Source organism: Pantoea sp. X-Soil-ISGK-275, assembly GCF_059730795.1.
Window position 1 is genome coordinate 1323595 of record NZ_AP035976.1, and the last position, 56763, is coordinate 1380357.

A 56763-nucleotide genomic window follows, 5' to 3' on the forward strand; every position below is an offset into this window, starting at 1 on the left:
ATCACGGTGGCACGGGGATCGTAGTTTTTATACACGCGGTGGCCGAAGCCCATCAGACGGAACGAATCGTTTTTATCTTTCGCACGTTTAACAAACTCAGGGATGTGATCAACGGTGCTGATCTCTTCCAGCATGCGCAGTGTCGCTTCGTTGGCACCGCCGTGCGCCGGTCCCCACAGTGAAGCGATACCGGCGGCGATACAGGCAAACGGGTTTGCGCCTGAGGATCCTGCGGTACGCACGGTAGAGGTTGAAGCATTCTGCTCATGGTCGGCGTGCAGAATCAGAATACGGTCCATCGCGCGTTCCAGTACTGGATTCACTTTGTACTCTTCGCACGGCGTGGCGAACATCATGTGCAGGAAGTTACCGGCATAAGAGAGGTCGTTACGCGGATACACAAACGGCTGGCCAATCGAGTACTTGTAGCACATCGCCGCCATGGTCGGCATTTTCGACAGCAGGCGGAACGCAGCGATTTCACGGTGACGTTCAATGTTGACGTCTAAAGAGTCGTGATAAAACGCCGCCAGCGCACCGGTCACACCACACATCACCGCCATTGGATGCGAATCGCGGCGGAAGCCGTGGAACAGTCGGGTGATTTGCTCGTGGATCATGGTGTGGCGGGTAACGGTGGTGCGGAACTCTTCAAACTGGGCTTGGGTCGGGGCTTCGCCATTCAGCAGGATGTAACACACTTCAAGATAGTTTGAGTGGGTTGCCAGCTGATCAATCGGGAAACCACGGTGTAACAGAATACCTTCGTCACCATCAATAAAGGTGATTTTAGATTCGCAGGACGCCGTAGAGGTGAAGCCGGGATCGAAGGTGAACAGGCCTTGTGAGCCAAGGGCGCGGACATCAACAACATCTTGTCCCAGCGTGCCTTGCATCACGTCCAGTTCAACAGACGTATTATCTTGTAGGGTTAGCGTCACTTTTTTATCTGTCATTATTTCGTCTCCATAGCGCCTTTAAGGTAAGGATCTTAGACACCAGAATAGCCTCCATGTTGCATAAAACCACAATCTTCCCAGCATCACTCTACGGTAACGTTGGTGAGGCAAGGTTGCAGAGTAAACGCTGAATTTGGGCCATTCGGTGGCATCGGGGCATGACATGCTGCACATCGAGGATGTTAAAGTTCCTGTCACGACATAACTTCTTGGTAACCAATAACCTGATGCTTTATATAACTTGTATTGGCAATGTTACATAACTTGAGCTTAGGGGAAAGTGTATCCCCATAACTTTTGTGCATCATAGGGCTTTAATGCGATTGTTTGTAACTAAAATGTTGATTCTTTGTCAAATCAGATAATTAAAAATGTATAAATTGTGAAATTCGTGAAGGTGATCACTGTTCAGCCTAAATGTGACCAAAGAGATTGTAGGGGAATTGTAATCAGAATGTGATCCTCCTATACTGCGGCCAGGTCTCCGGAACACCCTGACACCAGGAGCCACCCAGCGTTTTACCCGCTTTATTTAACACTGGATGTTGCTATTTTGGTGGCGGTTGCAGTCTGAACACACGCTGTGTCTCTGATGCAACTCAGGACCGGAGGAAGCAAAATAAAAAAGAGCTGTGTGGGCAAAACCGTGAAAAAACAAAGACCTGTTAACTTGGATCTCTCGACGATCCGGTTTCCCGTTACTGCAATATCGTCCATTCTCCACCGCGTCTCCGGCGTGATTACCTTTGTCGCTCTCGGAATTCTGCTCTGGTTACTGGGTCTCTCCCTCTCTTCTCCTGAAGGCTTCCTGCAAGCGGCATCCATCATGGATAGCTTCTTCGCCAAATTCATCATGTGGGGCATTTTAACTGCGCTGGCGTATCACGTCGTGGGCGGTATTCGTCATATGTTGGCTGATTTTGGCTTTATGGAAGAAACCCTGCAGGTGGGAACCCGTTCCGCGCAAGCGGCTTTTGTTATCACTGTCGTGCTCTCAATTTTGGCTGGAGTCCTCGTATGGTAAGCAATGCTTCTGCATTAGGACGCAACGGTATCCATGACTGGCTGTTACTGCGTGCTGCTGCAATCTTAATGACGCTTTACATCATCTACATCCTCGGTTTTGTCGTGATGACAGGCACGCTGACGTATGACGTCTGGCATGGCTTCTTCTCATCCGCCTTCACGAAAGTGTTCACCATGTTGACGCTGTTCTCGATTCTCATCCACGGTTGGATTGGAATGTGGCAGGTGCTGACTGACTACGTGAAACCGGTAGCAACCCGTTTGCTGCTGCAGTTTGTGATTGTGGTTGCGCTGTTGTCGTACGCAATTTATGGATTTGTTGTGGTGTGGGGTGTGTAAATGAGTTTGCCAGTCAGAGAATTTGATGCCGTGGTGATCGGCGCGGGTGGCGCAGGTATGCGTGCCGCCTTGCAAATCTCCCAATCGGGCCAGACTTGTGCCCTGTTATCCAAAGTTTTCCCAACCCGTTCCCATACCGTATCGGCGCAGGGCGGTATCACCGTTGCGCTGGGTAACACCCATGACGATAACTGGGAATGGCACATGTACGACACCGTCAAAGGTTCCGACTTTATCGGCGACCAGGACGCGATCGAATATATGTGTCATGTCGGTCCAGAAGCGATTCTGGAACTGGAACATATGGGATTGCCTTTCTCCCGTCTTGATGACGGCCGCGTTTATCAGCGTCCGTTTGGTGGTCAGTCGAAGAATTTCGGCGGTGAGCAGGCGGCGCGTACCGCGGCGGCTGCTGACCGTACCGGCCACGCCTTGCTGCATACGCTGTATCAGCAGAACCTGAAGAACAAAACCACCATCTTCTCCGAATGGTATGCGCTGGATCTGGTGAAAAACGAGGACGGTGCGATTGTCGGCTGTACGGCTATCTGCATGGAAACCGGCGAAACCGTCTATTTCAAAGCTAAGGCCACCATTCTGGCGACCGGCGGCGCGGGCCGTATTTACCAGTCCACCACTAATGCTCACATCAACACCGGTGACGGCGTTGGTATGGCGCTGCGTGCAGGCGTGCCGGTGCAGGATATGGAAATGTGGCAGTTCCACCCAACCGGTATTGCCGGTGCGGGCGTGCTGGTGACCGAAGGTTGCCGTGGTGAAGGTGGTTATCTGCTGAATAAGCACGGTGAACGCTTCATGGAACGTTACGCGCCAAACGCCAAAGATCTGGCGGGTCGTGATGTGGTTGCACGTTCAATGATGGTGGAAATCCGTGAAGGTCGCGGTTGCGATGGCCCTTGGGGTCCGCACATTAAACTGAAGCTCGACCATCTCGGTGCCGATGTACTGGAATCGCGACTGCCAGGCATTCTTGAGCTGTCGCGCACTTTTGCGCACGTTGACCCCATTAAAGAACCGATTCCAGTGATCCCAACCTGCCACTACATGATGGGCGGCGTGCCGACCAAAGTGACCGGTCAGGCGCTGCGCGTGAACGAGCAGGGCCAGGATGAGGTGATTCCAGGTCTGTTCGCTGTCGGCGAAATCGCCTGCGTATCAGTACACGGCGCTAACCGCCTCGGCGGCAACTCGCTGCTCGACCTGGTGGTGTTCGGCCGCGCAGCCGGTGTGCATCTGCTGGAGTGTATTGAAGAGCAGGGCGAACTGCGTGAAGCCACGCAGGAAAATCTTGATGAAGCGATGGCGCGATTTAACCGTTGGGAAAATAACACCACCGGTGAAGATCCGGTCGAAATCCGTAAAGCGCTGCAGCGCTGCATGCAGAACAACTTCTCCGTATTCCGCGATGGCGATGCGATGCGTGAAGGTCTGGAAGAGCTGAAAGTGATTCGTGAGCGTTTGAAATCGGCGCGTCTGGATGACCGTTCGCCGGACTTCAACACCCAGCGTATCGAGTGCCTCGAGCTGGATAACCTGATGGAAACCGCTTACGCCACCGCTGTCGCCGCCAACTTCCGTACCGAAAGCCGTGGCGCGCATAGCCGCTTCGACTTCCCGGATCGCGATGATGAAAACTGGCTGTGCCACAGTCTCTATGTTCCGCAGACGGAAAGCATGACGCGCCGTGAGGTAAACATGCAACCGAAACTGCGTGCGGCCTTCCCGCCAAAAGCGCGTACCTACTAATTGCGGAGATCATCATGAGACTCGAATTTTCTATTTATCGTTACAACCCGGAAGTCGACGACAAACCGCGTATGCAGGAATACACGCTGGAGTCGGAAGATGGTCGCGACATGATGCTGTTGGATGCGCTGATCCGTCTGAAAGAGAAAGACCCAACGCTGGCTTTCCGTCGCTCATGCCGTGAAGGCGTGTGCGGTTCAGATGGTCTGAACATGAACGGTAAAAACGGTCTGGCATGTATCACGCCGGTCTCTGCGCTGGGTAACGGCACGAAGAAAATTGTTATCCGTCCACTGCCTGGTTTACCGGTTATCCGCGACCTCGTGGTAGACATGGGACAATTCTATGCACAGTATGAGAAGATTAAGCCTTTCCTGTTGAATAATGGGGAAAATCCTCCGGCGCGCGAGCATTTACAGAGCCCAGCCGAGCGTGAGCATCTGGACGGTTTGTACGAGTGTATTCTCTGCGCCTGCTGCTCAACGTCGTGCCCGTCGTTCTGGTGGAATCCGGACAAGTTTGTTGGTCCGGCTGGCCTGCTGGCCGCTTACCGTTTCCTGATCGACAGCCGCGATACGGAAACCAATGCGCGTCTCGACAATCTAAACGATGCTTTCAGTGTTTTCCGCTGTCACAGCATCATGAACTGTGTGAGCGTGTGCCCGAAAGGCCTAAACCCAACGCGCGCCATCGGCCATATTAAGTCGATGCTGCTGCAACGCGGGGCGTAACAAAAGTCACTGTCCGGGAACCCAGGTTCCCGGATGTTTACGGAAGCCTCTATAAGCGCGGTGCTGACCACGCTTATAAAGGTTCCCTTACGAGCCAGGCGCCGGTAGCGCACAGGTTCGTATCGCTGAACTCACTACGGCAAGCCGCGTAAGCGGTAAAAAATGAAACCTCATAAAAAGCAGATTAATGCTTAAGGGATCACAATGCAGAACAGCGCGATGAAACCCTGGCTGGACTCCTCCTGGCTGGCCGGCGCGAACCAATCTTACATAGAGCAACTCTATGAGGATTTCCTGACCGATCCTGACTCAGTTGATGACATGTGGCGCGAGCTGTTCCAACAGCTGCCGGGCACTGGCGTGAAACCTGAGCAATTTCACTCCACCACGCGTGATTACTTCCGCCGCCTGGCTAAAGACGCCACGCGTTACACATCAACCGTGACCGATCCGGCAACCAACTCCAAACAGGTTAAAGTGCTGCAGCTGATTAATGCATTCCGCTTCCGCGGCCATCAGCATGCCAACCTCGATCCGCTTGGCCTGTGGAAACAGGACAGGGTAGCCGACCTCGATCCGGCTTATCACGATCTGACCGACGCCGATTTTCAGGAAAGCTTTAACGTAGGCTCTTTTGCTATCGGCAAAGAGACTATGAAGCTGGCCGATCTGTTTGCGGCGCTGCAGCAGACTTACTGTGGCTCGATTGGTGCAGAGTACATGCACATCAACAACACCGACGAGAAGCGCTGGATTCAGCAGCGTCTGGAATCGGTGGTGGGCCACGCGTCTTTCAGCAGCGACGAGAAAAAAGGTTTCCTGAAAGAGCTGACCGCGGCAGAAGGCCTGGAAAAATATCTGGGTGCGAAATTCCCGGGTGCGAAGCGCTTCTCGCTGGAAGGCGGTGATGCGCTGGTGCCCATGCTGCGCGAGATGATTCGTCACGCTGGCAAGAGCGGTACGCGCGAAGTGGTGCTGGGTATGGCGCACCGCGGTCGTCTCAACGTACTGATCAACGTATTAGGTAAGAAGCCGCAGGATCTGTTTGACGAGTTCTCCGGCAAGCACAAAGAACACCTCGGCACCGGCGACGTGAAGTACCACATGGGCTTCTCGTCTGACGTCGAAACCGAAGGCGGCCTGGTGCATCTGGCGCTGGCGTTCAACCCGTCGCATCTGGAAATCGTGAGCCCGGTAGTGATGGGTTCGGTGCGTGCGCGTCTGGATCGTCTGGCTGAGCCAAGCAGCAACAAAGTTCTGCCAATCACCATTCACGGTGATGCTGCCGTTATCGGCCAGGGCGTGGTGCAGGAAACCCTGAACATGTCCCAGGCGCGTGGTTACGAAGTGGGCGGTACCTTTCGCATCGTGATTAACAACCAGGTTGGTTTCACCACCTCCAACCCGAAAGATGCGCGTTCTACGCCGTACTGCACTGATATCGGCAAGATGGTGCTGGCACCGATTTTCCACGTTAACGCGGACGATCCAGAAGCGGTGGCATTTGTGACTCGCCTGGCGCTGGATTATCGCAACACCTTTAAACGTGATGTGTTTATCGATCTGGTGTGCTACCGCCGTCACGGCCACAACGAAGCCGACGAGCCAAGTGCAACTCAGCCGTTGATGTACCAGAAAATCAAAAAGCATCCAACGCCGCGTAAAATCTACGCCGATCAGCTGGAAAGCGAAGGTGTTGCGACCACTGAAGATGCCACCGAGATGGTTAACCTGTACCGCGACGCGCTGGATGAAGGCGAATGCGTGGTGCCGGAATGGCGTCCGATGAGCCTGCATTCATTCACCTGGTCGCCATATCTGAACCACGAGTGGGACGAAAGCTACCCGGCAACAGTGGAACTGAAACGCCTGCAGGAACTGGCGCGCCGCATCAGCAGCGTACCGGAATCGGTAGAAGTGCAGTCTCGCGTGGCCAAGATCTACAACGATCGCAAAGAGATGGCCGAAGGTAACAAAGCGTTCGATTGGGGCGGTGCTGAAAACCTCGCTTACGCCACGCTGGTTGACGAAGGAATTCCGGTGCGTCTTTCCGGTGAAGATACCGGTCGCGGTACCTTCTTCCACCGTCATGCGGTGATCCACAACCAGACCAACGGCTCAACCTACACGCCGCTGCACCATGTCCATAACGCTCAAGGTCAGTTCAAAGTGTGGGATTCCGTGCTGTCTGAAGAAGCGGTACTGGCCTTCGAATACGGTTACGCCACCGCAGAACCGCGCGTGCTGACCATTTGGGAAGCACAGTTCGGCGATTTCGCCAACGGCGCACAGGTAGTGATCGACCAGTTCATCAGCTCCGGCGAGCAGAAATGGGGCCGTATGTGTGGCCTGGTCATGTTGCTGCCGCACGGTTATGAAGGTCAGGGTCCTGAGCACTCCTCAGCGCGTCTGGAGCGTTATCTGCAACTCTGTGCTGAACAGAACATGCAGGTGTGCGTGCCTTCAACCCCAGCGCAGGTTTACCACATGCTGCGTCGTCAGGCGCTGCGCGGTATGCGCCGTCCGCTGATCGTCATGTCACCAAAATCACTGCTGCGTCATCCGCTGGCGATTTCCAGCCTGGAAGAGTTGGCCACTGGCAGCTTCCAGCCGGCGATTGGTGAGATCGACGATCTCGATCCGCAGCAGGTTAAACGCGTCGTGCTGTGTTCGGGCAAGGTTTATTACGATCTGCTGGAGCAGCGTCGTAAAAACGAGCAGACCGACGTGGCCATCGTGCGTATCGAACAACTCTATCCGTTCCCGCACAAAGTCGTGCAGGACGTATTGAAAAACTATGCTCATGTGCAGGATTTCGTGTGGTGTCAGGAAGAGCCGCTGAATCAGGGCGCATGGTATTGCAGTCAGCATCATTTCCGCGAAGTGGTTCCATTTGGTGCGTCACTGCGTTATGCAGGCCGTCCGGCTTCTGCTTCACCGGCCGTGGGCTACATGTCCGTACATCAAAAACAGCAGCAAGACCTGGTTAATGACGCGCTGAACCTTGGTTAATAAAAAGGAAAGAAAATGAGTAGCGTAGAAATTCTCGTTCCCGATTTGCCTGAATCCGTAGCGGACGCAACGGTTGCAACCTGGCACAAAAAACCTGGCGACTCTGTGAGCCGCGATGAAGTACTGGTAGAGATTGAAACTGACAAAGTGGTGCTGGAAGTGCCTGCTTCAGCGGACGGCATTCTGGAAGCCGTGCTGGAAGAGGAAGGCGCTACCGTCACTTCTCGTCAGATTCTGGGCCGTCTGAAAGAGGGCAACAGCGGCGGGAAAGAGACTGCGGCAAAAGCGGAAAGCAAAGAGTCTACACCAGCACAGCGTCAGACCGCTTCTCTGGAAGAAGAGAGCAACGATGCGCTCAGCCCAGCGGTTCGCCGTCTGATTGCTGAAAATAACCTCGATGCCAGCCAGATCAAAGGCACCGGCGTTGGCGGCCGTCTGACGCGTGAAGATGTGGAAAAACATCTGGCGAAGAAAGCCGACAGTGGCAAAGCCGCACCAGCGCCAGCCGCTGCTGCTGCACCGCAGGCCGCTGTGGCTAACCGCAGCGAAAAACGCGTACCGATGACGCGTCTGCGTAAGCGTGTTGCCGAGCGTCTGCTGGAAGCGAAAAACAGCACCGCGATGTTGACCACGTTCAACGAAATCAACATGAAGCCAATCATGGACCTGCGCAAGCAGTACGGCGATGCGTTCGAGAAGCGTCATGGCGTGCGTCTGGGCTTCATGTCCTTCTACATCAAAGCGGTGGTTGAAGCACTGAAACGCTTCCCGGAAGTGAACGCGTCGATTGATGGCGAAGATGTGGTTTACCACAACTATTTCGATGTGAGCATTGCGGTTTCTACTCCGCGTGGTCTGGTAACGCCAGTGCTGAAAGATGTTGATGCGCTGAGCATGGCCGACATTGAGAAGAAAATTAAAGAGCTGGCGGTGAAAGGCCGTGACGGCAAGTTGACGGTTGAAGAGCTGACCGGCGGTAACTTCACCATCACCAACGGTGGTGTGTTTGGTTCGCTGATGTCGACACCAATTATCAACCCACCGCAGAGCGCGATTCTGGGCATGCACGCCATCAAAGAGCGCCCAATGGCGGTCAATGGTCAGGTTGTGATTCTGCCAATGATGTATCTGGCGCTCTCTTACGATCACCGTTTGATTGATGGTCGTGAATCCGTTGGCTATCTGGTCGCGGTGAAAGAGATGCTGGAAGATCCAGCTCGCCTGCTGCTGGACGTCTAATTTCGCCGGGCGCGCGGTGTGAAGGCGCGCCCAAACTCATACCTGAATGGATAGAACATCATGAATTTACATGAATACCAGGCGAAGCAGCTGTTTGCACGCTATGGCATGCCAGCACCGACAGGCTACGCCTGCACCACGCCACGTGAAGCAGAAGAAGCCGCGTCTAAAATCGGCGCTGGTCCGTGGGTAGTGAAATGTCAGGTTCATGCCGGTGGCCGCGGTAAAGCGGGTGGCGTGAAAGTGGTTAACAGCAAAGAAGACATTCGTGCTTTTGCTGAGCATTGGCTGGGCAAGCGTCTGGTGACCTATCAAACTGATGCGCACGGTCAGCCGGTAAACCAGATTCTGGTTGAAGCCGCGACTGATATCGATCAGGAGCTGTATCTGGGTGCGGTGGTTGACCGTGCGACTCGTCGCGTGATCTTCATGGCATCGACTGAAGGCGGTGTTGAGATTGAGAAAGTGGCAGAAGAAACGCCACACTTGATCCACAAAATGGCGCTGGATCCATTAGCGGGTCCACAGCCGTATCAGGGCCGCGAGTTGGCGTTCAAACTCGGCCTGACCGGTAAGCAAGTTAGCCAGTTCACCAAAATCTTTATGGGTCTGGCGACCATGTTCCTTGAGCGCGATCTGGCGATGGTTGAGATCAACCCGCTGGTGATCACCAAGCAGGGCGACCTGATCTGCCTCGACGGCAAACTGGGTGCAGACGGCAACGCACTGTTCCGTCAGCCGGAACTGCGTGAAATGCGCGATCCGAGCCAGGAAGATCCACGTGAAGCACACGCTACGCAGTGGGAACTGAACTACGTTGCGCTGGATGGCAACATCGGCTGTATGGTGAACGGCGCCGGTCTGGCAATGGGCACCATGGACATCGTGAAACACCACGGTGGTGAGCCAGCAAACTTCCTGGACGTTGGTGGCGGCGCAACCAAAGAGCGCGTGACCGAAGCCTTCAAAATCATCCTGTCTGACGATGCGGTAAAAGCCGTGTTCGTTAACATCTTCGGCGGCATCGTGCGTTGCGACCTGATCGCAGACGGCATCATCGGTGCAGTGGCAGAAGTGGGTGTAAACGTGCCAGTTGTGGTACGTCTGGAAGGTAACAACGCCGAGCTGGGCGCTAAGAAACTGGCGGACAGCGGTCTGAACATCATTGCAGCAACCAGCCTGACAGACGCTGCACAGCGTGTTGTAGCTGCAGCGGAGGGTAAATAATGTCCATTTTGATCGACAAAAACACCAAAGTCATTTGCCAGGGTTTCACCGGTGGTCAAGGGACGTTCCACTCTGAGCAGGCGCTGGCCTATGGTACGCAGCTGGTTGGCGGTGTCACGCCAGGCAAAGGCGGCACCACGCATCTCGGCCTGCCGGTGTTCAACACCGTGCGTGAAGCAGTAGAAGCGACTGGCGCAACCGCCACGGTTATCTACGTTCCAGCGCCGTTCTGCAAAGACGGTATTCTGGAAGCGATCGATGCGGGTATCAAACTGATCATCACCATCACCGAAGGTATCCCAACGCTGGATATGCTGACCGTGAAAGTGAAGCTGGATGAAGCTGGCGTACGCATGATCGGCCCGAACTGCCCAGGCGTGATCACCCCAGGCGAATGTAAGATCGGTATCATGCCGGGCCACATTCACCAGCCAGGCCGCGTCGGTATCGTATCGCGTTCAGGTACGCTGACTTATGAAGCCGTTAAGCAGACCACGGACATCGGCTACGGCCAGTCTACCTGCGTAGGTATCGGTGGCGACCCGATCCCAGGATCTAACTTCATCGACATCCTGAAACTGTTCCAGGAAGATCCACAGACCGAAGCGATCGTGATGATCGGTGAGATCGGTGGTAGTGCGGAAGAAGAAGCAGCAGCCTACATCAAAGCGCACGTGACCAAGCCGGTTGTCGGCTACATCGCGGGTGTGACTGCACCGAAAGGCAAACGTATGGGCCACGCAGGCGCCATCATTGCCGGTGGTAAAGGTACTGCTGATGAGAAATTTGCTGCGCTGGAAGCGGCTGGTGTGAAAACCGTACGCAGCCTGGCAGACATTGGTGACGCGGTTAAAGCGGTTCTGCCAATCAAATAAGCCAGTATTGACGGATATTGAAAAGCCACCTTCGGGTGGCTTTTTTTTGGGTAATGACCCGCCGAAAACAGGGGCAAAAAGCGCAACGGTTTCAAGAACAGCGGCTATGCTTACTCTGTCATCAGGGTAAAGAAGGGAAAAGTCACTGGATCTTCTTCAAACAATTGGCGCACGACTTTCCAGAACGAGGTTAAATAATTGCGGAAAAGGTAATTATATTCTTAATTATAAGACGATGTTTTGACATCTAATTAACAACCACACTAACACTACATATCTGGAAATTTATAGTCTTAATCCAGATCAATAAATAGCGTGTTATAGGAAACTTTACCGCTAGCAAAACAGCGACTAACCGGTATAAATTGCGCTGCATCAATTCAGTCTTCGTCATAATTTTTCGGGAGTTTGTGCCAGGCGTTGTTATATCAATTCTGCCGCCTCCTCATTCCACTCCTGCTTAAAATTGACTGAAAGGATCGGTTTTTAAGGGAATTTTATCACTGTTACTCGCCATCTTCGGGCAACAGCTTTCTCTGTTCTATCAGTAACAAAACTGGAATCAATAATCAGTCGTTCCTGAATCTTATTCTGCGCGTCAATGTCTGTTGTTTGCCGTTGTCATCCGCAGGGGAAGTTCATGCGAGGAGCAAGGAGTCATCATGTTAGATATTGTCGAGCTGTCGCGTTTACAGTTTGCCCTGACGGCGATGTACCATTTCCTGTTCGTGCCATTAACGCTGGGTATGGCGTTTTTATTGGCGATCATGGAAACCGTATATGTCCTGACGGGGAAACAAATTTATAAAGATATGACTAAGTTCTGGGGCAAGTTGTTTGGTATCAACTTTGCGCTTGGCGTGGCTACCGGCCTGACCATGGAATTCCAGTTCGGTACCAACTGGTCATATTACTCACATTACGTCGGCGATATCTTCGGTGCGCCGCTCGCCATTGAAGGATTAATGGCGTTCTTCCTCGAATCCACCTTTGTTGGCCTGTTCTTCTTCGGCTGGGATCGTCTGGGCAAGGTGCAACACCTTGCGGTGACCTGGCTGGTGGCGCTCGGTTCCAATATGTCCGCGCTGTGGATTCTGGTGGCGAACGGCTGGATGCAAAACCCGATTGCTTCCGAGTTCAATTTTGAAACCATGCGTATGGAGATGCTGAGCTTCTCCGAGCTGGTGCTAAACCCGGTTGCGCAGGTGAAGTTTGTGCATACCGTGGCCGCTGGCTACACCACAGGTGCGATGTTCATCCTGGGTATCAGCGCATGGTATCTGCTGAAAGGGCGCGATATGGCGTTCGCTAAACGCTCCTTTGCAATCGCAGCCAGCTTCGGTATGGCGGCGATTTTGTCAGTGATCGTGCTGGGTGACGAATCTGGTTATGAAATCGGCGACGTGCAGAAAACCAAACTGGCGGCGATTGAAGCAGAATGGGAAACCCAACCGGCTCCAGCTGCGTTTACGCTGTTTGGTATTCCGGACCAGGAAACGCAGGAAAACAAATATGCGATTCAGATTCCGTATCTGCTCGGTTTGATCGCCACGCGTTCTGTTGATACGCCCGTGACCGGTTTGAAAGATCTGCTGGCGCAACATGAAGTGCGTATTCGTAACGGCATGAAAGCCTACGCGCTGCTGAACGAACTGCGTGGTGGCAGTAAAGATCCTGCTGTGCGCAGCCAGTTTGAAGCCAGCAAAAAGGATCTGGGTTATGGCCTGCTGCTGAAGCGCTATACACCGGATGTGGCTAACGCCAGCGAAGAGCAGATTCAGAAAGCCACGAAAGACTCAATCCCACGCGTTGCACCGCTGTACTTCGCCTTCCGCATCATGGTGCTGGGCGGCGTGCTGATGCTGGGCATCATTGCACTCTCCTTCTGGAGCGTGATTCGTAACCGCATCGGTAAGTCGCGCTGGTTACTGAAAGCCGCGTTGTATGGCATTCCATTGCCATGGATTGCGATTGAAGCGGGTTGGTTCGTTGCCGAGTATGGTCGTCAGCCGTGGGCAATTGGTGAAGTGCTGCCAACCGCAGTCGCTAACTCCTCATTGACCGTCGGCGATCTGCTGTTCTCAATGACGCTGATTTGCGGTCTCTACACTTTGTTCCTCGTGGCGGAAATGTACCTGATGTTCAAGTTCGCGCGCCTCGGTCCAAGCAGCCTGAAAACCGGCCGCTATCATCATGAAACGCTGAAGACATCATCTCAGCCGGCGCGTGGATAAGGAGAGCGACCATGTTTGATTACGAAGTATTGCGCTTTGTCTGGTGGCTGCTGATTGGCGTGTTGCTGATTGGTTTTGCGGTCACCGATGGCTTTGATATGGGCGTCGGTATGCTGACCCGCATTCTCGGACGCACCGATACCGAACGTCGCATCATGATTAACAGCATTGCGCCGCACTGGGACGGCAACCAGGTTTGGCTGATCACCGCCGGTGGCGCGCTGTTCGCCGCCTGGCCAATGGTGTATGCGGCTGCGTTCTCCGGCTTCTATGTGGCAATGATTCTGGTGCTGGCTTCACTGTTCTTCCGTCCGGTGGGTTTTGATTACCGTTCGAAGATTGAAGATATGCGCTGGCGTGGCATGTGGGATTGGGGCATTTTCATCGGCAGCTTTGTCCCGCCGCTGGTAATTGGTGTGGCATTCGGCAACCTGCTGCAAGGCGTGCCGTTCCATGCTGACGAATATCTGCGCCTCTTCTATACCGGCAACTTCTTCCAGCTGCTGAATCCGTTTGGCTTGCTGGCCGGCGTGGTGAGTGTGGCGATGATTCTGACGCAGGGCGCAACTTATCTGCAGATGCGTACTGCCGGCGAGTTGCACGTTCGCAGCCGCAGCACCGCGCAAATCTCGGCGCTGGTGATGATGGTGTGCTTCATCCTTGCCGGTGTGTGGGTGAAATACGGCATTGACGGTTATGTGCTGAAGAGCGTTATCGATCATCACGCCGCATCCAACCCGTTGGGTAAAGATGTGGTGCGTGAGGCTGGCGCATGGATGGTGAACTTCGAGCAGATGCCAGTGTTGTGGCTGTTCCCGCTGTTGGGCGTTGTGTTACCGCTGCTGACCATTCTCTTTTCGCGTATCGAGAAGGGCGCTCTGGCGTTTATCTCTTCTTCACTGACGTTAGCGTGCGTGATCATGACGGCCGGGATTGCGATGTTCCCGTTCATCATGCCATCCAGCACTGTGCCAGGCATCAGCCTGACGATGTGGGATGCCACGTCTAGCCTGCTGACGCTGAAAGTGATGACCATTGCCGCCATCATCTTTGTACCGATTATCCTGGCGTACACCGCCTGGTGTTATTACAAGATGTTTGGTCGTATCACCAAAGAACACATTGAGAGCAATACGCACTCCCTGTACTGATTAAGGAGATTGAGCATGTGGTATTTTGCCTGGATTCTTGGCACCTTGCTGGCCTGTGCGTTCGGTGTGATTACGGCGCTGGCGCTGGAGCATGTTGAAGAGAGCAGCGCCAAGGACGAGCAAGTCTGATGCGCACACTGATTCAGACGCTGTATCGTCTGATGGACAAGGGCCCACTTCGGGCCCTTTCGCTAATCCTCGCGTTGTGGCTGGCAGGCTGTGTGATTTGGCAGCCAACGCGCTTTGCCGCGCGTACCAGTGATTTAGCGATATGGCATGGAATGCTGCTGATTTGGGCCGTTTGCACCGGCGTGATTCACGGCACCGGCTTCCGCCCGCAGCGCCTGCGCTGGCAAGCGCTGTTTTCTCCGCTGCCGGCAATGTTGGTGTTAATCGTGGGAATTTTCTGGTTCTACCATTAAGTCCAGGCTCAGGACTTAAAAACGCTGCATTTTCAGGCGCTGACGTGAGGTTTTGTCAGCGTCCGGTCAAGAAACATCCTATAAATCCTTCCAGTTGTTAACCTGTGATAATTATTTTCGCCTGGCTCTGGCGGACCATTCCCAAGCCGATCTCACTTGCGTATAGTAGCAACGTTTAAAATGAGACCGGGATGTAGAGTGAGTACTACGCTGTTTCGCTGGCCGGTTCGTGTCTATTACGAAGACACCGATGCCGGTGGTGTGGTTTACCACGCCAGTTATCTTGCTTTCTATGAACGAGCACGTACCGAAATGTTGCGCCAGCACCATTTCAATCAGCAGGTCCTGTTGGAAGAGCAGGTGGCTTTTGTGGTACGACGCATGACGATCGATTTTGTTGCGGCTGCACGTCTGGACGATCTTTTGGAAATTCAAACTGAAGTGACCTCAATGACGCGTGCTACGATGACGTTCTCGCAGCGTATCGTGAATGCAGAAGGCAAAGTGCTAAATGAAGCAGAAGTCCTGATTGCCTGCATCAACCCACATCTAATGAAGCCAATTGCGCTTCCCAAGTCTATTGTCGCGGAGTTTAAGCAGTGACTGACATGAATGTTCTTGATTTGTTCCTGAAGGCGAGCCTTCTGGTCAAACTTATCATGTTGATTTTGATCGGCTTTTCTATTGCCTCATGGGCGATCATTATTCAGCGTACGCGCATTTTGAATGCGGCGGGGCGCGAAGCCGAAGCCTTTGAAGATAAGTTCTGGTCGGGTATCGAGCTGTCACGCCTGTATCAGGAAAGCCAGGGACGCCGCGACGAATTGAGCGGATCTGAGCAAATTTTCTATTCGGGTTTCAAAGAGTTTGCGCGCTTGCACCGTGCTAACAACCATGCGCCGGAAGCGGTTGTAGAGGGCGCGAGCCGTGCGATGCGTATCTCCTTCAATCGTGAACTGGAAACGCTGGAAACTCACATTCCTTTCCTTGGCACCGTTGGCTCCATCAGCCCGTATATCGGTCTGTTTGGTACGGTGTGGGGGATCATGCACGCCTTTATCGCCCTCGGTGCGGTAAAACAGGCCACGCTGCAGATGGTTGCTCCGGGTATTGCCGAAGCGTTGATCGCGACCGCAATCGGTCTGTTTGCGGCCATTCCTGCCGTTATGGCGTACAACCGTCTGAACCAGCGCGTTAACAAGCTGGAACAGGGCTACGACAACTTCATGGAAGAGTTCACGGCTATCCTGCATCGTCAGGCTTTCTCCACCGAAAACACGAAGTAAGTCGAGGTTTACGATGGCCAGAACCCGTGGTCGCGGTAAACGCGACCTTAAGTCGGAAATCAACATTGTTCCACTGCTGGACGTGCTGTTGGTGTTGCTGCTCATCTTTATGGCAACCGCGCCGATTATTACCCAGAGCGTGGAAGTGGATCTGCCGGATGCGACAGATTCCAAAACCGTCTCAACTGATGATAATCCACCGGTGATTGTTGAAGTGTCTGGTGTTGGCCAGTACAGCCTGGTGGTGGATCACGATCGTATGACGCAGTTGCCGCCGGAGCAGGTGGTGAGCGAAGCGCAGCGCCGGATTGAAGCCAATCCGAAAACGGTCTTCCTGATCGGCGGTGCGAAAGACGTCCCTTACGACGAAATCATCAAGGCGCTGAACCTGTTACATCAGGCAGGCGTGAAATCTGTCGGTTTGATGACGCAGCCGATTTAAAGCGAACCGTTTTTGGGAACCGAGTGTGTCGAAGGCAACCGAGCAGAACGACAAGTTAAAACGCGCAATAATCGTTTCGGTGATTCTGCACATCGTGCTGATCGCCTTAGTGATTTGGAGCTCGTTTAACGAAAAAATCGAATCCAGCGGTGGTGGCGGTGGCAGTGATATTGACGCAGTGATGGTCGATTCCGGCGCCGTGGTTGAACAGTATAACCGCCAGCAGAATCAGCAACGAGACAGCCAACGCGCCGAGCAGCAGCGTCAGAAACAGTCGCAGCAGCAGGCCGAAGAGTTACAGCAGAAACAAGCTGCTGAGCAGCAGCGCCTGAAAGAGATGGAAAAAGAGCGCTTGCAGGCCCAACAGGAAGCCAAAGAGCAGGCGAAGCAGCAGGCTGAGCAGCAGAAAGCCGCTGAAGCCGCCGCTAAGCAGGCGCAGGAACAGCAGAAAACGGCCGAAGCCGCTGCAGCGAAAGCCAAGGCGGATGCCAAAGCGGAAGCCGATGCGCAGGCAAAAGCAGCCGCCGACGCCAAAGCCAAAGCGGCAGAAGAAGCTAAGCAAGCCGCAGCTGACGCGAAGAAGAAAGCGGACGCGGAAGCCAAAGCTGCCGCTGCTGAAGCGGCCAAAGAGAAAGCGGCGCAGCAGGCAAAAGCGGCCGCAGAATCGAAAGCCAAAGCGGATGCTGAAGCCAAAGCTCAGGCTGCTGCCGATGCAAAGGCGAAAGCGGCTCAGGAAGCGAAAGAGGCTAAAGAGCAAGCGGCTGCTGAGGCGAAAGAAAAAGCCGCTGCAGAAGCGAAAGAAAAGGCTGCTGCCGAGGCGAAAGCCAAGGCCGATGCAGCTGCGAAGGCCAAAGCGGATGCAAAAGCGAAAGCCGCTGCTGATGCCAAAAAAGCCGCCGCGGAAGCTGCGAAGAACGCAAACGCCGTTGACGATCTGTTAGGTGGTTTGTCTTCTGGTAAGAATGCACCGAAAAGTGGTACTGCGTCGGGTGGCGCTGCAGGGCAGGGCAATCAGAAGAAAGCGGGTGCATCCGGCGCGGACATCAACAATTACTTGGGCCAGGTGGTTGGCGCAATTCAAAGCCGTTTCTACGATGCGGATTTGTATAAAGGTAAAGAGTGCAACCTGCGCATCAAGCTGGCACCGGATGGTTTACTGATTGATGTTAAATCGGAAGGCGGCGACCCAGCCTTGTGTCAGGCCGCTATCGCTGCCGCGAAGCAGGCGCGTATTCCAAAGCCGCCTTCGCAGGCGGTGTATGAAGTGTTTAAAAACGCACCTATGCGTTTCAAACCAGAATAATGCAGTAACGTACGGCAGGTTGAACTATGGTTAGCTCGCCGTACTCTATAAGTACTCGTGTTTTTCAGGAACTGTGCGAATTATCATGAACCTCTGGTTCAGGTAAGGGAGAAAAAATGAAGCAGGCACTTCGTGTAACCTTAGGTTTTTTTGTACTGCTGTGGGCAGCAATGCTTCATGCAGAAGTCCGTATTGAAATTACGCAGGGCGTTAACACCGCACGCCCTATTGGTGTGGTTCCGTTCCAATGGGCTGGCCCAGGCGCGGCACCAGAAGACATCGGCGGGATCGTTTCTGCTGACTTACGCAACAGCGGTAAATTCAATCCGCTGGACCGTTCACGTCTGCCACAACAGCCAGCCAGCGCGCAGGAAGTTCAACCTGCCGCATGGAGCGCATTGGGTATTGATTCGGTCGTGGTCGGCCAGGTAACGCCAAACGCTGACGGCAGCTATCAAGTTGCCTATCAGCTGGTGGATACCGGCGGCGCGCCAGGCACCGTGCTGGCACAGAACTCTTACAAAGTGACTAAACAGTGGCTGCGTTATGCGGCGCACACTGCCAGTGACGAAGTGTTCGAGAAGCTGACCGGCATCAAAGGCGCATTCCGCACCCGTATTGCCTATGTGGTGCAGACCAATGGCGGTCAGTTCCCGTATGAGTTGCGCGTGTCGGATTACGATGGCTACAACCAGTTTGTGGTTCACCGTTCACCGCAGCCATTGATGTCTCCGGCCTGGTCGCCAGATGGCAGTAAAGTGGCTTACGTGACCTTCGAAAGCGGCAAATCTGCGCTGGTCGTGCAGACGCTGTCTAACGGTGCAATCCGTCAGGTGGCTTCGTATCCGCGTCACAACGGTGCGCCAGCCTTCTCACCAGACGGTTCTAAACTGGCCTTCGCGCTGTCGAAAACCGGTAGCCTGAACCTGTACGTGATGGATCTGGCTTCAGGTCAGACGCGTCAGGTGACGGATGGTCGTTATAACAGCACTGAACCGACGTGGTTCCCGGATAGCCAGACGCTGGCTTACACCTCGGACCAGGCCGGTGCGCCACAGATTTATAAAGTTGGTATCAACGGCGGTGCGCCACAACGTATTACCTGGGAAGGTGCGCAAAACCAGGATGCGGATGTGTCAACCGACGGCAAAACTATGGTGATGATCAGCAGCGCCGGTGGCGCTCAGCACGTCGCCAAACAGGATCTGGTAACGGGAGCCGTTCAAACAATAACGGACACGTTCCTGGATGAAACGCCGAGTCTGGCGCCAAACGGCACAATGGTAATCTATAGCTCTACTCAGGGGATGGGTTCCGTGTTGCAGTTGGTTTCAACCGACGGGCGTTTCAAAGCGCGTCTTCCGGCAACTGATGGACAGGTCAAATTCCCTGCCTGGTCGCCGTATCTGTGATGCATAGATCCCCTGCACGGCGGGGGATTAAAATGTATGGCAAACAAAATAATAGGATAAAGAAATGCAACTGAACAAAGTGCTGAAGGGTTTGATGCTGGCTCTGCCGGTTATCGCAGTAGCTGCATGTAGCTCACACAAAAACAACAACAACGATCAGACTGGTATGGGCGCTAACGACGGTGCTTACGGTGCTGGTCAGAACGGTAACATGTCTTCTGACGAGCAAGCGCGCCTGCAGATGCAGCAGCTGCAGCAGAACAACATCGTTTACTTCGGTCTGGACAAGTATGACGTGGCTTCTGACTACGCTCAGATGCTGGATCAGCACGCGGCATTCCTGCGTGGCAACCCGTCTTACAAAGTGACCATCGAAGGTCATGCGGATGAGCGCGGTACTCCAGAATACAACATCGCCCTGGGCGAACGTCGTGCAAGCGCCGTTAAGATGTATCTGCAAGGCAAAGGCGTTTCTGCTGACCAGATGTCTATCGTATCTTACGGTAAAGAAAAACCAGCTGTACTGGGTCATGACGAAGCGGCTTACGCTAAAAACCGTCGTGCCGTACTGGTTTACTAAGAAAATATCATGATGAGTAACTTCAGACTTCATCTGTTGAGTCTGTCGTTACTGGTTGGTTTAGCGGCCCCTTTGGGGGCTGCTAATGCCCAGGCGTCAATCAGTAGCGTTGGCTCAGGCTCGGTCGAAGACCGCGTCACCACTCTTGAACGTATCTCTAATGCCCAGGCTCAGCTTCTGCAGCAATTGCAGCAGCAAATGAGCGATAACCAAAGCGATATCGATTCGCTGCGCGGGCAAATCCAGCAAAACAGCTATCAGCTTAATCAGGTGATTGAGCGCCAGAAACAGCTTTATCAGCAAATCGACAGCCTCAGCTCCGGCAGTAACGGTGCGCAGGCCGGCGGTAGTACTGATGCCGCTGCTGCGGGTGCTACAGCGGCTGATAGCGGTAGCAGCGATAGCGCCAGTGCGGCCGCGCCAGCACAAACCGGCGATGCCAACACGGATTACAATGCTGCAGTTGCGCTGATTCTGGAGAAGAAGCAGTACGATCAGGCGATTACTGCCCTGCAGGCTTGGGTGAAGAAATATCCTGATTCTACCTATCAGCCTAATGCCAATTACTGGCTGGGTCAGCTGTATTACAACAAGGGTAAAAAAGACGATTCGGCCTATTATTTTGCCACTGTGGTAAAAAATTACGCGAAATCGCCAAAAGCCCCGGAAGCGCTGTTTAAGGTTGGCGTGATCATGCAAGAGAAGAACGACACGGCGAAAGCCAAGGCTGTCTTCCAGCAAGTGATCAAACAATTCCCAAATAGTGATTCTGCTAAGCAGGCGCAAAAACGTCTTGCCGGGTTGTAATTTGTGCTTAAAAGACCGGATTTCGTGTGATTTCTGGTCTTACAGCATGAAAGGTAAGCAATTGAGACATTTAGTGGAAAATAAGGGTTGCGCCCTCCCGCTAAATCAGTAATATATGCCGCCGTTGCCGGGACATATCTTAACAAGTATCGGCAGCACTGAAGATGGGTCGTTAGCTCAGTTGGTAGAGCAGTTGACTTTTAATCAATTGGTCGCAGGTTCGAATCCTGCACGACCCACCATCTCAACCCGTTGTAAGTGAGATGATTTCTTCAGTAAGCTTCACAACCTTGATGGGTCGTTAGCTCAGTTGGTAGAGCAGTTGACTTTTAATCAATTGGTCGCAGGTTCGAATCCTGCACGACCCACCATCAAGTAAAGGTTGTAAGCCCCACAGCGGGTCGTTAGCTCAGTTGGTAGAGCAGTTGACTTTTAATCAATTGGTCGCAGGTTCGAATCCTGCACGACCCACCAGTTATGTAGAAAGGCGCCCTAAAGGCGCCTTTTTGCTTTTCTACATTTTAGAAAAAATTCTAGCGATGTTGCTTTGGGATCGGTGCCGGGCTCTAAAAGGCGGGACGGATCGCGAAGACACAACACATCCCTGTGGATCGGCCTCGCCATCCATGGCTCGGACGCTTCGCTCCTTCCGCTCCCGCCTTTCAGAGCTTTCAGGCTCAAAAGTCGCTTCTAAAATTAGTGCATATTTTTGCATAAAGGCGGGGATAAGGGGCGGTGGAGTAAAGCTTCCGGCGCATGGATGCGCCGGCAGAGCCTAGAAGGATGTATCCACGGCGACTTTACGCAACCGCCCCTTATTTCCGCCTGAAACGCACTATTCAGATTTCTTAACCGGTGTCAGACTTTTCCAGATATGCAGCACCGCATAGCTGCGCCAAGGTCGCCAAACCTGCGATAACTGCTCCGCCTCTTTGGCACTCACGCCGCCGAGGTTATTACGAATCGCAATATCCTCTTTGGGGAACGCATCAGGCCAACGCAGTGCGCGCATCGCGATATAACTTGCCGTCCACGGCCCAATCCCTTTCAGCGCCAGTAACTGCTGCTGAACCACATCAGGATTCACCGCACCGTTGAAGCGCAATGCGCCAGAAGCACAGGCCTGAGCCAGTGCCTGAATGGCATGTGAACGCGCACTGACAATCCCCAGGCTGGCGATATCATCGATGCTCGCCGCCGCAAGCGACTCCGCATTCGGCGGCAAACGCGAAAGTTCTGGCCACGGCGTTACCAGCGGCTCACCAAAGCGCTGTGCCATCCGGCTACTTAACGTGGTTGCCGCTTTAACCGTAACTTGCTGACCGAGTATCGCGCGCACACCCAGCTCAAAGCCGTCAAACGCACCAGGAACGCGTAAACCGGGGAAGCGCGACAAGCTCTCGGCTAAAAGCGGATCGTGGCTTAGATGCTCTGCTATGCGCTGTGGCTGAGCATCCAGGTCAAACAGATCGCGCAGACGACGCAGCAAAGCGGGCAGAACCGGCGTCAATGACGTTGTGAATTGCACCTTCAGCGACTGTTTGTCCGCAACATGGCTCACGCGCACCCAGCCGCGACAGTTGCCCAGCGCCACGGTGCGGTGATAAATGCCCTCGTTTACCCATTCCACTTCCTTCATCACGCGCTGCTGCAGGAAATCGAGCATCGCATCCCAATCGTAAGGCGGTCGATAACTCAGGCGCAGTTCAGCGCTCTCCTGCGTGCTCTTCACGGCGTCGGGTTGATTCTGTTTGCGCAGGCGGGAAGGCGTCATGCGATAGCGCGCCCGGAAGACATCGTTGAAACGCCTCAGACTGCGAAAGCCGCTGGCGTAAGCAATTTCCGTAACCGGCAGAGAGGTTTCCGTCAGAAGTTGCTTAGCGAGCAGCATACGACGTGTCTGACGCAGCTCTAAAGGCGATACGCCGAGCTCCTGCTGCACCACGCGACGTAATTGACGTTCACTCAGGTCAAACTCGCTAGCGATGTCTGCCAGCGTTTCCTGTTCTTCCAGCATGCCCTCTTCGATGCGGCGTATTAAACGGTCGGCAATGCGGTGATGGCTATCCACCGGCGCAGATCCGGGTGCCAGTTCCGGACGGCAGCGTAAACACGGGCGGAAGTGCGCTTTCTCGGCGGCCTCTGCGCTGTTAAAAAACAGGCAGTTCTTCTGCATCGGCGCTTTTACCGGACAAATGGGGCGGCAATAAATGCCGGTGGATGTCACGCCAACAAAAAACAGCCCGTCGAAGCGGCTATCGCGCGACGTCAGGGCCTGGTAAGCAATTTCAGCATCAAACATCATTGTCTCCGGCAAATAAACGGCATAGTCGCGCAAGCTGAACAGGAAAACTCGCTGCTTTCGGACAGCTAACCAGTTTATGCTGATGACCGAAAACAGCCAGTTTCCTGCGGCGGAAATGCGATAATCGCCAGCAGAGATTAAGCCGGAGGTGCACCATGTATCATGCCAAAATCATCGCAACGCCCGTTGGCGAGCTCACGCTTGTTGCCACCGATAAGGGATTGTCGGCGATTCTGTGGGAAAACGAAGGCGCGCAGCGCGTGCCGTTGAAGCCGATTAGCCGTAACGATCAGCATCCGATTCTGTGTGAGGCTGAACGCCAGCTGCGCGAATATTTCGCCGGTGAACGTCAGCAGTTTGATATGCCGTACGACACTGTCGGCACCGAGTTTCAGAAAAAAGTGTGGCAAGCGTTACTGACTATTCCGTTTGGTGAAACGCGCAGCTACCTGCAAATCGCCGAGCAGATCGGCAATCCCAAAGCGGTGCGCGCCGTGGGCGCAGCCAACGGTAAAAATCCGCTATCAATTATGGCGCCATGCCATCGCGTGATTGGCAGCAACGGCAAACTCACCGGTTTTGCAGGCGGACTCAGCGTCAAAGCCTTCCTGCTGGAGCTGGAAAGTCCACAGAAGAGCACATTGTTGCTGTAGAGCGCGCAAAAAAGAGACGACACTCTCGCGCAATTCCGTTATCGTGTTTAGCATATAAAACACGATGGCGGTTTTGATGCCGCATCATTGCCGTAAAAGGCAATTTTGTTAAATTGATAAAACGAGAGCCGTGTCATGAGTCTGATGTTTGATCCTGAAAGCGCGATCTATCCTTTCCCGCCGAAACCGGCACGTCTCAGTGACGATGAGAAATCCCACTACAAAAACAAAATCAAACGCTTGCTGAAAGAACGTGATGCGGTGATAGTGGCGCATTACTATACCGATCCAGAAATTCAGGCGCTGGCGGAAGAGACCGGCGGCTGCGTATCGGACTCACTGGAAATGGCGCGTTTCGGCAGCACCCATCCCGCCAAAACCTTGCTGGTGGCGGGCGTGCGTTTTATGGGCGAAACTGCAAAAATCCTTAGCCCGGAAAAAACCGTGCTGATGCCCACCTTGCAGGCGGAATGCTCGCTCGATCTCGGTTGCCCGATTGAGGAATTTAACCGCTTCTGCGATCAGCATCCCGATCGCACCGTGGTGGTGTATGCCAACACCTCGGCGGCGGTGAAGGCGCGCGCGGATTGGGTCGTCACCTCAAGCATCGCGGTTGAGCTGATTGAACATCTCGACAGCCTTGGCGAGAAAATTATCTGGGCACCGGATCGCCATCTTGGCCGCTACGTCACGCAAAAATCCGGCGCAGATGTGCTGTGCTGGCAGGGCGCTTGTATCGTGCATGACGAGTTCAAAACGCAGGCTTTGCAACGTATGAAGGCGCTCTATCCGGATGCGGCGGTGCTGGTGCATCCTGAATCACCGCAGGCGATTGTCGATCTGGCCGATGCGGTGGGATCGACCAGCCAGCTGATTCAGGCGGCGCAAAGCTTGCCGCATCCACAGATGATCGTCGCCACCGATCGCGGCATCTTCTACAAAATGCAGCAGGCGGTGCCGAACAAAGAGTTGCTGGAAGCGCCAACTGCAGGCGAGGGCGCAACCTGCCGCAGCTGTGCGCACTGTCCGTGGATGGCGATGAACGGCCTGAAAGCGATTGCCGAAGGACTGGAACGTGGCGGCAGCGAGCATGAAATCCATGTCGATGCTGCGCTGCGCGAGGCCGCGTTGATCCCGCTTAATCGCATGCTATCCTTTGCTGCAGATCTCAAACTTAAAATCAAAGGGAATGCATGACGGGCTCCCGTTACACAGGCACCTTATATGGACTTCTTTAGCACGCAAAATATTCTGGTTCACATTCCGCTTGGCGTTGGCGGCTACGATCTGTCATGGATCGAAGCCGTTGGCACGATTGCGGGCTTGCTGTGTATCTGGCTCGCCAGCCTCGAAAAAATCATCAACTACTTTTTCGGGCTGATTAACGTCACGCTGTTTGCGGTGATCTTCTTCCAGATTCAGCTCTACGCCAGCTTATTGCTGCAGCTGTTCTTCTTCGTCGCCAACGTTTACGGCTGGTACGCGTGGAGTCGGCAAACCGCCAATAACGAAACTGAGCTGAGAATTCGCTGGCTGCCGCGCTCAAAAGCCTTGGGTTGGGGCGCGGCGTGCGTGGTGGCGATTGCGCTGATGACGGTGTATATCGATCCGGTGTTTGCCTTCCTGACCAAAACCGCAGTCGGCATCATGCAGAGTCTTGGCCTCAACGTGGCGATGCCGCAGCTGCAGCCGGACGCTTTCCCGTTCTGGGATTCGTGCATGATGGTGCTGTCGATTGTGGCGATGATTCTGATGACGCGGAAATACGTTGAGAACTGGCTGCTGTGGGTGGTGATCAACGTGATTAGCGTGATGATCTTTGCGCGTCAGGGCGTTTATGCCATGTCACTGGAGTACGTCATTCTGACGCTGATTGCGCTCAACGGTTCGCGTCTGTGGATGCAAAGCGCACGCGAACATGGCTCGCGCGCGCTGTCACATCAGTGATGATGATGAGCATGACCTTCCAGTGCAGCATGATCGTGGTGATCGTGCTGCGCAGCGCTATTATTTAAACACAACTCGCAGTCCGGTCCGCTGCACGGTTGATACTCCATCTGCACCGTGGCGTGGGCAATCTGATAGTGCTCATGTAGATATTTGTGGATGCGCTTAAGCAGGCCGTCATGATCGTAAGGCGGAATCACCTGTACATGCAGCGTCAGCACCGGCTTCTCACCCACTTGCCACAGATGAACGTGATGCACGTTACGCACTTCATCGATATTGCGCGTCAGCTCGCGCGACAATTTATCCGCGTTGATATGACCCGGCGCACCTTCCAGCAGCTCATGCAGACTCTCGCGCAGCAGCGACCAGGCACTGCGCACCACCAGCAATGACACCAGCAGCGACAGAATCGGGTCGATTGGCGTCCAGCCGGTCAGCATGATGATCACCGCCGCGACAATCGCACCGACCGAACCCAGTAAATCGCCCAGCACATGCAACGCCGCCGCACGCACGTTGAGGTTTTTCTCTTCGCTGCCGCGATGCAGCAGCCAGAATGACAGCAGATTCGCCAGCAATCCGGCAATGGCGATGCCGAGCATCAATCCGCCGGCAATTGGCTGTGGCTCGTAGAAGCGACGCAGCGCTTCCCAGACAATCAGCACCGTTATCACTAAAAGCGCAATGGCGTTGACGAACGCCGCTAAGGTGGTGAGGCGCAGCAAGCCGAAGGTATGACGCGCGTTGGGTTTACGCTGGGCAAATTGCACCGCAAGCAACGCCATCAGTAGCGCGGCGGCATCGGTCAACATATGCCCGGCATCAGCCAGCAGCGCCAGCGAGCCAGAAACCAGCCCGCCAATCACTTCCGCCACCATAAACAGCGCCGTTACGCCAAACGCCGCTGCCAGCCGCGTGCGGTTGCTGTTAGCTGCGCCGTGGGAATGAGTGTGTGCCATAATTTTCCAGTTGTTTAAGTAACCTGTTTGTTAATGATATCAGTAAATTGAGATCATCAAGCGGCAACTGCTGCTGTTTGGTCTGCACAATCAACTGCTGACAGCGCTCGGCAACCTCATCCATACCGAGCATCAACCAGCTGCCTTTCATGCGGTGCGCCGCCTGTTCCAAGGCTGACCAGTTTTGCGCATCGCGCGCGCTGAGCAGCGAATCCCGATCCTGTTGCAGCGTGCGCTGCAAGGTCTGGCAGATGCGCGGAATAAACGCCTGATTATTGTGCGCCAGAATCAGCAGGCTGTTTGGCAACGCATCCAGTGGATCTTTTATCGCGCGCGCCAGCAACGGTGCCAGATGATCGAGCTCGATGGGTTTAAGCAGCAAGGCTTCGTCATCCTGCAGGGCGATTTTCAGCAACTGAACATCCGCAGAGCACAGCACGCGCAGCGTGTTGCTGCCGCGCTGGCGCTGACGGCGGCGCAGAATACGCAGCAGCGTTAAACCGTCCGGGCGCGGCATCATTTGATCGATAAACAGAATATCGAAGGCGCGCTGGGCATCGGCGCGCAGCAGCGCGCGGCCCTCTTCAAACACCTGCGACTGCACACCAAAGTTCGCCAGCTGCTGCTGCATCACCAAAAGATTGGTCGGGTGATCGTCCACGATCGCGACGTGCAGCTGCGGGTAACGTGGCCAGCTGGCTGTGCGCTCGGTTAACGGCTCTTCGCTCAGTACTAACGGCAACTGCACGCTGACCGTGGTGCCGCTGCCAGGTTGTGAAGTGAGTGTTAGCGTACCGCCCATTCGCTGCACAATCTCGCGACAGATAAACAAACCCAACCCGCTACCTTGTACCGCATGGCTTTTGCCGGATGGCGCCTGATACCAGGGTTCAAACAGCTCTGCCTGCTCGTTAAGCGGAATACCGCTGCCGGTGTCGGCCACCGTAAGTTGAATATGCGCATCAACCGCCAGCGACAGGCGCACTTCGCCTTCGCGGGTAAACTTCAGGGCGTTGGCCACCAGATTATTCACCACCTGCTGCAGGCGATCGCCATCCAGCAGCACGCTGGCAGGCAGCGGCGTCAGCGCTTCGGCAATCAGGTTTGGCCCGGCATCGCGCATCAAGGGATGATAGAACTGCTGCTGTTGCTGCAGCCAGAGCGTCAGATTGAGCGGGCGCGGCGCCAGGCGGAAGCTCTGGCTCTCAATGCGAGCGTGATCCTGCAAGTCGTTTAGCAGCGCCATCAGCGAGCGCGCGCTGCTGTGCATCAGCGCCAGCCGTTCGCTCGGGTGCTGCTGCTGTTCCAGCTCCAGCAAACCGAGAATCGCCTGCATCGGCGTGCGCAGTTCGTGGCTGGCGGTGGCGAGAAACTGGCTCTTGGCGGCATTGGCGCGTTCGGCCTGTTCACGCTGCAATCGGTCACGACGCTGTTGCCAGTAACGACGCGTCAGCAAACCCAGCAGCAACAGAATAATTACGCCTGCCGCGATCAAAATCATCAGCGGGATATTGCGCATCGCCATCGTCGTACCGGGCTGCGGCGGCTGTGACCAACTGACGCGCATCTGATTAAGCGTATCGGGCGGGATCTGCTGTAATGCATGGTCGAGCAGGGCGCGCAGCTCGGGTTGTTGTGCACTGACCTGCGGCGCCAGCGGCCAGGCGATATCGCTGGCGGCAAACGCCAGATGCACACGATTATCTTCGTGACTCGCCATGCGCCAGCGTGCGGACAGCACGTTATCCACCAGCGCATCAATCTGGCCGCTATTCAGCGCTTGCCACAGCTGCGCCCGGTCGTCGAACGGTTGTGGCGTAAAGCCCGATGGCAGTAAACGCGAGGCGAGATCGTCGCGTAATACGCCCACGCGCTGGCCCTGTAACGATTGCCAGTTCATTGGCTGATGGGTGGCTAGCGTGTAGATCCCCCAAATGGCGCGCCATACCGGCAAGGTGTTGCTGCCGGGATCGTCGCCGTACAGCGGCTGTAACAGATTCAGCATCACCTGCTGTTGCTGCAAAAGCGTGGCGGCCTGCTGCGGATTGTTGACCCAGCGCGGAGTAAAACGCAGGCCGGTACTTTGGCTCAAGGCGTTGAGCAGGTCGATGCCGAAGCCGCGCGCATTGCCGCTGCTGTCGCGATAACTCCATGGCGCGTTATCTGCCTCAACCGCATAGGGAATTTCGTTGTGCTGTGCCAGCCACTGCTTTTCGCCGGCCGACAGCATCAATGTTTGCGTGTCCTGATAGCGCAGCAGCGGCGGGCTCCAGCGCTGCTGGACGCGACTGCTGAACTCGGCGGGCAGCAGGCGCAGCTGACTGTTAAGCCAGTGGATCAAGGCGGCATCGCGCGCCAGCGCACGTAGCGTCAGTTCACCCGCGCCGGGATCGGCGGTGATTTGGTAGATTTGTCCTTGCTGCAGCTGGCCCAGCAGGAAACCGGCGCTGGCTTCATCGGCGACCAGGTAATCGCTCTGCTGATTGAGCAGCGCGTACAGCGCCTGCAGATCGCCCGGCAAAGTATGCCAGCGATGCTGCTGGACAAATTCGGCGGGCAATTGCGCTAACGTCGCCTCGGCAATGGTTAGCTGCGCGGTATCGCTGTTGAACATCACCGCGCGCTGATTATCCCGGTTGCGATAGATACGAATTGGGCTGCTGTACCAGCTGTCGCTGAGCAAAACATCGGGCGGTAGCTCGGCGTGTTGATTACTTAACACCAAATCCACCTCGCCGCGCTGCAAGGCTTTCAGTTGCTGCGCGCGATCGGCATAGCTTTGCAGCGTGAAACGGGTGCCGGTCAGCTGGCTAAGCGCGCTGAGATAATCGGCGTCGATGCCCCAAATGTGATCGCCAATGCGCATCGCCCAGGGCGCGCTGTTTTGTGCCGGCACCGCGACGCGCAAAGTTGCCCCCGGCCACGGCTCGGCGTGCGGCGCTGGCATCATCGCGGGTAACATCACGCTGCTGGCGGGTTGCAGATCGGCTTTCGCCAGCACACTCAGCATCAGCAGGCTGAGCAGTAGCCAAATCCTCACTGCTGCGCTTTCCACAGCTCAGCCAGCTCAACCACCGATTGCACGCCGGTTTTCTCCAGGATGTTTTTCTTGTGGGTGCTGACGGTTTTATTGCTGATGTGCAGCTGCTCGCCAATCTGCAGATTTGATAAGCCGCGCACCAGCAGCGCCACAATCTGCTGCTCTTTCTCGGTTAACGGCAGTTCGATACGCTCTGGCAGCGGCGGAAAAGCCTGTTGTCCGCCAAGTACTGCCAGAATCGCACTCAATAGTTGCGCCATGCTTTGGCTTTTCACCACGTAACCGGCGGCGCCCAGCGATACCGCGCTGAGCAGGGTGTGGCGGCTCTGCTGCGCGGAATAGATTAATACCGGGCAGTGCTGATTGCGCACGCGTAACCGGCGCAGCAGCTCAAGGCCGTCGCAATCGGGTAAGCCTATATCCAGCACAATTAAATCGATGGGATGTTGCTGCAGCAGTTGGCGTGCCTGAGCTTCGTCGCCAGCGGCGTGAATTTTCAGCGTGATGGGAGCATTAACGCAAGCCGCTTCCAGTGCGACTTCAACTAACGGGTGATCATCAATAAGCAGCAATGAAGCCATGAATCAGTTCCTGTGAATTTCATTGCTTCAGCATAGCGGAAAAGGGCGGGGGGCAAAATAAAAGGGAGAGCCGAAGCTCTCCCTGGATTAAACCGGGCAACTATTACTGCGAGGTACCGTCGGTTTTGTGTTTAACGTGGTCGCCGCCTTTTTTGGTGTCGACTTTCTTATTCATATCCGGACACTTACCGTCTTTACACATGCTATTTTTGTGTACCTGGTTAGCAGACATATTGCTAGTGTCTGTGCCAGAGGTTGCTGCACTGTTAGTGTTCATGCTGCCATTGTTGATTTTGCTGTTATCAACATTATTTGGTGGCAGATTCTGTTTTGCACCCCCAGCTGCTGCGCCCGCTTCAGCTGAAGCGTTGGCTGCACCGTTGTTGTCTGCAGCCATTACAGCACCGCTACCTAAAGTCATCGCTGCCGTCAGAAAGATCATTGCAAACTTATTCATCATTATGCTCCAGTAATTAATGGATAGTTGCCGTCAAACACGCACGGGTGTTAAGTGACGAAAATAGCGTGCCGCGATGGAATAAAATTCCACCTTATACGCTTCGCTTAAATATTAAATTTTGTAAACACTTCATTCCTTAGTGCTTACATTTAAAAAGCTTAGTGCATGGATATATAAATGCAAATTTGAGATGTACATTTTAAGCGCGGTGCGTAATTTACAGCTACCGCGCGAAGGGCTAAAGTGGGCGGGTTGCGCCCGACGGACGTTGGGCCAGAAATTTGAATGGAATTGTGTATGGATTACCAGAACGACGACTTACGCATCAGAGAGATCAAAGAGTTACTTCCTCCTGTTGCCTTGCTTGAAAAATTCCCCGCCACCGATAAAGCAGCCCAAACCGTTGCGCAGTCACGTCAGGCGATTCACCGCATTCTGCATGGCGAGGATGATCGTCTGCTGGTGGTGATCGGTCCGTGCTCGATTCACGATACTCAGGCTGCGCAAGAGTATGCGTCGCGTCTGCTGACATTGCGTGATGAGTTGAAAGACGATCTCGAAGTGGTGATGCGCGTTTATTTTGAAAAACCGCGCACCACGGTGGGCTGGAAAGGGCTGATCAACGATCCCTTTATGGATGGCAGCTTCCAGATCAACGACGGCCTGCGCCTGGCGCGCAAGCTGCTGGTGGATATCAACGACATCGGTTTGCCTGCAGCGGGTGAGTTCCTCGATATGATCACGCCACAATATATGGCCGATCTGATGAGCTGGGGCGCGATTGGCGCGCGTACCACCGAATCGCAGGTGCACCGTGAACTCTCTTCCGGTCTCTCTTGCCCGGTGGGCTTCAAAAACGGTACCGACGGCACCATCAAAGTGGCGATTGACGCGATTGGTGCCGCCAGCGCGCCACACTGCTTCTTGTCGGTCACCAAATATGGTCACTCGGCGATTGTCGAAACCAGCGGTAACGAAGATTGCCACATCATTCTGCGCGGCGGCAAAGAGCCTAACTACAGTGCTGAACACGTGGCGGCAGTGAAAACCGGTCTGGAGAAAGCAGGCTTGCGTCCGCAGGTGATGATCGACTTCAGCCATGCCAACAGCAGCAAGCAGTTCCAGCGTCAGATGGTCGTTGCTGATGACGTGGCGCAGCAAATTGCCGGCGGTGAGCAGGCGATTACCGGCGTAATGATCGAGAGTCATCTGGTGGAAGGCAATCAGAGCCTTGAAAGCGGCAAACCGCTGGTGTACGGGCAGAGCGTGACCGATGCCTGCATCGGCTGGGAAGACACTGAGAAAGCGTTGCGTCAGCTGGCTCAGGCGGTCAAACAGCGTCGCGGTTAAGATTTGTGGCAATAAAAAAGGCCAGACTTGCGTCTGGCCTTTTTGCGTTTCAGCGGTCGCTTACTTCGCTTTACCCTGGTTTGCTACGGCTGCGGCTTTCGCAGCGATTTCGTCAGCATCACCCAGATAGTAACGTTTGAGCGGCTTGAAGTTCTCGTCGAACTCATACACCAATGGCACGCCAGTTGGGATGTTCAGTTCGAGAATCTCGTCTTCGCTCAGGTTGTCGAGGTATTTAACCAGCGCACGCAGTGAGTTGCCGTGTGCAGCAACAATCACTTTCTCACCGCTCTTAATACGCGGCAGAATGCTTTCGTTCCAGTAAGGAATCACGCGTTCGATGGTCAGCGCCAGGCTTTCGGTGGTTGGCAGCTGCGCGTCAGTCAGTGAAGCGTAACGCGGATCGTGGCCAGGGAAACGCTCATCAGCGCGATCCAGCTCTGGTGGAGTGATGGCAAAGCCACGACGCCACTGTTTCACTTGCTCGTCACCGTATTTTGCGGCGGTTTCAGCTTTATCCAGACCTTGCAGCGCACCGTAGTGACGCTCGTTCAGACGCCAGGTTTTCTCAACCGGCAGCCAAGCCTGATCCAGCTCATCCAGCACGTTCCACAGGGTGTGGATAGCGCGCTTCAGCACTGAGGTGTAAGCGAAATCAAACACGAAACCTTCTTTCTTCAGCAGCTGACCGGCTGCTTTGGCTTCAGTGCGACCTTTGTCAGACAGATCAACGTCGTACCATCCGGTGAAGCGGTTTTCCTGGTTCCACTGGCTTTCGCCGTGTCGCACCAGTACCAGCTTAGTTACGGCCATAGCTTTACTCCTTAATGCTCGATTTACGATTAGTATTGAAACCGGCTGCGGCCGCTGAGAAGCGGCTCACTAATAGCGCCATACCATAGCGGAAAACAACGCACGGCGTAAGCCTGTCGGCAGCGCAGTGCGCGTTTTTCATCCGGTGGCTCAGTGCGGCGTGAAGCGATAACGCGTCACGGACTGCCAGCTGTCGCCGGGTTGCAGCCAGCAATCGGGCTGCGGCCACTCTGCATGGTTGGGCGAATCCGGTAAAAATTCGCTCTCCAGAGCGATGCCCTGGAAAGCAGTATAGCTGTCCTGCTCACGGGCGCGTGTTCCTGCCAGATAGTTGCCGCTGTAAAACTGCAGCGCCGGGGCGGCAGTAAACACGCTCAGCTCCAGCTTGCCATCCGCAGACCACAAATGGGCGGCGGGCTGGCTGCTGTCGCCAGCGGTGTTGAGCAAAAAGGCATGGTCATAGCCTTTCACCGCTTTTTGATCGTCATCGGCGAGGAACTCATCAGCGACGCGCTTCGGCTGGCGGAAATCAAAACTGTTTCCCGCTACCTCTTTCAGCGGCGCGTTAGGAATACCTTCGCTATCCACCGGCAAGTAACGATCGGCGTGCAGTTGTAAGCGATGCTGGCGCGCATCACCATGATGCGCATCAAGATTAAAGTAAGCATGGTTGGTCAGGTTGACCGGGCAGGGCTTGTCGGTTTGCGCTTCGTAGCGAATCGACAGGCAATTATCATCATCAAGTTGATAGATGACATCGGCGATTAAATTGCCGGGATAGCCCTGATCGCCATCCGGCGAATCGAGGCGATAGTGCACTTCGCTTTCGCTCTGACTGAGGATCTGCCAGCGACGCTTATCGAAACCTTCCGGTCCGCCGTGCAGCTGATGTGCGCCCTGATTCGCCGCCAGCAACAGATTAAGCGGCTTCAGTTCGGCCGAGGCGATGCGGTTTGCGTAGCGGCCAATGGTCGCGCCAAGATAAGCATTCTGATGCAGATAATCAGATGGCGTGGCGCAGCCGAGCAGCGCTTCACGCACGCTGTGATCCAACATTGGCACGCGCGCTGACAACCAGGTCGCGCCCCAATCCATAAAGGTCGCGACCATGCCGTTGCGATTGCGCAGCACGGTGATGCGCCACGGTTGCCCGTCTGGCGCGTGGGAATTCACATCACTTACCATTGGCCTGCTCCTGCGGACGCTTTGCACACGTAGAAAGTCTCTTTGATGCCGGTTTGCGCCTCATACTTCTCGGCCACCACCGCTTTCACCGCATCGACCAGATCGGTCGGCATCAGCGCCACGATGCAGCCACCAAAGCCGCCACCGGTCATACGCACGCCGCCGCGCGGGCCGATTTCTGCTTTCACAATCTCAACCAGCTGATCGATTTGCGGCACGGTGATTTCGAAATCGTCACGCATCGAGGCGTGCGATTCAGCCATCAGTTCGCCCATACGTTTCAAATCGCCAGCGCTTAACGCATCGGCTGCTTCCAGCGTGCGTGCATTCTCGGTGATGACGTGACGTACACGTTTCGCTACCAACGCATCCAGTTCGCCTGCTGAGGCTTCGAACTCTTCCAGCGTCACATCGCGCAGCGCCGGCTTATTGAAGAAGCGCGCGCCGGTTTCACACTGTTCACGACGCGTATTGTATTCGCTGCCCACCAGGCTGCGACGGAAGTTGGAGTTGATGATCACCACTGCGACATCTTCCGGCATCGATACCGCGCGCGTACCGAGCGTGCGGCAATCCAGCAGCATGGCGTGATCCGGCTGACCAAGCGCGGAGATCAGCTGATCCATGATGCCGCAGTTGCAGCCGACAAACTGGTTTTCCGCTTCCTGACCGTTCACCGCAATCGCTGCGCCGTCGAGGTTCAACGCATACAGCTGCTGGAATACGGTGCCAACAGCCACTTCCAGCGACGCCGAAGAGCTCAGGCCCGCGCCTTGTGGCACGTTGCCGCTGATCACCATATCGACGCCACCAAAGCTGGCATCGCGTTTCTGCAGATGTTTCACCACGCCGCGCACGTAGTTGGCCCACATTGGCTCTTTCAACGGCTCGATCGGCGCATCCAGCGAGAAGCTATCCTGCTGATTGTCGTAATCAACGGCAATCACGCGCACCTGACGATCGTCGCGTTTGGCGCAGGCGATCACGGTTTGATAATCGATGGCGCACGGCAGCACGAAGCCATCGTTGTAATCGGTGTGTTCGCCGATCAGATTGACGCGGCCCGGCGCCTGAATGCTGTGTGTGGCTGGATAGCCGAAGGTGTCAGCGAATACCTGTTGAGTAATGGATTTTAATGACATTTATTGCGCCTCGCGGAAATGGACATCGCTGACAGAACGCAGACGTTCAGCTGCCTGTTCCGCCGTTAAATCACGTTGGGTTTCGGCCAGCATTTCATAGCCAACCATAAATTTGCGTACCGTGGCTGAACGCAGTAACGGTGGATAGAAGTGCGCATGCAGCTGCCAGTGATCGTTACTCTCGCCGTTGAACGGCGCGCCGTGCCAGCCCATCGAATAGGGGAAAGAGCACTGGAACAGGTTGTCGTAGCGGCTGGTGAGCTGCTTGAGCGCCAGCGCCAGATCGGTGCGCTGCGGCTCGGTGAGATCGGTGATGCGTTTCACATGGGCTTTCGGCAGCAGCAAGGTTTCAAACGGCCACGCCGCCCACCACGGCACCACCGCCAGCCAGTGTTCGGTTTCCACCACTGTGCGGCTGCCATCGCTCATCTCACGCGCCGCGTAATCGACCAGCATCGGCGTGCCTTTTTCGGCAAAATAGTGACGCTGATGATCATCTTCTTTCTGCGCTTCGTTCGGCAGGAAGCTGTTGGCCCAAATCTGACCGTGCGGATGCGGGTTGGAGCAACCCATCGCCGCACCTTTGTTTTCAAACACCTGCACCCACGGATAGTGCTGGCCGAGATCGGCGGTCTGTTCCTGCCAGGTACGCACGATATCTTCCAGTCCGCTCAGTGGCAGCTCCGGCAGCGTTTTGCTGTGGTCCGGCGAGAAGCAGATCACCCGGCTGGTGCCACGCGCGCTTTCGCAGCGCATCAACAGGTCGTCGCTCTGCGGTGCGTCGGGCGTGTTGGTCATCAGCGCGGCAAAGTCATTGGTGAACACGTAAGTGCTTTTATAGTTAGGGTTTTTGTCACCGGTAATGCGGGTGTTTCCCGCACAGAGGAAGCAGTCAGGATCGTGCGCCGGTAGCTGCTCCAGCGCCGGGGTTTCCTGCGCACCTTGCCACGGACGCTTAGCGCGATGGGGTGAGACCAGCACCCATTGATCGATCAATGGGTTATAACGGCGATGCGGGTGATCGACCGGGTTAAATTTTTCCATGATGAGTCCTGGTAAACGGCAAACAGATAAAAATGATTTTGATCAAAGTAGCACAAAGACCAGCGTGAAAGCGTGATCCAGTCTGGATAAATGGTATCGTTTACACAAGGTGACGATTCTCATTTTGTGGGGTTATCAGTGCTATTTGCTTACTTACCAGGCAATGAAATGGTAACGCTTACATTGTAGGGTCGCCATTCATGGCGACCGCTATTTAACGCAGCGACTCTTGCAGAAAACCGTAACCCTGTTCCTGCGCGACAAAACTCAGGCGGTGAGTGATGCACTGCGGGGCATCTTCGGCGTGGTGGGAAACAAACAGCAGTTGCGTGCGGCCTTCGCCAATCAGCACATCGACAAAGCGACGCACCAGCTGGCGGTTAATCGGATCCAGCCCTTGCAGCGGTTCATCGAGGATCAACAGCGTAGGATGCTTCACCAACGCGCGCGCAATCAACACCAGCCGCTGCTGTCCCCACGACAAACTGTGGAACGGCGCATCGGCCAGCTGATTATCCATACCGAGCAACGCCAGCCACTGACGCGCCAGCGCTTTTTGCCGATCGGACACCGCCTGATACAAACCAATCGAGTCAAAGAAGCCGGAGAGCACCACGGTGCGCACATTGCAGCTGACGCGATAATCGAGGTGCAGGCTGCTGCTGACGTAGCCGATATGCTGCTTGATATCCCAGATGGTTTCACCGCTACCGCGTCGGATGCCGAACAGCGTCAAATCGTTGCTGTAACCCTGCGGATGATCGCCGGTCACTAAACTGAGCAGAGTAGATTTACCCGCGCCGTTCGGCCCCACGATTTGCCAGTGTTCGCCGGGATTAACCTGCCAGTTCAGGCCATCAATCACCGCTTTATCGTTGTACGACACCACGCCATTGCGCAGAACCACGCGCGGCGCGTCTTCGGCCAGCTGCGGCAGCTGATCGGGTTGATCCGCTTCCGGCAGCGCCATGCCATCAAGCGTTTCGCTGTGCGCCAGCTGCGCCACCAGCGCTTCAGCCAGAATCGCGCGACGCTCGCCCACGTGGGTTAACGTGCATTCCGCCAATACGCCAACCTTCTCGACAAAGTCAGGAATATCATCAAAGCGATTGAGCACCAGCACCACGCTGTAACCGCTTTGATGCAAATCATTGAGGGTTTGCGCCAGGCTGGCGCGCGACGCCACATCCAGACCATCAAAAGGTTCATCGAGGATCAGCAGATCCGGCTGCGCCATCAGCGCCTGACACAGCAGCGTTTTGCGCGTCTCGCCGGTGGAGAGGTATTTGAAGCGACGATCGAGCAGATAAGTAATGCCAAACTGCTGCGCCAGCGCCTGACAGCGCGCCTCATCTTTCACTTCGTCCTGAATGATTTGCGCGGCGGTGCGGCCGGTATCATCTTCGCCTTCACTCAGCAGATCGGTGTTATTGCGTTCCCACTCATCGCTGACCAGTTTTTGCAGCTGCTCTAACGAAAGACGCGTGCGGCGCTGAAAATTCTGCTGCACGCTGCCTTTGCCGGGCTGCAATTCGCCGGAAAGGGCGCGTGCCAGCGATGACTTGCCGCTGCCGTTGGCACCGACGAACGCCCAGCTTTCGCCGCTGTTGAGAGTTAAATCGTTGAGGGAGAGTGCTCGGGTGTCGCTAAGGTGAAACGTGCCTTGCGAAATTTGCAATGAAGCCATGATTTATTCCGTTTTATGCATCGTGCTGCTCAGTTTTAGCCAGCGATGCAGGCGAAGTCAAATCATGGCGTGGATTTCAGAGCAGTGTGGCGATGATGGCGTGTTCGGCATTAAAACTGGCGGTGACGCTGGCGCCAACCTGCAGATTCTGCTGTTTCACCGCGTCATTGCTGACGGTCGCGCACAGCGTTTCGCCGCTCGGCAACGCCATCAATACTTCGCTGACCTGATCGCCAGGCTCAATCGCGCTGATCTGCGCGGCCAGCTGATTATCGCTGCTATCGGCGGCGTGACTGACGTGAATCCACGGTGCTTTAATCAGCACCAGCACCTCTTTGCCGCTGTCGAGTTGCAGGCGTTCAGCGCTGCGGGCGGTAATTGCCACCTGCAGGCGCGTCACGCCATCGGCAAGCAGCACCTCAATGTGTTGCTGTATCTGCTGATGATCGCTGGCCAGCACCGTACCAAACAGCTGATTGCGCGCGCTGGTTTGCAGCGAGAAGCGCGCAATCGCTGCCAGCAAACTGTCGAGCGGCAAGCTGTCGTTTTGCAGCGCATTGAAGGCTTTCTGTTGAATTTGCTCCATCAATTGGAACAGCTGAATCAAGCGCTCGCCATAACGCGTAAGCTGCGCACCGCCGCCGCCTTTGCCGCCAGTCGCGCGATCCACCAGCGTTTGATCGGCCAGCTGATTCATCTCATTGATCGCATCCCAGGCACTTTTGTAGCTGATGCCCGCCAGTTTCGCGCCCTGGCTAATCGAGCCGGTTTGCTGCACGCGTTTCAGTAATTCGATGCGACGCGGATCGGCAAACAGCTTTTGCTGAAGACGAATATGGAGAGAAAGTTCTGCCTGCATGTCAGCTCCTTAGGTTAATCAGCTCAGTTTACTGCTTAAAAGTAAAAGCACGAAAAGGGCAGTGCGTTTTTTTCGCTAAACGTTACAATCACTTTTTTATTTTCTGCGTGAGGTTTCCATGCTGGAACTGTTAAAAAGCCTGGCTGTGGCTATCATCATGGTGCCGATTGTGATGGCTATTATGCTCGGTCTGATTTACGGCCTGGGTGAAGTTTTCAACGTCATCTCAAAATTTGGCCGCCGCGACGATCGTCCTGCCAACAGCTCACAACACTAATTTCTCAACGCCCGCTTCCTGCGGGCGTTTTGTTTATGAACTTCCGTAAAATCCTGCCGATATAAAGCTCATGACGCATTTGTGCGTACGTTGTATTATCAAATATATAACGTAATGAGGAGCAACAAATGCCAACAATCAATTACCGCTGGGCTGCTGCAACCGTTTTAGGTGTTTCGTTGGCGGGTCACGCCGTGGCCGCAGAAAAAATTACCGTGTTCGCGGCGGCGTCGCTAACCAATGCGCTGCAGGAGATTGCGACGCAGTATCAGAAGAAAAGTGGTGTAGAAGTGGTCTCGTCTTTTGCCTCTTCTTCGGTGCTGGCGCGCCAGATTGATCAGGGCGCACCGGCCGATCTGTTCATCTCTGCCGATCAGCAGTGGATGGACGATGTGGTGGCGAAAAACAGCGTGGTGACCAGCACGCGCTATACGCTGCTCGGCAATGATCTGGTGCTGATTGCGCCGAAAAGCGCTGGGGCTAAAGCGGTCACCATTGACAGCAAAACCGACTGGAAATGCCTGCTGAAAGGCGAACGTCTGGCGGTGGGCGATCCGGATCACGTGCCCGCTGGCATTTATGCCAAAGAAGCATTACAAAAACTCGGCGCGTGGGACGCTTTATCCCCGCAGCTAGCGCCGGCTAATAATGTGCGTGCCGCGCTGGCGCTGGTTGAGCGTAATGAAACGCCGTACGGCATCGTGTATGGTTCGGACGCGGTGGCCAGCCAAAACGTGCAGGTCGTGGGACGATTCCCGGAAGATAGCCACAAGCCAGTGGAATATCCGATGGCGATTGTCAAAGAACATCAGAACGCAACGGTAGAAGCCTTCTACAACTATTTGCAGGGGCCGGATGCCGCTGCCGTGTTTAAACAGTATGGATTCACGCCGAAGAAATGATATTGAGCGATCCCGAATGGCAGGCCGTTTTTCTCAGCCTGAAAGTGTCCTGTGTAGCTGTGATCTGCAGCTTGCCGTTTGGCATCCTAATGGCCTGGATTCTGGCGCGCTGCCGCTTTCCGGGCAAAACCCTGTTGGACAGCATCGTCCATTTGCCGCTGGTGCTGCCGCCGGTGGTGGTGGGTTATCTGCTGCTGATCGCTTTAGGCCGTCGCGGTTTTATCGGCGAATGGCTGTATGACTGGTTTGGCTTCACCTTTGCCTTTAGCTGGCGCGGCGCGGTGATCGCTTCGGCGGTGATGGCGTTTCCGCTAATGGTGCGCGCGATTCGTCTCGCGCTGGAAGCGGTGGATACCAAACTGGAGCTGGCCGCCCGTACGCTGGGTGCCGGGCGCTGGCGCGTGTTTTTCACCATCACACTACCGCTCACCTTGCCAGGCATTATTGTCGGCACGGTGCTGGCCTTCGCCCGCTCGCTGGGCGAATTTGGCGCCACCATCACGTTTGTCTCCAACATTCCCGGCGAGACGCGCACCATTCCGTCGGCGATGTTCACCCTGATTGAAACGCCGGGTGCGGAAGGCACCGCAGCGCGGCTTTGTGCGGTGGCGATAGCGTTAGCGCTGATGTCGCTGGTGGCGTCTGAGCTGCTGGCGCGCTGGGGCCGTAAACGGCTGGGAGCGGCATAATGCTAAATCTGCAGCTTTCTCAGCAGTTGGGCGATCACCTGCTCGACGTCAACGTCAACATTCCCGCCAGCGGCATCACCGCCATTTTCGGCGTGTCGGGTGCGGGCAAAACCTCATTAATTAACGCGATTGGCGGATTAACCCAGCCGCAAAGCGGGCGCATCGAGTTAAACGATCGCCTGCTGTTCGATTCGGCCACGCGCGTGAATTTGCCGCCAGAGAAGCGCCGTATCGGCTATGTGTTTCAGGATGCGCGACTGTTCCCGCACTATCGCGTGCGCGGCAATCTGCAATACGGCATGTCGCCCTCAATGAAGCCGCAGTTCAACGCGCTGGTGGCGCTGCTCGGTTTAGAGTCGCTGCTAACGCGTTTTCCCGCGTCGCTTTCGGGCGGTGAAAAACAGCGCGTGGCAATTGGCCGCGCTTTGCTGACCGCGCCCGATATTCTGCTGATGGACGAACCGCTGGCATCGCTCGATCTGCCGCGCAAACGTGAGCTGATGCCCTATCTGCAAAAGCTGGCAAAGCAGGTCGATATTCCGATTCTTTATGTGTCGCACAGCCTCGATGAAATCCTGCAGTTGGCGGACAACGTGCTGGTGCTGGATGCCAGCCAGGTGAAAGCCTTTGGTCCGCTGGAGAAAGTGTGGAGCAGTTCGGCGATGCGTCCGTGGCTGCCGCTCGCCGAGCGCACCAGCGTGCTGCGCGTGCAGGTGCTGGAGCAGCATCCCGATTACCCGATGACCGCGCTGTCGCTGGGCGATCAGCATATTTGGGTGAGCCGGGTGAATCAGCCGCTGAAAACGCCGCTGCGTATTCGTATCGCCTCGGCCGATGTGTCGCTGGCCTTGCAGCCGCCGCACAATACTTCGATCCGCAATATTTTGCCGGCGCAGGTGGTTGAGCTGCTGGAGATTGACGATCAGGTGGAAGTGAAGCTGCGCATTGGCATCAGCGAGTTGTGGGCGCGCATTTCACCGTGGGCGCGCGATGAGTTGGGGATTCGTCCCGATCAGTGGCTGTATGCGCAGATTAAGAGCGTGTCGATAGCGGCATAAGATGCGGTCGCCATGAATGGCGACCCTACGGATTACAATACTTCCTGATAAATCACTTCGGCGATACCCGGCTCCAGATTGGTGCCAATCACTTTTTTGGCGCGCGCTTTGATGGCGTCATCGGCATTGCCCATCGCCACGCCTAATCCCACCTGTTCCAGCATGCTGAGATCGTTGTAATTGTCACCAAACGCCAGCACGTCTTGCATGCTAAAGCCCTGACTTTCAACCCACTGCGCCAGACGCTTGCCTTTGCTGTTGCCGCCTTTGGCGATATCCACCTGATCGTGCCACGACCATTCACACGCCAAACCGAGTTCGGCTTCGGTGCGTTCGGCAAACTGCTGCAGCGCGCGCGTGTCGGGATGCGACAGCGCGAATTTCCAGATCGAATCAGCGTCAATCGCCGCCTGCGCCAGGCTTGGCACCTGCAGGAACAGCGGACGCTGCGCTTCCGGCAATGATTGCGCCCAATTAAGCGTCCGCGTCACATGGCCGGTTGGCGTCTGGTAGAGCATCGCATCATCGACATACAGCAGACCGTGGATATTCTCTTCATCCAGCATCTCAATCACACGCGCGGCTCTGCTTTTATCCAGCGGATCGGCGGCCAGCACCTGTTTCGCGGGATAATCATACAAATAGGTGCCATTACAGCAAATTGCGGGTGTATCCAGTTTAAGTGCCTGATAAAAAGGATGGATAGCGCAGTGGTGGCGACCGGTAACGATCAACACTTTCACGCCCGCCTGTTGCGCGCGGGCCAGCGCTTCGATGGATTCAGGCAGAATAGTTTTGTTCGGTGTCAGCAGGGTGCCGTCGAGGTCAAGGGCGATTACGCGGTAGCTCATTACACTTTCCGTCCGGGAGTTGGCAAAGCATTGAGTCTACACCCGGCAGCGGCCCTGAGACAAAAAACAGGGCACAAATGAATCCAGCGCGACAAAATGAAACGCGCTACAGTTATCCCTTTCATCAGGCAGCGAATAAGGAAAACGCATGAAACAAGTCGTGTATACCGCCAGTCCCGAGAGCCAGCAGATTCATGCCTGGCAGTTGCAGGAAGATGGCGCACTGACGTTATTGCAGGTAACGGATGTTGCCGGCCAGGTGCAGCCGATGGTGGTGAGCCCGAAGAAAGATTTCCTCTATGTAGGTGTTCGTCCGAATTTTCGCGTGCTGGCGTTCCGCATTGCGGCCGACGGTTCGCTGAGCCTGGCCGGTGAAGCGCCGCTGCCGGGCAGCCCAACCCACATCTCCACCGATCGTCACGGCAATTATCTGTTCTGCGGCTCGTACAATGATGCCTGCGTCAGCATCAGCCCGATTGGCAGCGAGGGTTTGCCGCAAGCGCCGAGTCAGGTGATCAGCGGCTTGGACGGCTGCCACTCCGCCAATATCGACCTGAACAACCAAACGCTGTTTGTTCCGGCACTCAAGCAGGATCGCATCTGCCTGTATCAACTCAACGCAGACGGTACGCTGTCCCCGCGTGAACAAGCGCAGGTCACCACCGTTGAAGGTGCGGGTCCGCGTCACATGGCGTTTCACCCGAACGGCGCGTATGGCTATGTGGTGAACGAGCTGGATAGCAGCGTCGATGTCTGGGCGCTGAACAACGTGCGCGGCCAGGTTGAGCGCGTGCAGAGCCTCGACATGATGCCGAAGGATTTCAGCGATACGCGTTGGGCGGCGGACATCCACATCACGCCGGATGGCCGATTCCTTTATGCCTGCGACCGCACCAGCAGCACCATTACGGTGTTCAGCATCAGTGAAGATGGTTCGGTATTGGCGATTGAAGGCTACCAGCCGACGGAAACCCAGCCGCGCGGCTTCAATATTGATCACAGCGGTCAATATCTGGTGGCGGCGGGACAAAAATCGCACCATATCGAAGTGTATAAGATTCAGGAGCGCGGCCTGCTTAATCCGCTGGCGCGTTACGCGGTAGGACAAGGCCCAATGTGGGTGGTAATCCACCAGCTGTGATATCTCGTAGGGTCGCCATTCATGGCGTAATGCTCGTCAGTTAAGACTTAATCATGCCGGAACGCATAGCGTTTCGGCTTCTTTTTCACCGCTCGCGGATAATGTCTCGTCCGCCGGGTTGGCAGCACGAAGCTTCCCGCCATCGCCATTATTTCATCTATTATTCTCGGGATTTTTCCCGGCGCTACCGCAGGCAGGAGTCTCAGTTGACCTGTCAGGTACAGTGCCGCCTGCTTAAACCCCAGCTGATAAGGCTCCACGTTTTTCAGGCTATAGGCCATCTGCGCCATCATAAAACGCAGCAGGTTATACGCCAGCGCAACGCCCCATAACTCCTGCTTCACCAGTTCCGGTGTTTTGCTTCTCAGCGTGAGCTCGTTGTTCAACAGATGCTGCTTCATCTCCCGGAAGCCATGTTCTATTTCCCAGCGATGTCCATAAAGATCAACGATATCCCCTCCCGGATATCGCAATGGATCGCACATTGACGTCAGGATTTTCACCACTCTCCCGTTAACCTTTTTGCTTATCAGTCGCGCCGTCAGCGTTTCCGGCACATCTTTCCATTTTTTACGCGCCTGCCACGACAGGTCCAGTTCTATCAGCTCGCTGCCTGAGCCCTGTTTTTGCAGAACACGATATTTTGCATCGTTGCGCAGAGGTAGCATCCAGTGTCTTTCCACCCCCGAAGTCTGCCAGTAATGCAGGAAGCCGGGCGCATAGAAGCCTTTATCCAGGATCGTTAGCGAGTGATCCGGCGTCTGTCCCACCAGTTGTGCCGCAAGATCAACCTCGCTGGTTTCGGTCACGCTGCCAAAGCTCACGCCCGATAAGAGATGGCTTGTCAGCTCCATCTGGCAGACCATGCGCAGCTGAGGCCAGTCAGACTGACTGTGTGCATTTGCCGTCCGCCCAAAGGCCTTATCGTTTTCCGGCGTATCGGGGGCCCGCCACAGCGTGCCGTCGACCGCCAGCAGTGTCAGGCCGTTCCAGTGTGACAGCGGTGTTTTATCAAACCAGAGCTGGCGTGACTTTTCAAAGACCCGGCGGACCACGTCTTCTCCGAGCCGCTGACGCGCCTGCACAACCGCGCTGGTCGCGACGAATGGGCGCTTGCCCGGCAAAACGATATCCAGATGAGAAACAATCTGGTTCATGGAAAGCGAGCGGAACAGGGCCATGCCGGTAACGGCCCAGACCATCATCTCCATTGGAAGACGGCGTTTTCGCACGGTCACGATACCAGTATCAGCCAGGCATTCGTCGATGAGTTCAGGCGAGAGCAGATCGGAGAGCGCGGAGAACTCTTTGGGCGTAAAGTTAAGAACGGCATCGAGAGCCTGACTGAGTAACATAAAAAAATCCGTAATCCCTGTGAGATTACGGATTTTTGCAGAACTGGAGGATCGTTCAACCGATCATTTCGGGCTTAACTGATCGGCATTACGCCATTCATGGCGACCTTTTTTATTACGCGTACTTCACCGTAATCGACGCACTGGCCAGCGCATGGAAATGCACGTTAAAGCCCACCATCGCGCCGCTCGCGCCTTCGTCTACCTCAATCTTATCCGTATCCAGCGCATGCACCGTAAAGATGTAGCGATGGGATTCGCCCTGCGGTGGCGCTGCGCCGCCATAGCCGGTTTGGCCAAAATCGGTGCGCGTCTGAATGGCGCTCTCCGGCAGTTCTGCCACACCGGAACCGGCGCCCTGCGGCAACTCGGTGACTTCTGCCGGAATGTTCGCTACCACCCAATGCCACCAGCCGGAACCGGTTGGCGCGTCGGGATCGTAGCAAGTGACCACAAAGCTTTTGGTGCCCGCCGGCACATCATCCCACGCCAGATGCGGCGACACATTGTCGCCCTGGTAACCCATGCCGTTGAAAACGTGTCGCTCTGGCATCTTATCGCCGTCGTTAAAATCCTGGCTAACTACGCGCATGATCGCTCCTTATTGGTTGTGCAGTGTCCTCAATCATGGTGGAAATGCGCCGCAACATCCAGTGCCGCACCGACCGCTTGCGTCAGTTTCGTCAGTTCGGCGGCAGAAATCAGATAAGGTGGCATCAGGTAAATCAATCGCCCAAACGGACGAATCCACACGCCGCGCTCCACGAAGAAGTGCTGCAACGCCGCCATGTTCACCGCCTGATGGGTTTCGATCACGCCAATCGCCCCCAGCACGCGCGCGTCGGCCACCGCGTGATGACCGCGCAGCGGCAGCAGCTCGGCACGCAGCTGCTGTTCAATCTGTGCCACTTGCCACTGCCAATGCCCTTCATTCACCATTTTCAGACTTTCCACCGCTACCGCGCAGGCCAGCGGATTGCCCATAAAGGTGGGGCCGTGCATAAAGCAGCCCGCTGCGCTGCGGCTGATGGTATCCGCGACTTCGCGCGTGGTCAGCGTGGCGGAGAGCGTCATGGTGCCGCCGGTCAGCGCTTTGCCGAGGCAGAGAATGTCTGGCGTGATGCCCGCATGGTCACAGGCAAAAAGTTTGCCGCTGCGGCCAAATCCGGTGGCGATCTCATCGGCAATCAGCAGCAAACCGTAGCGATCGCACAGCTCGCGTACCTGCTGCAGATAGCGCGGATGGTAGAAACGCATGCCGCCCGCGCCTTGCACAATCGGCTCAAGAATCACCGCCGCAATCTCGCGATGGTGGATCTCGGCCAGTTGCGCGAAATCGGCGAAATCCGCCTCATTCCACGCATCATCGAAAGCGCACTGCGGCGCGTGGGCGAACAGATGTTCCGGCAAATAACCGCGCCACAGGCTGTGCATCGAATTTTCCGGGTCGCATACCGACATCGCGGCAAAGGTATCGCCGTGATAACCGCGCTTCAGCGTGAGGAATTTCTGTCGCGTTTGGTTGCGTCCCAGCCAGTATTGCAACGCCATTTTCATCGACACTTCTACGGCGATCGAACCTGAATCGGCGAGGAACACGCACTCCAGCGCGTCAGGTGTCATGGCAACCAGCTGGCGACTCAGCTCCACCGCCGCCGGATGGGTAATGCCGCCAAACATCACATGCGACATCTGCGTCATTTGCTGCTGCAGCGCCTGATTGAGGCGCGGGTGGTTATAGCCGTGGATCGCCGCCCACCACGACGACATGCCGTCCACCAGTTCACGTCCATCGGCCAGCTGCAGCTGGCAGCCGTGCGCCGCGACAACCGGATAACAGGGCAGGGGATCGCGCATCGACGTATAGGGATGCCAGATATGCTGGCGGTCAAAGTTGAGGTCGTCCTGAGTGAACATGCGAGTTGTAAACCATTTTAAAAAGATTTAGTTTACAAGTATAACCACGTTAATCGTCGGGATGAACCCCCTTTTTCTGGAGTAAGCAATGGCAAACCGCTGGACACTGACACAAGCTCAGGCACTGTTCGATAAACCTTTCCTTGAGTTGATGTTTGAAGCGCAGCAAGTGCATCGTCAACATTTCGATCCACGCCAGGTGCAGGTCAGCACGCTGCTATCGATCAAAACCGGCGCCTGTCCGGAAGACTGTAAATACTGTCCGCAGAGCGCACGCTACAAAACCGGTCTGGAATCAGAACGTCTGATGGAAGTGGATGCGGTGCTGGAATCGGCGCGCAAAGCCAAGGCGGCGGGATCGAGCCGCTTTTGCATGGGCGCGGCGTGGAAAAATCCGCACGAGCGCGACATGCCGTACTTGCAGCAGATGGTGCAGGGCGTGAAAGCGATGGGCATGGAAACCTGCATGACGCTCGGCACGCTAGATGGCAGCCAGGCACAACGTCTCGCCGAAGCCGGGCTTGATTTCTACAACCACAACCTCGACACCTCGCCAGAGTTCTACGGCAACATCATCTCCACGCGCAGCTATCAGGAACGTCTGGATACGCTGGATAAAGTGCGCGGCGCGGGCATCAAAGTGTGCTCAGGTGGCATCGTGGGGCTGGGTGAAACGGTGAAGGATCGCGCGGGCTTGCTGGTGCAGCTGGCGAATCTGCCGACGCCGCCTGAGAGCGTACCAATCAACATGCTGGTGAAGGTCAAAGGCACGCCGCTGGCCGATAACGACGACGTGGAACCGTTCGACTTCATCCGCACCATCGCGGTGGCGCGCATCATGATGCCATCCTCGCACGTGCGCCTTTCAGCCGGTCGCGAGCAGATGAGCGAGCAAACGCAGGCGATGTGCTTTATGGCCGGTGCAAACTCAATCTTCTACGGCTGCAAGCTGCTCACCACGCCAAACCCGGAAGAGGATAAAGATCTGATTCTGTTCCGCAAACTGGGCCTGAATCCGGAGCATACCGCGACAACCGCCGGTGACAACGAGCAGCAGTATCAGCTCAGCGAGCAGCTGCTGCACGCGGATACCGAGCAGTTCTATAACGCGGCTGTGTAAATGGGCTGGTCACAACGTATTGATGAGGCGCTGGCGGCGCGGCGCGCCGCGGATGGCTGGCGGCTGCGGCGTCCCGTTGAGCACAACAGCGTGCGGGAGATTACGCTCGAAGGGCAGCGTTATCGCCACTTCTCCAGCAATGACTATCTCGGCTTGAGTCAGCATCCGGCGGTGATCGCTGCCTGGCAGCAGGGCGCGGCCGAGACGGGCGCGGGTGCGGGCGCATCCGGTCATGTCACCGGTTACAGCCGCCATCATGCGCAGCTCGAAGCGGAGCTGGCGGACTGGCTGGGCTATTCGCGCGCGCTGCTGTTCATTTCGGGATTTGCCGCCAATCAGGCGGTGATCCATCTGCTGGCGGAAAAGCAGGATCGCATCTTCGCCGATAAGCTGGCGCATGCTTCACTGCTGGATGCCGCCAGCCACAGCCCAGCCAGCCTGCGTCGTTTTGCCCACAATCAGCCGGAAAGTCTGGCGAAGCTGCTGGCAACGCCGTCGGATGGCGGCACGCTGGTGGTGACCGAGGGCGTGTTTAGCATGGATGGCGACAGCGCACCGCTGGCCGAGATTGCCGAACAGACGCGGCGCGGCAACGGCTGGCTGCTGGTGGATGATGCGCACGGCATTGGCGTCACCGGTGCGCAAGGGCGCGGCAGCTGCTGGCAGCAGCAGGTCAAACCGGAACTGCTGATTGTCACCTTCGGCAAAGGGTTTGGCGTCAGCGGCGCGGCGCTGCTGTGCGATGACGCCACTGCCGATTACGTCGAGCAGTTTTCACGCCATCTGATCTACTCCACCGCGATGCCACCGGCGCAGTGCTACGCGTTGCTGGCGGCACTGCGGCAGATTCAACAAGGCGATGCGCTGCGTGAAAAACTGCACAGCCACATCGCGCGTTTCCGTGCGGGCGCCGCCGATTTGCCATGGCAATTAGGTGCCTCTGCAAGCGCCATCCAGCCGCTGATCGTTGGCGAAAACAGCGCGGCGCTGGCGTTGTCGCAGCGGCTGGCGCAGGCCGGCTGCTGGGTCAGCGCCATTCGTCCACCGACCGTGCCGCCGGGCACCGCGCGGCTACGCATCACGCTCACCGCTGCGCATCATACCGATGATATTGATCGTCTGCTGGAGGCGCTGTATGACGCTGCAGGTTAACAAGCAGGCCGTGGCAAACGCCTTTGGTCGTGCGGCTGCGCATTACGAGCAGCACGCGCAGTTACAGCGGCTGAGCGGTGATGCGCTGCTGGCGCTGGCGCCCGCCGGTTTTGGCCCGCACCTGCTGGATGCTGGTTGCGGCACCGGCTGGTATAGCCGCTATTGGCGCGATCGCGGGCGCACGCTGACGGCGCTTGATCTGTCGCCCAACATGTTGCAAACCGCGCGCGATCAGCAATCGGCGCAGCACTATCTGCTGGGCGATATTGATGCGGTGCCGCTACCAGATGCCAGCGTTGACGGCGTGTGGAGCAATCTGGCGGTGCAGTGGAGCAGCGACTTGCACACCGCGCTGCTGCAGTTTTTACGCGTCACGCGGCCAGGCGGCACGGTGCTGTTTTCCACGCTGCTCGACGGATCGCTGCACGAAGTGCATCTCGCGTGGGCAAAACTGGATGGTCGTCAGCACGCCAATCGTTTCCTCAGCGCCGCGCAGTTTGACACGGCCACCGCGACGCTGCCGATCGCTAAGCAGCAGCAGCAGGTTATCACGCTGCATTTTCCCAGTGCGCTCAGCGCCATGCGCTCGCTGAAAGGCATTGGTGCCACGCATTTGCACGACGGACGCGGCGCCAGCGTACTGACGCGCGCTCAGCTGGCACAACTTGAGCAGCACTGGCCGCAGGACGAGGCGGGTTATCGCCTGAGTTATCACCTGATGTATGGAGTTTTAAGCAAATGACACGCTGGTTTATTACCGGAACCGATACCGAAGTGGGCAAAACAGTGGCCAGCGGCGCGCTGCTGCAGGCGGCGAGCGCCGCCAGTTTACGCACCGCAGGCTACAAGCCGGTGGCTTCCGGCTGCGAGATCACGCCGCAAGGCATCCGCAACAGCGACGCGCTGGCGTTACAGCGCTACAGCAGCCTGCCGTTAAGCTATGAGCAGGTGAACCCGCTGGCGTTTGTTGAGCCGACCTCGCCGCATATCATTAGCGCGGAAGAGGGCAGACCGATTACTTTTTCCACGCTTTCAGCAGGCTTGCGCGCGCTAGAGCAGCAGGCGGAATGGGTGCTAGTTGAAGGCGCAGGCGGATGGTTTACGCCGCTGTCGGAAACGCAAACGTACGCCGATTGGGTGGAAGCCGAGCAGTTGCCGGTAATACTGGTGGTGGGCGTGAAACTGGGTTGCATCAACCATGCGATGCTCACCGCCGAAGCGGTTAAAGCGCGCGGATTGCGCCTTGCGGGCTGGATTGCCAATGATATTCAACCGCCCGGCAAACGCCATCAGGAGTATATGGCTACGCTGCGTCAGCGCATTGATGCGCCGTTCCTTGGTGAGATTCCGCACCTTAGCGATGAGGCCGAGCAGGCCGAATGTGGGCGTTATTTGAGGTTGCCGCAATAAATAACCCAGGTCGCCATTCATGGCGACCTGGCTACATCGTCACGTCGCGGTCAGCCACTTATTCACCGTCAAATCATCCAGCTGCGCCACTTTGCCATGCGCCACGTTACGTCCGCGATGCAGCAGCAAGAAATAATCGGCGACGCGGCGCACAAACGACACGTGCTGCTCCAGCAGCAGAATGGTTAAACCATACTCACGGTTTAGCCGACGAATCAGATTGCCCATCTCCTCTTCCAGCCACGGCGACATCCCTTCCGTTGGCTCATCCAGAATCACCAGCTTGGGTTGCAGCACCAGCGCGCGCGCCAGTGCCAAATGTTGCTGTTGCTCCATCGGCAACTCGCCGCTGCGCTGATGGCGCAATGAATAGAGCGCCGGAAACAGATCAAATACCATTTCCGGAATAGCGCGGCTACGATCGTCCTGCGCCGCCATCAGGGCGATCAGCAGGTTATCCTCCACGCTCATCTGCGAGAAAATATGCCGTCCTTGCGGCACGTAACCAATGCCGGTGCGCGCGCGCAGCTCGGCCGGTTGCAGCAGCAAATCTTCCGGCGGCGCGCCATCTTCCTGCCAGGTCATTGAGCCGCTGTTAATCGGCAGGCGGCCCATAATGCAGTTCACCAACGTGGTTTTGCCCATGCCGGGGCTGCCCAGCACACCGGTGCAGGTGCCCGGCGGCAGATCGAGATCCACATCCCACAGAATGTGATTTTGACCGTAAAACTGATTCACCGAACGTAAACTCAGCATCTGACATCCTCCTTCCAGATTATTAGCCTGAATGCTCCCGCTCTGTGTCGTCTGGCATACAGTCGTGCACGATTGATGGACACCGCTGTCGTCGGCAAGCGCCGATATGGACTCGTCACTCCATATAGCAAACACTGCAATTCCCAGGCCAGGTTAGGAATTCAGGCCGTTCTGCGTCGCAAACCTGACAAATCAACCGCTAAAAGTTGAGAAATACTTAACAATTGCCGGCGGTGATAAATGAGCTGCACTTTGACGGTGCTAACGGCTTAACGTTTCTGGTGCATTTGATCGTTCGTAAGGCAATAACCGGGGAAATAAATGGCCTTAAGGCTGGCTTTTCTCCAGGTAAGGAGAGGTAAACCGGGAAAAAGAAGGGTTAATGCGACACGCAGGAGGAGAAAAATAAATGCGAAAAAATTTTTTTTCGCGCTTAAGAATGGGCGGGAGAAAATTATACACAGCCGATGGGCTCGGGGCTGGATTCACTTATCCACCATTACTGTGGATAACCTTGTGCATTAGCGACTGAAAACCGTGTGCAAGCGAGTAAATTCGCGGCCTTCATACATTATGATGAGAAACTGGGCTTTTGAGTCAATGTCAGTAAAAACAGTAGGTTAGTTAAAATCAAGCATGCGAATTATCTGGCTTGTCATCGGACTGCAATTTAATGACACTCTATTGACAAATGTTAAAAGCGTCCTCCGCTTGGGGATAACATTGCGCAACAAGCGCTTGCTGGCTGCCGCTTAAATTGCACTGAAGAAAATCCGCTTCAGATTCCATTATCGTGCAAGGTTACTGTAATTATGTCCAGTATTTTTTTCTGGCAAATTCGCCATAGCAGAGTAGAATTAGCAGCCTGCCCGCCGACTTCATCTGCTGGAACCGCTAAAACATGAGCAAAGTCTTTAAACTCAACTCCGCTTTCAAGCCTTCAGGCGATCAACCTGAGGCGATTCGCCGTCTCGAAGAGGGGCTGGAAGATGGACTCGCGCATCAAACGCTGTTGGGCGTGACGGGCTCGGGTAAAACGTTTACCGTGGCGAACGTGATTGCCGACCTTAACCGCCCGACCATGGTGCTGGCACCGAACAAAACCCTGGCGGCGCAGCTCTACGGCGAGATGAAAGAGTTTTTCCCGGATAACGCAGTGGAGTTTTTCGTCTCTTATTACGATTACTACCAGCCTGAAGCCTATGTGCCGAGTTCTGACACCTTTATTGAGAAAGATGCCTCGGTGAATGAGCACATTGAGCAGATGCGTCTGTCGGCGACCAAAGCGCTGCTGGAGCGTCGTGATGTGATTGTGGTGGCATCTGTTTCGGCGATCTACGGTCTGGGCGATCCCGATCTCTACCTGAAAATGATGCTGCACCTGACGCGCGGCATGATTATCGATCAGCGCAGCATTCTGCGTCGCCTGGCGGAACTGCAATATACCCGCAACGATCAAGCCTTCCAGCGCGGCACCTTCCGCGTGCGCGGCGAAGTGATCGATGTATTCCCGGCCGAATCGGACGACATTGCGCTGCGTATTGAACTGTTTGATGAAGAAGTTGAGCGGCTGTCGCTGTTTGATCCGCTCACCGGGCAAATTGATTCGGTGATTCCGCGCTTTACCGTCTATCCAAAAACGCACTACGTGACGCCGCGTGAGCGCATTCTTAAGGCGATGGAAGAGATCAAAGATGAGCTGGTGGTGCGCCGCAAAGTGCTACTGGAGAACAATAAGCTGCTGGAGGAGCAGCGTATTTCCCAGCGCACGCAGTTCGATCTTGAGATGATGAACGAGTTGGGTTACTGCTCCGGTATCGAAAACTACTCACGCTATCTCTCCGGGCGCGGACCGGGCGAGCCGCCGCCGACTTTGTTTGACTATTTACCGGCGGATGGTTTGCTGGTGGTCGACGAATCGCACGTTACTATTCCGCAGATTGGCGGCATGTATCGTGGTGACCGCGCGCGTAAAGAGACGCTAGTGGAATACGGCTTCCGCCTGCCGTCGGCGCTGGATAACCGCCCGATGAAGTTTGAAGAGTTTGAAGCGGCCGCGCCGCAAACCATTTATGTGTCGGCCACGCCGGGCAATTACGAGCTGGAAAAATCGGGCAGCGAAGTGATTGATCAGCTGGTGCGCCCAACTGGCTTGCTGGATCCGGTGCTGGAAGTGCGTCCGGTGGCGACGCAGGTTGACGATTTGCTGTCGGAAATCCGCAAGCGTGTCGAAATCAACGAGCGCGTGCTGGTGACGGTACTGACCAAGCGTATGGCGGAAGATCTCACCGAATACCTTGTGGAGCACGGCGAGAAGGTACGCTATCTGCACTCGGATATCGATACCGTAGAACGTATGGAGATCATCCGCGATTTACGGCTCGGCGAATTTGATGTGCTGGTCGGCATCAACTTGCTGCGAGAAGGCCTGGATATGCCGGAAGTGTCGCTGGTAGCAATTCTTGATGCCGATAAAGAGGGCTTCCTGCGTTCCGAGCGTTCGCTGATTCAGACCATTGGCCGCGCCGCACGTAACATCAACGGCCGGGCGATTCTCTACGCCGACAAAATCACGCCGTCGATGGAGCGCGCGATGGGCGAAACCGAGCGTCGTCGCGAGAAGCAGCAAAAATACAACGAAGAGAACGGTATCGTGCCGCAAGGGCTCAACAAGAAGATCACCGATATTCTTGAGCTCGGCAAAAACGTGGTGAAAACGCGCGGCAAAGGCAAAACCGCGTCACGCACTGCGGCAGAAGCGGAAGCCAACTATATGGCGCTTACGCCGCAGGCGATGCAGAAGAAAATTCACGAGCTGGAAGGGCAGATGCAGCAACACGCGCAGAACCTGGAGTTCGAAGAAGCCGCCAGCGTGCGTGATCAGTTACATCAACTGCGTGAGCTGTTTATTGCGGCTTCGTGATGGTAGTAACCAGGTCGCCATAATCGTAATGGTTGTAACCAGGTCGCCATAAATGGCGACCCTACACGGCCTGAATCGCGTGTTCCAGCGCGATGCGCAGCAGCTGGCGGTCGTGGCGATATTTGATGTCGGCGGCTTCCAGCGGTTCGCGAATGATTAAGCGCTCTTCCACGCCGCGAATATCGGCGGCTGGACTGACTACCACCGCATCAATCACCCGCTTGCCAATCGCTTTCTCCATGATCGCCAATTTATCGGCCACATTCAGGCTGGCTGCCGCCGGGCTCAGTTCGCGGCCCAGATTACCAATAAACACCATGGTGGCAGGTGTACGACGCAGCGCGCGCGCCATATCTTCCATCAGCAGAATCGGCATCAGGCTGGTGTAGAAGCTGCCGGGGCCAATCAGAATCAAATCCGCTTCGCCAATCGCCTCAATCGCTTCACGGGTTGGCAACACATTCGGATGTAACATCAACTCTTCGGGCGGCTGCTTCATCTCATCAATTGCCGTTTCGCCGTACACCATATTGCCTTCGCCATCCTGCGCCACCAGATCGACCGGCTGTTCCGACATCGGAATCAGAAACGCATCGACCTTGAGCAGATTGCGGATGATGTTGATGGCTTCGAGCGGGCGCACGCTGAGATGATCAAGCGCCTTCAGCATCAGGTTGCCGAGGTTGTGTCCGGCCAGCTCGCCATTGCCGGTGAAGCGATACTCAAACATCGCGGTGGCGACGCTCGGCTCGGTGATCAGCTGGTTGATGCAGTTGCGCATATCGCCCCACGCAATGCCGCCTTCCGAGCGGCGAATGCGGCCGGTGGATCCGCCGTTATCGGTGGTGGTGACAATGCCGGTTAAGCGCGAGCCTAACGGTGCCAGCGCCGACATCACGCGGCCCAAACCGTGTCCGCCACCTAATGCCACTACGCGGTCCAAATCTGCCAGGGTTCGATTCATGTTTCTCCTTTGTCACTGACGTCCTCGCGTTGAGGCGTAGTTGAACTGATGTGCATCAATATCTGTGATGCATTTTACCGTATCCTGTCGCGAAAATGCGGTGAAAAATACGTTATACATCAAGATATATAGCGAAATTCACTGATGGATGCGAATCGCTAATCGCGCTACCATTCGTTTTAACCGTGTTGTCCATAATGACAACAAACTCCCAAGCCTGGTTTCCTAAGTCGTTAACGATATGGAAGGCAGGCCGCAGCCTTGAGCTGCCAGGGTGCAGAAAGAAATGACTGCATCTCCCGACTTTGGAAAGGTGTTCAGGTGCCACAATTTACAGATGCCTACGCGCGCAGCTTTTACTATCTGCGCCTGTCGGTCACGGATGTGTGTAACTTCCGTTGTACCTACTGCTTGCCGAATGGCTACAAGCCGAACGGTTCGAACAATAAAAGCTTTCTCTCGCTGGATGAGATTCGTCGCGTGACGCGTGCCTTTGCGGCGGCGGGCACGGAAAAAGTGCGCCTTACGGGCGGCGAACCCTCTATGCGTCGCGATTTCACCGACATCATCGCCGCCGTGCGTGAAAACGCCGCTATTCGCCAAATCGCGATGACCACCAACGGTTACCGCATGGCGCGTGACGTACGTGCGTGGCGCGCCGCCGGTCTCACTCATATCAACGTTAGCGTCGACAGCCTCGACGCACGCCAGTTTCACGCCATTACCGGCCAGGACAAATTTGCCGAGGTGATGGCGGGAATCGACGCCGCCTTCGATGCCGGTTTCGAGAAAGTAAAAGTCAACAGCGTGCTGATGCGCGATGTGAACAGCCACAGCCTCAGCACCTTCCTCGAGTGGCTGCGCCTGCGACCGATTCAACTGCGCTTTATCGAACTAATGGAAACCGGCGAAGGCAGCGATCTGTTCCGCCGTCATCACATCTCCGGTGAAGTGATCCGCGACCAGCTGATCCTGCAAGGCTGGCAACGCCAGCCGCGCGGCCGCAGCGACGGTCCGGCGCAGGTGTTCCGTCATCCCGATTATCAGGGCGAAGTCGGCCTGATCATGCCGTACGAGAAAGATTTCTGTGCCAGCTGCAACCGCCTGCGCGTCTCGGCTCTGGGCAATCTGCATCTGTGCCTGTTCGGTGACGGCGGCGTGTCGCTGCGCGATCTGCTGGCCTCTGACGATCAGCAAGACGAGTTGCAGGCGCGCATTGCGCACAGCCTTGGACAGAAAAAGCAGACGCATTTCCTGCATCAGGGCAACACCGGCATCACGCAAAATCTCTCCTTTATTGGTGGCTAAACACAGGAGTTACGGCCATGGGTAAACCTTCCGGCGAATTTGTCGCCTTAAATGTGGCGGTGATGACCGTCTCGGATAGCCGCGATGCCAGCAATGACAC

53 protein-coding genes, 3 tRNA genes and 1 riboswitch (2 of these 57 cut by a window edge) are annotated in these 56763 nt (G+C 55.7%); of the genes, 38 read left to right on the plus strand and 18 right to left on the minus strand.

Annotation, left to right across the window (positions count from 1 at the left end; translation table 11 throughout):
* A protein-coding gene (locus AC6I8A_RS06135) for a citrate synthase (protein ID WP_008107361.1) crosses the window boundary here: on the minus strand, nucleotides 1–956 show its 5' portion. It extends 328 nt beyond the left edge of the window; only the first 956 of its 1284 coding nucleotides appear in the window; its start codon is at nucleotides 954–956; the stop codon falls past the left edge of the window.
* A gap of 595 nt (nucleotides 957–1551) precedes the next feature.
* Here AC6I8A_RS06135 and sdhC point away from each other — a divergent pair.
* The 22 genes from sdhC (at nucleotide 1552) to AC6I8A_RS06245 (ending at nucleotide 21286) form a co-directional block, all read left to right on the plus strand.
* Nucleotides 1552–1983, plus strand: a complete 432-nt coding sequence (gene sdhC, locus AC6I8A_RS06140) for a succinate dehydrogenase cytochrome b556 subunit (protein ID WP_008107362.1) — start codon at nucleotides 1552–1554, stop codon at nucleotides 1981–1983.
* Entirely contained in the window at nucleotides 1977–2324 is a 348-nt protein-coding gene (gene sdhD, locus AC6I8A_RS06145) for a succinate dehydrogenase membrane anchor subunit (protein WP_008107364.1), read from the plus strand. The genes sdhC and sdhD overlap by 7 nt, the downstream gene beginning before the upstream one ends.
* Nucleotides 2325–4091, plus strand: a complete 1767-nt coding sequence (gene sdhA / locus AC6I8A_RS06150) for a succinate dehydrogenase flavoprotein subunit (RefSeq protein ID WP_036649196.1) — start codon at nucleotides 2325–2327, stop codon at nucleotides 4089–4091.
* A gap of 14 nt (nucleotides 4092–4105) precedes the next feature.
* Nucleotides 4106–4822, plus strand: a complete 717-nt coding sequence (locus tag AC6I8A_RS06155) for a succinate dehydrogenase iron-sulfur subunit (protein ID WP_256695936.1) — start codon at nucleotides 4106–4108, stop codon at nucleotides 4820–4822.
* 204 nt (nucleotides 4823–5026) lie between these two features.
* Nucleotides 5027–7834 (plus strand): 2-oxoglutarate dehydrogenase E1 component, encoded by a 2808-nt coding sequence (sucA, locus tag AC6I8A_RS06160; RefSeq protein WP_497818186.1) that lies wholly within the window; start codon nucleotides 5027–5029, stop codon nucleotides 7832–7834.
* Between the two features lie 15 nt (nucleotides 7835–7849).
* Nucleotides 7850–9073 carry a 2-oxoglutarate dehydrogenase complex dihydrolipoyllysine-residue succinyltransferase gene (gene odhB, locus AC6I8A_RS06165; RefSeq protein WP_256695938.1) on the plus strand — a complete coding sequence of 408 codons (1224 nt, stop codon included), beginning with the start codon at nucleotides 7850–7852 and terminating at the stop codon, nucleotides 9071–9073.
* Nucleotides 9074–9133: 60 nt separating this feature from the next.
* A complete protein-coding gene (sucC, locus tag AC6I8A_RS06170) occupies nucleotides 9134–10300 on the plus strand; it encodes an ADP-forming succinate--CoA ligase subunit beta (protein WP_007890646.1) in 1167 nt (388 codons plus the stop codon).
* Nucleotides 10300–11175 carry a succinate--CoA ligase subunit alpha gene (gene sucD, locus AC6I8A_RS06175; RefSeq protein WP_101763214.1) on the plus strand — a complete coding sequence of 292 codons (876 nt, stop codon included), beginning with the start codon at nucleotides 10300–10302 and terminating at the stop codon, nucleotides 11173–11175. Before sucC ends, sucD begins: the two co-directional genes overlap by 1 nt.
* 662 nt (nucleotides 11176–11837) lie before the next feature.
* Nucleotides 11838–13409: a cytochrome ubiquinol oxidase subunit I gene (cydA, locus tag AC6I8A_RS06180; protein ID WP_293796448.1), complete on the plus strand. Its 1572-nt coding sequence runs from the start codon at nucleotides 11838–11840 to the stop codon at nucleotides 13407–13409.
* Between the two features lie 11 nt (nucleotides 13410–13420).
* A complete protein-coding gene (cydB, locus tag AC6I8A_RS06185; protein ID WP_008107378.1) occupies nucleotides 13421–14560 on the plus strand; it encodes a cytochrome d ubiquinol oxidase subunit II in 1140 nt (379 codons plus the stop codon).
* Nucleotides 14561–14575: 15 nt separating this feature from the next.
* Nucleotides 14576–14689: a cytochrome bd-I oxidase subunit CydX gene (gene cydX / locus AC6I8A_RS06190; protein WP_007890642.1), complete on the plus strand. Its 114-nt coding sequence runs from the start codon at nucleotides 14576–14578 to the stop codon at nucleotides 14687–14689.
* Complete coding sequence (gene ybgE / locus AC6I8A_RS06195; protein ID WP_256695939.1) at nucleotides 14689–14982, plus strand: cyd operon protein YbgE; 294 nt, start codon at nucleotides 14689–14691, stop codon at nucleotides 14980–14982. Before cydX ends, ybgE begins: the two co-directional genes overlap by 1 nt.
* Nucleotides 14983–15180: 198 nt before the next feature.
* The gene (ybgC, locus tag AC6I8A_RS06200) at nucleotides 15181–15585 is read left to right on the plus strand and encodes a tol-pal system-associated acyl-CoA thioesterase (RefSeq protein WP_008107385.1); all 405 of its coding nucleotides are present in this window, start codon (nucleotides 15181–15183) and stop codon (nucleotides 15583–15585) included.
* Nucleotides 15582–16268 carry a Tol-Pal system protein TolQ gene (gene tolQ, locus AC6I8A_RS06205; protein ID WP_256695940.1) on the plus strand — a complete coding sequence of 229 codons (687 nt, stop codon included), beginning with the start codon at nucleotides 15582–15584 and terminating at the stop codon, nucleotides 16266–16268. Before ybgC ends, tolQ begins: the two co-directional genes overlap by 4 nt.
* 13 nt (nucleotides 16269–16281) lie before the next feature.
* Nucleotides 16282–16710 (plus strand): colicin uptake protein TolR, encoded by a 429-nt coding sequence (gene tolR / locus AC6I8A_RS06210; RefSeq protein ID WP_008107389.1) that lies wholly within the window; start codon nucleotides 16282–16284, stop codon nucleotides 16708–16710.
* A gap of 25 nt (nucleotides 16711–16735) precedes the next feature.
* The gene (gene tolA / locus AC6I8A_RS06215) at nucleotides 16736–18013 is read left to right on the plus strand and encodes a cell envelope integrity protein TolA (protein ID WP_497818187.1); all 1278 of its coding nucleotides are present in this window, start codon (nucleotides 16736–16738) and stop codon (nucleotides 18011–18013) included.
* 116 nt (nucleotides 18014–18129) lie between these two features.
* The gene (gene tolB, locus AC6I8A_RS06220; RefSeq protein ID WP_497818188.1) at nucleotides 18130–19425 is read left to right on the plus strand and encodes a Tol-Pal system beta propeller repeat protein TolB; all 1296 of its coding nucleotides are present in this window, start codon (nucleotides 18130–18132) and stop codon (nucleotides 19423–19425) included.
* A 64-nt stretch (nucleotides 19426–19489) separates the two neighbouring features.
* Nucleotides 19490–20005, plus strand: a complete 516-nt coding sequence (pal, locus tag AC6I8A_RS06225; RefSeq protein WP_008107396.1) for a peptidoglycan-associated lipoprotein Pal — start codon at nucleotides 19490–19492, stop codon at nucleotides 20003–20005.
* A gap of 9 nt (nucleotides 20006–20014) precedes the next feature.
* Nucleotides 20015–20812: a cell division protein CpoB gene (cpoB, locus tag AC6I8A_RS06230; protein ID WP_256695942.1), complete on the plus strand. Its 798-nt coding sequence runs from the start codon at nucleotides 20015–20017 to the stop codon at nucleotides 20810–20812.
* Between the two features lie 166 nt (nucleotides 20813–20978).
* Nucleotides 20979–21054 (plus strand) — tRNA-Lys (locus tag AC6I8A_RS06235).
* Nucleotides 21055–21107: 53 nt separating this feature from the next.
* Nucleotides 21108–21183, plus strand: a tRNA-Lys gene (locus tag AC6I8A_RS06240).
* A 27-nt stretch (nucleotides 21184–21210) separates the two neighbouring features.
* Nucleotides 21211–21286 (plus strand) — tRNA-Lys (locus tag AC6I8A_RS06245).
* 361 nt (nucleotides 21287–21647) lie between these two features.
* Here the strand turns inward: AC6I8A_RS06245 and AC6I8A_RS06250 are convergent.
* Nucleotides 21648–23114, minus strand: coding sequence for an AlkA N-terminal domain-containing protein (locus tag AC6I8A_RS06250; RefSeq protein ID WP_497818189.1), 1467 nt, complete (start codon nucleotides 23112–23114; stop codon nucleotides 21648–21650).
* Nucleotides 23115–23272: 158 nt separating this feature from the next.
* On the opposite strand from AC6I8A_RS06250, the gene AC6I8A_RS06255 reads away from it, so the two are divergent.
* The 3 genes from AC6I8A_RS06255 (at nucleotide 23273) to pnuC (ending at nucleotide 25717) form a co-directional block, all read left to right on the plus strand.
* Nucleotides 23273–23770, plus strand: a complete 498-nt coding sequence (locus AC6I8A_RS06255; RefSeq protein WP_154153333.1) for a methylated-DNA--[protein]-cysteine S-methyltransferase — start codon at nucleotides 23273–23275, stop codon at nucleotides 23768–23770.
* 135 nt (nucleotides 23771–23905) lie between these two features.
* Entirely contained in the window at nucleotides 23906–24967 is a 1062-nt protein-coding gene (nadA, locus tag AC6I8A_RS06260; RefSeq protein ID WP_256695945.1) for a quinolinate synthase NadA, read from the plus strand.
* Between the two features lie 27 nt (nucleotides 24968–24994).
* The gene (pnuC, locus tag AC6I8A_RS06265; protein WP_256695946.1) at nucleotides 24995–25717 is read left to right on the plus strand and encodes a nicotinamide riboside transporter PnuC; all 723 of its coding nucleotides are present in this window, start codon (nucleotides 24995–24997) and stop codon (nucleotides 25715–25717) included.
* Here the strand turns inward: pnuC and zitB are convergent.
* The 4 genes from zitB to AC6I8A_RS06285 form a co-directional block, all read right to left on the minus strand.
* Complete coding sequence (gene zitB / locus AC6I8A_RS06270; protein ID WP_479486819.1) at nucleotides 25711–26679, minus strand: CDF family zinc transporter ZitB; 969 nt, start codon at nucleotides 26677–26679, stop codon at nucleotides 25711–25713. The two genes, pnuC and zitB, sit on opposite strands and share 7 nt — an antisense overlap.
* The gene (locus AC6I8A_RS06275; protein ID WP_497818935.1) at nucleotides 26648–29689 is read right to left on the minus strand and encodes an ATP-binding protein; all 3042 of its coding nucleotides are present in this window, start codon (nucleotides 29687–29689) and stop codon (nucleotides 26648–26650) included. Before AC6I8A_RS06275 ends, zitB begins: the two co-directional genes overlap by 32 nt.
* Before the next feature lie 26 nt (nucleotides 29690–29715).
* Nucleotides 29716–30300: a response regulator transcription factor gene (locus AC6I8A_RS06280; protein WP_008109041.1), complete on the minus strand. Its 585-nt coding sequence runs from the start codon at nucleotides 30298–30300 to the stop codon at nucleotides 29716–29718.
* Nucleotides 30301–30403: 103 nt separating this feature from the next.
* Nucleotides 30404–30760 carry a YbgS-like family protein gene (locus AC6I8A_RS06285; RefSeq protein ID WP_497818190.1) on the minus strand — a complete coding sequence of 119 codons (357 nt, stop codon included), beginning with the start codon at nucleotides 30758–30760 and terminating at the stop codon, nucleotides 30404–30406.
* A 297-nt stretch (nucleotides 30761–31057) separates the two neighbouring features.
* Here AC6I8A_RS06285 and aroG point away from each other — a divergent pair, with 297 nt between their 5' ends.
* Nucleotides 31058–32110, plus strand: coding sequence for a 3-deoxy-7-phosphoheptulonate synthase AroG (aroG, locus tag AC6I8A_RS06290; protein ID WP_256695949.1), 1053 nt, complete (start codon nucleotides 31058–31060; stop codon nucleotides 32108–32110).
* Between the two features lie 60 nt (nucleotides 32111–32170).
* On the opposite strand, the gene gpmA is transcribed toward aroG, so the two are convergent.
* From gpmA to modE, 6 genes are all read right to left on the minus strand, one after another.
* The gene (gene gpmA / locus AC6I8A_RS06295; protein ID WP_008109047.1) at nucleotides 32171–32923 is read right to left on the minus strand and encodes a 2,3-diphosphoglycerate-dependent phosphoglycerate mutase; all 753 of its coding nucleotides are present in this window, start codon (nucleotides 32921–32923) and stop codon (nucleotides 32171–32173) included.
* A gap of 150 nt (nucleotides 32924–33073) precedes the next feature.
* A complete protein-coding gene (gene galM, locus AC6I8A_RS06300) occupies nucleotides 33074–34108 on the minus strand; it encodes a galactose-1-epimerase (protein WP_479486821.1) in 1035 nt (344 codons plus the stop codon).
* Entirely contained in the window at nucleotides 34102–35250 is a 1149-nt protein-coding gene (gene galK, locus AC6I8A_RS06305; protein ID WP_154153312.1) for a galactokinase, read from the minus strand. The genes galM and galK overlap by 7 nt, the downstream gene beginning before the upstream one ends.
* Nucleotides 35251–36294, minus strand: a complete 1044-nt coding sequence (galT, locus tag AC6I8A_RS06310) for a galactose-1-phosphate uridylyltransferase (RefSeq protein ID WP_256695953.1) — start codon at nucleotides 36292–36294, stop codon at nucleotides 35251–35253.
* A gap of 214 nt (nucleotides 36295–36508) precedes the next feature.
* Nucleotides 36509–37981 carry a molybdate ABC transporter ATP-binding protein ModF gene (gene modF, locus AC6I8A_RS06315; protein WP_497818191.1) on the minus strand — a complete coding sequence of 491 codons (1473 nt, stop codon included), beginning with the start codon at nucleotides 37979–37981 and terminating at the stop codon, nucleotides 36509–36511.
* Between the two features lie 76 nt (nucleotides 37982–38057).
* Nucleotides 38058–38840, minus strand: coding sequence for a molybdenum-dependent transcriptional regulator (gene modE / locus AC6I8A_RS06320; RefSeq protein ID WP_256695955.1), 783 nt, complete (start codon nucleotides 38838–38840; stop codon nucleotides 38058–38060).
* A gap of 118 nt (nucleotides 38841–38958) precedes the next feature.
* Between modE and AC6I8A_RS06325 the strand changes: the two genes are divergently transcribed.
* From AC6I8A_RS06325 to modC, 4 genes are all read left to right on the plus strand, one after another.
* Nucleotides 38959–39117 (plus strand): AcrZ family multidrug efflux pump-associated protein, encoded by a 159-nt coding sequence (locus AC6I8A_RS06325; RefSeq protein ID WP_007890616.1) that lies wholly within the window; start codon nucleotides 38959–38961, stop codon nucleotides 39115–39117.
* A gap of 128 nt (nucleotides 39118–39245) precedes the next feature.
* Nucleotides 39246–40019, plus strand: a complete 774-nt coding sequence (gene modA / locus AC6I8A_RS06330) for a molybdate ABC transporter substrate-binding protein (RefSeq protein WP_497818192.1) — start codon at nucleotides 39246–39248, stop codon at nucleotides 40017–40019.
* On the plus strand, nucleotides 40016–40708 hold the full coding sequence (gene modB, locus AC6I8A_RS06335; RefSeq protein WP_176971419.1) for a molybdate ABC transporter permease subunit: 693 nt from the start codon (nucleotides 40016–40018) through the stop codon (nucleotides 40706–40708). Before modA ends, modB begins: the two co-directional genes overlap by 4 nt.
* The gene (gene modC, locus AC6I8A_RS06340) at nucleotides 40708–41766 is read left to right on the plus strand and encodes a molybdenum ABC transporter ATP-binding protein ModC (RefSeq protein WP_497818193.1); all 1059 of its coding nucleotides are present in this window, start codon (nucleotides 40708–40710) and stop codon (nucleotides 41764–41766) included. Before modB ends, modC begins: the two co-directional genes overlap by 1 nt.
* Nucleotides 41767–41798: 32 nt before the next feature.
* Here the strand turns inward: modC and AC6I8A_RS06345 are convergent, their stop codons facing one another.
* A complete protein-coding gene (locus AC6I8A_RS06345; RefSeq protein WP_479490014.1) occupies nucleotides 41799–42617 on the minus strand; it encodes a pyridoxal phosphatase in 819 nt (272 codons plus the stop codon).
* A 148-nt stretch (nucleotides 42618–42765) separates the two neighbouring features.
* Between AC6I8A_RS06345 and pgl the strand changes: the two genes are divergently transcribed.
* Nucleotides 42766–43758 (plus strand): 6-phosphogluconolactonase, encoded by a 993-nt coding sequence (gene pgl / locus AC6I8A_RS06350; protein WP_497818194.1) that lies wholly within the window; start codon nucleotides 42766–42768, stop codon nucleotides 43756–43758.
* A gap of 47 nt (nucleotides 43759–43805) precedes the next feature.
* Here the strand turns inward: pgl and AC6I8A_RS06355 are convergent, their stop codons facing one another.
* The 3 genes from AC6I8A_RS06355 to bioA all read right to left on the minus strand — a co-directional run bounded on the left by AC6I8A_RS06355 (nucleotide 43806) and on the right by bioA (nucleotide 47030).
* On the minus strand, nucleotides 43806–45113 hold the full coding sequence (locus tag AC6I8A_RS06355; RefSeq protein WP_265303508.1) for an IS4 family transposase: 1308 nt from the start codon (nucleotides 45111–45113) through the stop codon (nucleotides 43806–43808).
* Between the two features lie 115 nt (nucleotides 45114–45228).
* Nucleotides 45229–45705: a kinase inhibitor gene (locus AC6I8A_RS06360; protein WP_154191929.1), complete on the minus strand. Its 477-nt coding sequence runs from the start codon at nucleotides 45703–45705 to the stop codon at nucleotides 45229–45231.
* A 29-nt stretch (nucleotides 45706–45734) separates the two neighbouring features.
* Nucleotides 45735–47030 (minus strand): adenosylmethionine--8-amino-7-oxononanoate transaminase, encoded by a 1296-nt coding sequence (gene bioA, locus AC6I8A_RS06365; RefSeq protein WP_497818195.1) that lies wholly within the window; start codon nucleotides 47028–47030, stop codon nucleotides 45735–45737.
* Between the two features lie 88 nt (nucleotides 47031–47118).
* On the opposite strand from bioA, the gene bioB reads away from it, so the two are divergent.
* The 4 genes from bioB to bioD are packed head-to-tail and all read left to right on the plus strand — an operon-like array spanning nucleotide 47119 to nucleotide 50712.
* Nucleotides 47119–48150: a biotin synthase BioB gene (gene bioB, locus AC6I8A_RS06370; protein WP_497818196.1), complete on the plus strand. Its 1032-nt coding sequence runs from the start codon at nucleotides 47119–47121 to the stop codon at nucleotides 48148–48150.
* Complete coding sequence (bioF, locus tag AC6I8A_RS06375) at nucleotides 48151–49302, plus strand: 8-amino-7-oxononanoate synthase (protein WP_256695963.1); 1152 nt, start codon at nucleotides 48151–48153, stop codon at nucleotides 49300–49302.
* Entirely contained in the window at nucleotides 49286–50044 is a 759-nt protein-coding gene (gene bioC, locus AC6I8A_RS06380) for a malonyl-ACP O-methyltransferase BioC (RefSeq protein WP_497818197.1), read from the plus strand. Before bioF ends, bioC begins: the two co-directional genes overlap by 17 nt.
* Nucleotides 50041–50712: a dethiobiotin synthase gene (gene bioD, locus AC6I8A_RS06385; RefSeq protein ID WP_497818198.1), complete on the plus strand. Its 672-nt coding sequence runs from the start codon at nucleotides 50041–50043 to the stop codon at nucleotides 50710–50712. Before bioC ends, bioD begins: the two co-directional genes overlap by 4 nt.
* Nucleotides 50713–50751: 39 nt before the next feature.
* Here bioD and AC6I8A_RS06390 read toward each other — a convergent pair whose 3' ends face one another.
* Nucleotides 50752–51468, minus strand: coding sequence for an ABC transporter ATP-binding protein (locus AC6I8A_RS06390; RefSeq protein ID WP_008102708.1), 717 nt, complete (start codon nucleotides 51466–51468; stop codon nucleotides 50752–50754).
* Between the two features lie 901 nt (nucleotides 51469–52369).
* On the opposite strand from AC6I8A_RS06390, the gene uvrB reads away from it, so the two are divergent.
* Complete coding sequence (uvrB, locus tag AC6I8A_RS06395; RefSeq protein WP_497818199.1) at nucleotides 52370–54391, plus strand: excinuclease ABC subunit UvrB; 2022 nt, start codon at nucleotides 52370–52372, stop codon at nucleotides 54389–54391.
* A 61-nt stretch (nucleotides 54392–54452) separates the two neighbouring features.
* On the opposite strand, the gene AC6I8A_RS06400 is transcribed toward uvrB, so the two are convergent.
* Nucleotides 54453–55355 (minus strand): gluconeogenesis factor YvcK family protein, encoded by a 903-nt coding sequence (locus AC6I8A_RS06400; RefSeq protein WP_008102701.1) that lies wholly within the window; start codon nucleotides 55353–55355, stop codon nucleotides 54453–54455.
* A gap of 196 nt (nucleotides 55356–55551) precedes the next feature.
* Nucleotides 55552–55688, plus strand: a riboswitch (molybdenum cofactor riboswitch).
* Between AC6I8A_RS06400 and moaA the strand changes: the two genes are divergently transcribed.
* Together moaA and moaB are read left to right on the plus strand one after the other, a co-directional pair.
* Complete coding sequence (moaA, locus tag AC6I8A_RS06405) at nucleotides 55677–56663, plus strand: GTP 3',8-cyclase MoaA (RefSeq protein WP_436332839.1); 987 nt, start codon at nucleotides 55677–55679, stop codon at nucleotides 56661–56663. (Overlaps the previous riboswitch by 12 nt.)
* A 17-nt stretch (nucleotides 56664–56680) precedes the next feature.
* On the plus strand, nucleotides 56681–56763 hold the start of the coding sequence (gene moaB / locus AC6I8A_RS06410) for a molybdenum cofactor biosynthesis protein B (RefSeq protein WP_497818200.1). 433 nt of this gene lie beyond the right edge of the window; 83 of the gene's 516 nt are visible here — the first part of the coding sequence; its start codon is at nucleotides 56681–56683; its stop codon lies off the right edge, out of view.

Bases quoted from the DNA above. Each gene is read 5' to 3' on its own strand.
- modB (WP_176971419.1), top strand. From the start codon at position 40,016: ATGATATTGAGCGATCCCGAATGGCAGGCCGTTTTTCTCAGCCTGAAA.
- nadA (WP_256695945.1), top strand. From the start codon at position 23,906: ATGAGTCTGATGTTTGATCCTGAAAGCGCGATCTATCCTTTCCCGCCG.
- bioC (WP_497818197.1), top strand. From the start codon at position 49,286: ATGACGCTGCAGGTTAACAAGCAGGCCGTGGCAAACGCCTTTGGTCGT.
- galT (WP_256695953.1), bottom strand. From the start codon at position 36,294: ATGGAAAAATTTAACCCGGTCGATCACCCGCATCGCCGTTATAACCCA.
- AC6I8A_RS06355 (WP_265303508.1), bottom strand. From the start codon at position 45,113: ATGTTACTCAGTCAGGCTCTCGATGCCGTTCTTAACTTTACGCCCAAA.
- uvrB (WP_497818199.1), top strand. From the start codon at position 52,370: ATGAGCAAAGTCTTTAAACTCAACTCCGCTTTCAAGCCTTCAGGCGAT.
- cydB (WP_008107378.1), top strand. From the start codon at position 13,421: ATGTTTGATTACGAAGTATTGCGCTTTGTCTGGTGGCTGCTGATTGGC.
- AC6I8A_RS06345 (WP_479490014.1), bottom strand. From the start codon at position 42,617: ATGAGCTACCGCGTAATCGCCCTTGACCTCGACGGCACCCTGCTGACA.
- AC6I8A_RS06280 (WP_008109041.1), bottom strand. From the start codon at position 30,300: ATGGCTTCATTGCTGCTTATTGATGATCACCCGTTAGTTGAAGTCGCA.
- bioB (WP_497818196.1), top strand. From the start codon at position 47,119: ATGGCAAACCGCTGGACACTGACACAAGCTCAGGCACTGTTCGATAAA.
- cydX (WP_007890642.1), top strand. From the start codon at position 14,576: ATGTGGTATTTTGCCTGGATTCTTGGCACCTTGCTGGCCTGTGCGTTC.
- sdhA (WP_036649196.1), top strand. From the start codon at position 2,325: ATGAGTTTGCCAGTCAGAGAATTTGATGCCGTGGTGATCGGCGCGGGT.
- sucA (WP_497818186.1), top strand. From the start codon at position 5,027: ATGCAGAACAGCGCGATGAAACCCTGGCTGGACTCCTCCTGGCTGGCC.
- tolB (WP_497818188.1), top strand. From the start codon at position 18,130: ATGAAGCAGGCACTTCGTGTAACCTTAGGTTTTTTTGTACTGCTGTGG.
- sucC (WP_007890646.1), top strand. From the start codon at position 9,134: ATGAATTTACATGAATACCAGGCGAAGCAGCTGTTTGCACGCTATGGC.
- gpmA (WP_008109047.1), bottom strand. From the start codon at position 32,923: ATGGCCGTAACTAAGCTGGTACTGGTGCGACACGGCGAAAGCCAGTGG.
- AC6I8A_RS06255 (WP_154153333.1), top strand. From the start codon at position 23,273: ATGTATCATGCCAAAATCATCGCAACGCCCGTTGGCGAGCTCACGCTT.
- tolR (WP_008107389.1), top strand. From the start codon at position 16,282: ATGGCCAGAACCCGTGGTCGCGGTAAACGCGACCTTAAGTCGGAAATC.
- sucD (WP_101763214.1), top strand. From the start codon at position 10,300: ATGTCCATTTTGATCGACAAAAACACCAAAGTCATTTGCCAGGGTTTC.
- cpoB (WP_256695942.1), top strand. From the start codon at position 20,015: ATGATGAGTAACTTCAGACTTCATCTGTTGAGTCTGTCGTTACTGGTT.
- ybgE (WP_256695939.1), top strand. From the start codon at position 14,689: ATGCGCACACTGATTCAGACGCTGTATCGTCTGATGGACAAGGGCCCA.
- AC6I8A_RS06275 (WP_497818935.1), bottom strand. From the start codon at position 29,689: ATGCTGAGTGTGCTGGCGAAAGCCGATCTGCAACCCGCCAGCAGCGTG.
- galK (WP_154153312.1), bottom strand. From the start codon at position 35,250: ATGTCATTAAAATCCATTACTCAACAGGTATTCGCTGACACCTTCGGC.
- AC6I8A_RS06400 (WP_008102701.1), bottom strand. From the start codon at position 55,355: ATGAATCGAACCCTGGCAGATTTGGACCGCGTAGTGGCATTAGGTGGC.
- AC6I8A_RS06360 (WP_154191929.1), bottom strand. From the start codon at position 45,705: ATGCGCGTAGTTAGCCAGGATTTTAACGACGGCGATAAGATGCCAGAG.
- AC6I8A_RS06250 (WP_497818189.1), bottom strand. From the start codon at position 23,114: ATGTTTGATGCTGAAATTGCTTACCAGGCCCTGACGTCGCGCGATAGC.
- galM (WP_479486821.1), bottom strand. From the start codon at position 34,108: ATGGTAAGTGATGTGAATTCCCACGCGCCAGACGGGCAACCGTGGCGC.
- bioF (WP_256695963.1), top strand. From the start codon at position 48,151: ATGGGCTGGTCACAACGTATTGATGAGGCGCTGGCGGCGCGGCGCGCC.
- AC6I8A_RS06325 (WP_007890616.1), top strand. From the start codon at position 38,959: ATGCTGGAACTGTTAAAAAGCCTGGCTGTGGCTATCATCATGGTGCCG.
- bioD (WP_497818198.1), top strand. From the start codon at position 50,041: ATGACACGCTGGTTTATTACCGGAACCGATACCGAAGTGGGCAAAACA.
- AC6I8A_RS06285 (WP_497818190.1), bottom strand. From the start codon at position 30,760: ATGATGAATAAGTTTGCAATGATCTTTCTGACGGCAGCGATGACTTTA.
- AC6I8A_RS06390 (WP_008102708.1), bottom strand. From the start codon at position 51,468: ATGCTGAGTTTACGTTCGGTGAATCAGTTTTACGGTCAAAATCACATT.
- cydA (WP_293796448.1), top strand. From the start codon at position 11,838: ATGTTAGATATTGTCGAGCTGTCGCGTTTACAGTTTGCCCTGACGGCG.
- odhB (WP_256695938.1), top strand. From the start codon at position 7,850: ATGAGTAGCGTAGAAATTCTCGTTCCCGATTTGCCTGAATCCGTAGCG.
- pgl (WP_497818194.1), top strand. From the start codon at position 42,766: ATGAAACAAGTCGTGTATACCGCCAGTCCCGAGAGCCAGCAGATTCAT.
- modF (WP_497818191.1), bottom strand. From the start codon at position 37,981: ATGGCTTCATTGCAAATTTCGCAAGGCACGTTTCACCTTAGCGACACC.
- modA (WP_497818192.1), top strand. From the start codon at position 39,246: ATGCCAACAATCAATTACCGCTGGGCTGCTGCAACCGTTTTAGGTGTT.
- modE (WP_256695955.1), bottom strand. From the start codon at position 38,840: ATGCAGGCAGAACTTTCTCTCCATATTCGTCTTCAGCAAAAGCTGTTT.
- aroG (WP_256695949.1), top strand. From the start codon at position 31,058: ATGGATTACCAGAACGACGACTTACGCATCAGAGAGATCAAAGAGTTA.
- sdhC (WP_008107362.1), top strand. From the start codon at position 1,552: ATGCAACTCAGGACCGGAGGAAGCAAAATAAAAAAGAGCTGTGTGGGC.
- modC (WP_497818193.1), top strand. From the start codon at position 40,708: ATGCTAAATCTGCAGCTTTCTCAGCAGTTGGGCGATCACCTGCTCGAC.
- AC6I8A_RS06155 (WP_256695936.1), top strand. From the start codon at position 4,106: ATGAGACTCGAATTTTCTATTTATCGTTACAACCCGGAAGTCGACGAC.
- sdhD (WP_008107364.1), top strand. From the start codon at position 1,977: ATGGTAAGCAATGCTTCTGCATTAGGACGCAACGGTATCCATGACTGG.
- bioA (WP_497818195.1), bottom strand. From the start codon at position 47,030: ATGTTCACTCAGGACGACCTCAACTTTGACCGCCAGCATATCTGGCAT.
- pal (WP_008107396.1), top strand. From the start codon at position 19,490: ATGCAACTGAACAAAGTGCTGAAGGGTTTGATGCTGGCTCTGCCGGTT.
- zitB (WP_479486819.1), bottom strand. From the start codon at position 26,679: ATGGCACACACTCATTCCCACGGCGCAGCTAACAGCAACCGCACGCGG.
- pnuC (WP_256695946.1), top strand. From the start codon at position 24,995: ATGGACTTCTTTAGCACGCAAAATATTCTGGTTCACATTCCGCTTGGC.